This window comes from Vogesella sp. EB (genome assembly GCF_001037925.1).
Classification (GTDB): Bacteria; Pseudomonadota; Gammaproteobacteria; order Burkholderiales; family Chromobacteriaceae; genus Vogesella; species Vogesella indigofera.
On sequence record NZ_LFDT01000003.1, the window covers coordinates 1 to 57,142 of the forward strand.

The 57,142-nt window shown below is 65.8% G+C and carries 49 protein-coding genes and 1 pseudogene (1 of these 50 cut by a window edge); 18 read left to right on the top strand and 32 right to left on the bottom strand.

Annotation, left to right across the window (positions count from 1 at the left end; translation table 11 throughout):
• The first annotated feature begins 30 nt into the window (after positions 1–30).
• Positions 31–3,096, top strand: coding sequence for a DNA translocase FtsK (locus ACG97_RS17950; protein WP_369793027.1), 3,066 nt, complete (start codon positions 31–33; stop codon positions 3,094–3,096).
• Positions 3,097–3,194: 98 nt separating this feature from the next.
• Here ACG97_RS17950 and ACG97_RS18185 read toward each other — a convergent pair whose 3' ends face one another.
• The 7 genes from ACG97_RS18185 to phoB form a co-directional block, all read right to left on the bottom strand.
• Entirely contained in the window at positions 3,195–4,298 is a 1,104-nt protein-coding gene (locus tag ACG97_RS18185; RefSeq protein WP_047965824.1) for a methyl-accepting chemotaxis protein, read from the bottom strand.
• Positions 4,299–4,366: 68 nt separating this feature from the next.
• A complete protein-coding gene (locus tag ACG97_RS02865) occupies positions 4,367–5,575 on the bottom strand; it encodes a winged helix-turn-helix domain-containing protein (RefSeq protein ID WP_047965958.1) in 1,209 nt (402 codons plus the stop codon).
• Positions 5,576–5,745: 170 nt separating this feature from the next.
• Positions 5,746–6,687, bottom strand: a complete 942-nt coding sequence (locus tag ACG97_RS02870) for a rhodanese-related sulfurtransferase (protein WP_047965825.1) — start codon at positions 6,685–6,687, stop codon at positions 5,746–5,748.
• A gap of 130 nt (positions 6,688–6,817) precedes the next feature.
• On the bottom strand, positions 6,818–8,242 hold the full coding sequence (locus ACG97_RS02875; RefSeq protein ID WP_047965826.1) for a diguanylate cyclase: 1,425 nt from the start codon (positions 8,240–8,242) through the stop codon (positions 6,818–6,820).
• Positions 8,243–8,455: 213 nt separating this feature from the next.
• The gene (gene tal, locus ACG97_RS02880; protein ID WP_047965827.1) at positions 8,456–9,517 is read right to left on the bottom strand and encodes a transaldolase; all 1,062 of its coding nucleotides are present in this window, start codon (positions 9,515–9,517) and stop codon (positions 8,456–8,458) included.
• 158 nt (positions 9,518–9,675) lie between these two features.
• Positions 9,676–10,980, bottom strand: a complete 1,305-nt coding sequence (gene phoR / locus ACG97_RS02885) for a phosphate regulon sensor histidine kinase PhoR (protein ID WP_047965828.1) — start codon at positions 10,978–10,980, stop codon at positions 9,676–9,678.
• Between the two features lie 4 nt (positions 10,981–10,984).
• A complete protein-coding gene (gene phoB / locus ACG97_RS02890) occupies positions 10,985–11,674 on the bottom strand; it encodes a phosphate regulon transcriptional regulator PhoB (protein WP_047965829.1) in 690 nt (229 codons plus the stop codon).
• Between the two features lie 366 nt (positions 11,675–12,040).
• On the opposite strand from phoB, the gene ACG97_RS02895 reads away from it, so the two are divergent.
• The gene (locus ACG97_RS02895; protein ID WP_047965830.1) at positions 12,041–14,053 is read left to right on the top strand and encodes a BCCT family transporter; all 2,013 of its coding nucleotides are present in this window, start codon (positions 12,041–12,043) and stop codon (positions 14,051–14,053) included.
• Positions 14,054–14,130: 77 nt separating this feature from the next.
• Here the strand turns inward: ACG97_RS02895 and ACG97_RS02900 are convergent, their stop codons facing one another.
• The 4 genes from ACG97_RS02900 to ACG97_RS02915 are packed head-to-tail and all read right to left on the bottom strand — an operon-like array spanning position 14,131 to position 17,304.
• Positions 14,131–15,537 carry a 4Fe-4S binding protein gene (locus ACG97_RS02900; RefSeq protein ID WP_047965831.1) on the bottom strand — a complete coding sequence of 469 codons (1,407 nt, stop codon included), beginning with the start codon at positions 15,535–15,537 and terminating at the stop codon, positions 14,131–14,133.
• Positions 15,534–16,361 carry an FTR1 family protein gene (locus ACG97_RS02905; RefSeq protein WP_047965832.1) on the bottom strand — a complete coding sequence of 276 codons (828 nt, stop codon included), beginning with the start codon at positions 16,359–16,361 and terminating at the stop codon, positions 15,534–15,536. Before ACG97_RS02905 ends, ACG97_RS02900 begins: the two co-directional genes overlap by 4 nt.
• 12 nt (positions 16,362–16,373) lie before the next feature.
• On the bottom strand, positions 16,374–16,703 hold the full coding sequence (locus tag ACG97_RS02910; RefSeq protein WP_047965833.1) for a cupredoxin domain-containing protein: 330 nt from the start codon (positions 16,701–16,703) through the stop codon (positions 16,374–16,376).
• 55 nt (positions 16,704–16,758) lie between these two features.
• Positions 16,759–17,304, bottom strand: a complete 546-nt coding sequence (locus ACG97_RS02915) for an iron transporter (RefSeq protein WP_238377240.1) — start codon at positions 17,302–17,304, stop codon at positions 16,759–16,761.
• 651 nt (positions 17,305–17,955) lie between these two features.
• Between ACG97_RS02915 and ACG97_RS02920 the strand changes: the two genes are divergently transcribed.
• On the top strand, positions 17,956–18,399 hold the full coding sequence (locus ACG97_RS02920; RefSeq protein WP_047965834.1) for an Lrp/AsnC family transcriptional regulator: 444 nt from the start codon (positions 17,956–17,958) through the stop codon (positions 18,397–18,399).
• 64 nt (positions 18,400–18,463) lie between these two features.
• Here ACG97_RS02920 and ACG97_RS02925 read toward each other — a convergent pair whose 3' ends face one another.
• From ACG97_RS02925 to gap, 4 genes are all read right to left on the bottom strand, one after another.
• Positions 18,464–18,721 (bottom strand): hypothetical protein, encoded by a 258-nt coding sequence (locus tag ACG97_RS02925; RefSeq protein WP_047965835.1) that lies wholly within the window; start codon positions 18,719–18,721, stop codon positions 18,464–18,466.
• A complete protein-coding gene (locus ACG97_RS02930) occupies positions 18,718–19,098 on the bottom strand; it encodes a phage holin family protein (protein ID WP_047965836.1) in 381 nt (126 codons plus the stop codon). The genes ACG97_RS02925 and ACG97_RS02930 overlap by 4 nt, the downstream gene beginning before the upstream one ends.
• Positions 19,098–19,412, bottom strand: coding sequence for a YqjD family protein (locus tag ACG97_RS02935; protein WP_047965837.1), 315 nt, complete (start codon positions 19,410–19,412; stop codon positions 19,098–19,100). The genes ACG97_RS02930 and ACG97_RS02935 overlap by 1 nt, the downstream gene beginning before the upstream one ends.
• Before the next feature lie 287 nt (positions 19,413–19,699).
• Positions 19,700–20,710: a type I glyceraldehyde-3-phosphate dehydrogenase gene (gene gap, locus ACG97_RS02940; RefSeq protein WP_047965838.1), complete on the bottom strand. Its 1,011-nt coding sequence runs from the start codon at positions 20,708–20,710 to the stop codon at positions 19,700–19,702.
• 278 nt (positions 20,711–20,988) lie between these two features.
• Between gap and ACG97_RS02945 the strand changes: the two genes are divergently transcribed.
• The 3 genes from ACG97_RS02945 (at position 20,989) to ACG97_RS02955 (ending at position 22,904) form a co-directional block, all read left to right on the top strand.
• The gene (locus ACG97_RS02945) at positions 20,989–21,639 is read left to right on the top strand and encodes an MBL fold metallo-hydrolase (RefSeq protein ID WP_047965839.1); all 651 of its coding nucleotides are present in this window, start codon (positions 20,989–20,991) and stop codon (positions 21,637–21,639) included.
• A complete protein-coding gene (locus tag ACG97_RS02950; RefSeq protein WP_047965840.1) occupies positions 21,639–21,962 on the top strand; it encodes an MGMT family protein in 324 nt (107 codons plus the stop codon). The genes ACG97_RS02945 and ACG97_RS02950 overlap by 1 nt, the downstream gene beginning before the upstream one ends.
• 171 nt (positions 21,963–22,133) lie before the next feature.
• A complete protein-coding gene (locus ACG97_RS02955) occupies positions 22,134–22,904 on the top strand; it encodes a DeoR/GlpR family DNA-binding transcription regulator (RefSeq protein ID WP_047965841.1) in 771 nt (256 codons plus the stop codon).
• Between the two features lie 70 nt (positions 22,905–22,974).
• Here the strand turns inward: ACG97_RS02955 and kynU are convergent, their stop codons facing one another.
• Positions 22,975–24,225, bottom strand: a complete 1,251-nt coding sequence (gene kynU, locus ACG97_RS02960; RefSeq protein WP_047965842.1) for a kynureninase — start codon at positions 24,223–24,225, stop codon at positions 22,975–22,977.
• A 159-nt stretch (positions 24,226–24,384) separates the two neighbouring features.
• Between kynU and ACG97_RS02965 the strand changes: the two genes are divergently transcribed.
• The 3 genes from ACG97_RS02965 (at position 24,385) to ACG97_RS02975 (ending at position 27,643) form a co-directional block, all read left to right on the top strand.
• Positions 24,385–24,876, top strand: coding sequence for an Lrp/AsnC family transcriptional regulator (locus tag ACG97_RS02965; protein WP_047965843.1), 492 nt, complete (start codon positions 24,385–24,387; stop codon positions 24,874–24,876).
• A 105-nt stretch (positions 24,877–24,981) separates the two neighbouring features.
• Positions 24,982–26,871 carry a ribonuclease catalytic domain-containing protein gene (locus ACG97_RS02970; RefSeq protein WP_047965844.1) on the top strand — a complete coding sequence of 630 codons (1,890 nt, stop codon included), beginning with the start codon at positions 24,982–24,984 and terminating at the stop codon, positions 26,869–26,871.
• Between the two features lie 220 nt (positions 26,872–27,091).
• Entirely contained in the window at positions 27,092–27,643 is a 552-nt protein-coding gene (locus ACG97_RS02975) for a methylated-DNA--[protein]-cysteine S-methyltransferase (RefSeq protein WP_047965845.1), read from the top strand.
• A 150-nt stretch (positions 27,644–27,793) separates the two neighbouring features.
• On the opposite strand, the gene alaC is transcribed toward ACG97_RS02975, so the two are convergent.
• Positions 27,794–29,002 carry an alanine transaminase gene (alaC, locus tag ACG97_RS02980; RefSeq protein WP_047965846.1) on the bottom strand — a complete coding sequence of 403 codons (1,209 nt, stop codon included), beginning with the start codon at positions 29,000–29,002 and terminating at the stop codon, positions 27,794–27,796.
• 160 nt (positions 29,003–29,162) lie between these two features.
• Complete coding sequence (ctlX, locus tag ACG97_RS02985; protein ID WP_047965847.1) at positions 29,163–30,083, bottom strand: citrulline utilization hydrolase CtlX; 921 nt, start codon at positions 30,081–30,083, stop codon at positions 29,163–29,165.
• 129 nt (positions 30,084–30,212) lie between these two features.
• Here ctlX and ACG97_RS02990 point away from each other — a divergent pair, with 129 nt between their 5' ends.
• Positions 30,213–30,635 (top strand): Lrp/AsnC family transcriptional regulator, encoded by a 423-nt coding sequence (locus ACG97_RS02990; RefSeq protein WP_047965848.1) that lies wholly within the window; start codon positions 30,213–30,215, stop codon positions 30,633–30,635.
• A gap of 74 nt (positions 30,636–30,709) precedes the next feature.
• A complete protein-coding gene (locus ACG97_RS02995) occupies positions 30,710–31,192 on the top strand; it encodes a hypothetical protein (RefSeq protein ID WP_047965849.1) in 483 nt (160 codons plus the stop codon).
• Positions 31,193–31,497: 305 nt separating this feature from the next.
• Here ACG97_RS02995 and ACG97_RS03000 read toward each other — a convergent pair whose 3' ends face one another.
• The 13 genes and pseudogenes from ACG97_RS03000 to edd all read right to left on the bottom strand — a co-directional run bounded on the left by ACG97_RS03000 (position 31,498) and on the right by edd (position 48,327).
• Positions 31,498–32,394: an aldo/keto reductase family oxidoreductase gene (locus ACG97_RS03000; RefSeq protein ID WP_047965850.1), complete on the bottom strand. Its 897-nt coding sequence runs from the start codon at positions 32,392–32,394 to the stop codon at positions 31,498–31,500.
• A complete protein-coding gene (locus ACG97_RS03005; RefSeq protein ID WP_047965851.1) occupies positions 32,394–33,503 on the bottom strand; it encodes an ABC transporter ATP-binding protein in 1,110 nt (369 codons plus the stop codon). The genes ACG97_RS03000 and ACG97_RS03005 overlap by 1 nt, the downstream gene beginning before the upstream one ends.
• A 3-nt stretch (positions 33,504–33,506) precedes the next feature.
• Positions 33,507–34,310 carry a carbohydrate ABC transporter permease gene (locus ACG97_RS03010; protein ID WP_170152126.1) on the bottom strand — a complete coding sequence of 268 codons (804 nt, stop codon included), beginning with the start codon at positions 34,308–34,310 and terminating at the stop codon, positions 33,507–33,509.
• Positions 34,311–34,356: 46 nt separating this feature from the next.
• Complete coding sequence (locus ACG97_RS03015; protein WP_047965852.1) at positions 34,357–35,259, bottom strand: carbohydrate ABC transporter permease; 903 nt, start codon at positions 35,257–35,259, stop codon at positions 34,357–34,359.
• 264 nt (positions 35,260–35,523) lie between these two features.
• A complete protein-coding gene (locus ACG97_RS03020) occupies positions 35,524–36,768 on the bottom strand; it encodes an ABC transporter substrate-binding protein (RefSeq protein WP_047965853.1) in 1,245 nt (414 codons plus the stop codon).
• Positions 36,769–37,070: 302 nt separating this feature from the next.
• The gene (locus tag ACG97_RS03025; protein WP_047965854.1) at positions 37,071–38,495 is read right to left on the bottom strand and encodes a sensor histidine kinase; all 1,425 of its coding nucleotides are present in this window, start codon (positions 38,493–38,495) and stop codon (positions 37,071–37,073) included.
• Between the two features lie 10 nt (positions 38,496–38,505).
• A complete protein-coding gene (locus tag ACG97_RS03030) occupies positions 38,506–39,189 on the bottom strand; it encodes a response regulator transcription factor (protein ID WP_047965855.1) in 684 nt (227 codons plus the stop codon).
• Positions 39,190–39,758: 569 nt separating this feature from the next.
• Positions 39,759–40,514 (bottom strand): hypothetical protein, encoded by a 756-nt coding sequence (locus tag ACG97_RS17480; RefSeq protein WP_156167900.1) that lies wholly within the window; start codon positions 40,512–40,514, stop codon positions 39,759–39,761.
• 6 nt (positions 40,515–40,520) lie between these two features.
• Positions 40,521–41,576, bottom strand: a complete 1,056-nt coding sequence (locus ACG97_RS17120) for a M23 family metallopeptidase (RefSeq protein ID WP_162198995.1) — start codon at positions 41,574–41,576, stop codon at positions 40,521–40,523.
• Positions 41,522–42,559: a LysM peptidoglycan-binding domain-containing protein gene (locus ACG97_RS03045; RefSeq protein WP_047965858.1), complete on the bottom strand. Its 1,038-nt coding sequence runs from the start codon at positions 42,557–42,559 to the stop codon at positions 41,522–41,524. The genes ACG97_RS17120 and ACG97_RS03045 overlap by 55 nt, the downstream gene beginning before the upstream one ends.
• Positions 42,556–45,410: pseudogene (locus ACG97_RS03050) on the bottom strand (type VI secretion system Vgr family protein). The gene ACG97_RS03045 and the pseudogene ACG97_RS03050 overlap by 4 nt, the downstream one beginning before the upstream one ends.
• A gap of 320 nt (positions 45,411–45,730) precedes the next feature.
• Positions 45,731–46,357 carry a bifunctional 4-hydroxy-2-oxoglutarate aldolase/2-dehydro-3-deoxy-phosphogluconate aldolase gene (locus ACG97_RS03055; RefSeq protein ID WP_047965859.1) on the bottom strand — a complete coding sequence of 209 codons (627 nt, stop codon included), beginning with the start codon at positions 46,355–46,357 and terminating at the stop codon, positions 45,731–45,733.
• Positions 46,358–46,488: 131 nt separating this feature from the next.
• Entirely contained in the window at positions 46,489–48,327 is a 1,839-nt protein-coding gene (edd, locus tag ACG97_RS03060; protein WP_047965860.1) for a phosphogluconate dehydratase, read from the bottom strand.
• A 253-nt stretch (positions 48,328–48,580) separates the two neighbouring features.
• Here edd and zwf point away from each other — a divergent pair, with 253 nt between their 5' ends.
• The 6 genes from zwf (at position 48,581) to ACG97_RS03090 (ending at position 56,398) form a co-directional block, all read left to right on the top strand.
• Entirely contained in the window at positions 48,581–50,053 is a 1,473-nt protein-coding gene (gene zwf, locus ACG97_RS03065; RefSeq protein ID WP_047965861.1) for a glucose-6-phosphate dehydrogenase, read from the top strand.
• Between the two features lie 168 nt (positions 50,054–50,221).
• Positions 50,222–50,899 carry a 6-phosphogluconolactonase gene (pgl, locus tag ACG97_RS03070; RefSeq protein WP_047965862.1) on the top strand — a complete coding sequence of 226 codons (678 nt, stop codon included), beginning with the start codon at positions 50,222–50,224 and terminating at the stop codon, positions 50,897–50,899.
• Positions 50,880–51,866 carry a glucokinase gene (locus ACG97_RS03075; RefSeq protein ID WP_047965863.1) on the top strand — a complete coding sequence of 329 codons (987 nt, stop codon included), beginning with the start codon at positions 50,880–50,882 and terminating at the stop codon, positions 51,864–51,866. Before pgl ends, ACG97_RS03075 begins: the two co-directional genes overlap by 20 nt.
• Positions 51,859–52,710 carry a transcriptional regulator HexR gene (gene hexR / locus ACG97_RS03080; RefSeq protein WP_047965864.1) on the top strand — a complete coding sequence of 284 codons (852 nt, stop codon included), beginning with the start codon at positions 51,859–51,861 and terminating at the stop codon, positions 52,708–52,710. The genes ACG97_RS03075 and hexR overlap by 8 nt, the downstream gene beginning before the upstream one ends.
• A gap of 57 nt (positions 52,711–52,767) precedes the next feature.
• Positions 52,768–54,414, top strand: a complete 1,647-nt coding sequence (gene pgi, locus ACG97_RS03085) for a glucose-6-phosphate isomerase (protein ID WP_047965865.1) — start codon at positions 52,768–52,770, stop codon at positions 54,412–54,414.
• Positions 54,415–54,787: 373 nt separating this feature from the next.
• Positions 54,788–56,398, top strand: a complete 1,611-nt coding sequence (locus ACG97_RS03090; protein WP_047965866.1) for a methyl-accepting chemotaxis protein — start codon at positions 54,788–54,790, stop codon at positions 56,396–56,398.
• 43 nt (positions 56,399–56,441) lie between these two features.
• Here ACG97_RS03090 and ACG97_RS03095 read toward each other — a convergent pair whose 3' ends face one another.
• Positions 56,442–56,699 (bottom strand): hypothetical protein, encoded by a 258-nt coding sequence (locus ACG97_RS03095; protein WP_047965867.1) that lies wholly within the window; start codon positions 56,697–56,699, stop codon positions 56,442–56,444.
• A gap of 179 nt (positions 56,700–56,878) precedes the next feature.
• Here ACG97_RS03095 and ACG97_RS03100 point away from each other — a divergent pair, with 179 nt between their 5' ends.
• Positions 56,879–57,142: the beginning of an ABC transporter substrate-binding protein gene (locus ACG97_RS03100; RefSeq protein WP_047965868.1), read on the top strand. The gene runs 525 nt beyond the window's last position; 264 of the gene's 789 nt are visible here — the first part of the coding sequence; its start codon is at positions 56,879–56,881; its stop codon lies beyond the right edge, outside the window.

The window sequence follows — 57,142 nt, forward strand, 5'->3', positions numbered from 1 at the left end:
CGCCACCCGCGGCCGCCACGGCGCAGCGGGCTGCAGACGGAAGACGACGCCGGCCCGGCGGCCGTCAGCCCGCCCGTCGCCGACAGTCCGGCCACCAACCAGGCCAGCGCGCCGGCCGTGCCGCCACTGGTCGAGCTGCCGCTGGCGGTGCCGCGCTACATCCGCAAGCCGGCGCCAGCGACTGCCGCACAGCACGACAAGCTGCCGGTGATCGGCCTGGCCGAAGTGCAGCGCAACCTGCAGAGCGACGTGCAGCGGCGGCAAAAGCTGGCCGCCAGCGAACGCCGCCAGCGCCGCCTGCAGCAGCAGGACGAGGACAGCGCGCTGCCGCTGATCGACCCCGACGAGGTGCGCGCCAGCCTGCAGCAGCTGCACGGCAGGCGCGACGCGGCCCCGCCGCCGCCGAAACCGGTGGTGGTGCTGCAGCCGACGCCGGTGATGCGCAAGCCCTCGCTGGCCAGCCGCCCGGACGAACAGACGCGGCAGCGCAATGCCGAGGCACTGTTCGGCGCCGGCTCGCGCTTTGCCAGCACCGGCACCGCGCCGGCCACGCCATCGTCCGCGCCAGGCATCACGCCCGCTGGCCGTGTCGCCAGCCCGCCGGCCGCGGCGCCCAACCCGGTCGCCAGCACGATGCTGAACCATCCCGTGATGCCTACCGCCGTCGCGTCAGCGCCAGCTACCGGCACACCGCCGGCCGGCGACGACACGATCACCGACGCCGCCGCGCACCACCGCGCGCTGGCGGAGGTGGCGCCACCGGCCACCGCTGACCATGTGGTCGCCGTTCCGGCATCGCTCACAGCGGTACCGGCGCCGGTCGCTGTAGCGCTGGCGGCGCCGGTTGCCGCCGTTACGACAGCGTTCGCCGCCGCGCCGGCTGAGGACGCCCTGACGGGCGACAGCGACAGTGACAGCGCGCCATTGTCGCCGCTCACCGCCTGGCCCGCAGCGGCCACCGCCTTGCTTTCCGCCGATCACGGCGACGTGGCGGTTGCTGACCGCCACGAGTCGGACTGGCCGCAGCCGGCTGTGGCCATCGAGTCGGCGCTGTCATCGGCCGCGCACGATACCGGCGCCGCGCCGCAGGAGCCGGCGGCGGCAGAAACTGGCGCGCCGGTCAGCCACATGGCCGCGTGGATGCCGAATCCGACCGGCGCCAGCACGGCGCCGGAGCACATGGACGAACGGGCCTTCGCTGTGCTCTGCCCGGCAGCAGACACGGACGCGGAAGCTGACACGGATACGGATACAGATGCGGCGACCGTTGTTGCCGGCCCGTACACCTGCGCGGCCACGGCGCACGCTGCCGCCGTGGCGGACACCGCCGCCGCGGAGGATGCGCAAGAGGTGGAAGATGCGGAGACTGCGGCTAGCGTAGCCAGCGCCGACATCGTCTGGCATCTGCTGGCCGATGACGAGCTGGCGACAGAACCGATTGCCGAGGACACCGCCGCTGCCGGCCTGGTGTGGCAGCTGATCGACGAACCGGCGCCTGCGGCCAACCTTGCCGCCGCGCCGCTGCCCGACACCGCCACAATGTTGGCCGCAGCACCCGCCACCGTTCCCTCAGCGCCCAAGCCGCACAGCGTGCCGGTGGTGTACGGCGACGCCTGCCTGCCGTCGCTGGACCTGCTGCGGCCGCCGGAAAGCGACAAGGCGGTGCAGAGCGAGGATTACCTGATCGAGCGCGGCATCCTGATCGAGGAAAAGTGCGCCGAGTTCAAGGTGAAAGTGGCGGTGGTGGACGCCTACGCCGGGCCGGTGATCACCCGCTACGAGGTGGAACCGGCGGTCGGTGTGCGCGGCAGCCAGGTGGTGAACCTGGCCAAGGACCTGTCGCGCGCGCTGGGCGTGGCCTCCATCCGCGTGGTGGAAACCATTCCCGGCAAGACCTGCATGGGGCTGGAGCTGCCCAACCCGAAACGGCAGATGATCCGGCTGTCGGAGATCTTCGGCGCCGAGGTGTTCCAGCACTCCGCGTCCAAGCTGACGCTGGCGCTGGGGCAGGACATCAGCGGCGCGCCGGTGGTGATGGATCTGGCCAAGGCGCCGCACCTGCTGGTGGCCGGCACCACCGGCTCCGGCAAGTCGGTGGGCGTCAACGCGATGATCCTGTCCATGCTGTACAAGGCCACGCCGGACGAGGTGCGCTTCATCATGATCGACCCCAAGATGCTGGAACTGTCGGTGTACAACGACATCCCGCACCTGTTGGCGCCGGTGGTCACCGACATGAAGCTGGCCGCCAACGCCTTGAACTGGTGTGTCGGCGAGATGGAAAAACGCTACCGGCTGATGAGCCACCTCGGCGTGCGCAATCTGGCCGGCTACAACGACAAGGTGCGCGCCGCCGAGGCTCGCGGCCAACGTTTGAGCAACCCGTTCAGCCTGACCCCGGAAACGCCGGAGCCGCTGGCCACGCTGCCCTTCATCGTGGTGGTGGTGGACGAGTTTGCCGACCTGATGATGGTGGCCGGCAAGAAGATCGAGGAGCTGATCGCGCGCCTGGCGCAAAAGGCGCGTGCCGCCGGCATCCATCTGATCCTCGCCACACAGCGGCCGTCGGTGGACGTGATTACCGGCCTGATCAAGGCCAACATCCCGACCCGCATCGCCTTCCAGGTCTCCAGCAAGATCGACAGCCGGACGATTCTGGATCAAATGGGCGCCGAAAGCCTGCTGGGCCAGGGTGACATGCTGTACCTGCCGCCGGGCACCGGCTACCCGCAGCGCGTGCACGGCGCCTTCGTCACCGACGAGGAGGTGCACGCCATCGTCGAGGACCTGAAGCAGTGGGGCGAGCCGGACTACGTGGAAGGGCTGCTCACCGGCGAATCGGTGGCCGACGACGAACAGGCGGACGCCAAGGGCCGTGCGGCGGCCGCGAGCGAGAGCGACCCGCTGTACGACGAGGCGGTGGAGATCGTGCTGCGCACACGCAAGGCGTCGATCTCCTCGGTGCAGCGCCAGCTGCGCATCGGCTACAACCGTGCTGCCAGATTGATTGAGGACATGGAAGCCGCCGGTATCGTGTCGGCGATGGAAAGCAACGGCAACCGCACGGTGCTGGTGCCGCAGCGCGGCGACTACTGAATCGCTTTCCCGACAGCAAAACGGCAGCCCGCGGGCTGCCGTTTTTCATGGCGGGAACCGGCCGCGTGTCCTCTGCGGCCAACCTTGGTGTCGCCGGCTCAGGCCACCGTTTTCAGCTCGCTGAGCATGCGTTCCAGCCCGCCCATCACGCTGGCGTTGGCCTGTTCCATCGCCGCCAGCTCGTGCAGCGCGGCGTCGGGGTTGCCGGCGTAGAACAGTTCCAGCGCGCGGCGTGCGTGCTGGTGTACCTCGCGGTGCGGGCTTTCCAGCGCGCCGTAGCCGGGCAGGCGCGAGAAGCGCTCCTTGCCGTCGCCGGCGTAGTACCACTGGCCGAGGCGACATTGCGTCTCGTCCGGCAGCTGTTCCGGGCGTAGCGTCGAGATGCCCATGAACACCTTGTACACCTCCAGCTTCATCGCCAGCTCTTCCAGGTTGGCCAGCTCGACGCCGGACAGCTGCGCGGCGGCGGCGATGGTGGCTTCCATGTGCTGCGCCTGGTCGTACAGCCGCTGCATGCTGTGCATCGCCTGTTCGCTGTCGCCGGAGAAGCGGCTGGCGTCGTCGGCGCCCTGCTGCATGGTGTGCTTGGCGCTCTCGGTCTCGGCCTGGATCTGGCCGACCAGGCCGGCGATCTCGGTGGTGGCCTTGGCGGTGCGCTCGGCCAGCTTGCGCACCTCGTCGGCGACCACGGCAAAGCCGCGCCCGGATTCGCCGGCACGGGCGGCCTCGATCGCCGCGTTCAGCGCCAGCAGGTTGGTCTGGTCGGCGATGTCCTTGATCAGGCGCACGATGCCGCCGATCTGCTCCGCCTGCTGGTGCAGGGTGGCGACGTTGGTGGATGCCTGCTCGATGCGCTGGAACATGGTTTTCAGGTTGCCGGCGATCAGCTGGAAATCATTGCGGTTGTCGTCGGCCTGCGCCGCCATCGCGTGGGCGGCGTCCTTTTCCTGGCCGAGGCTGCCGGCCAGCCCCTGGAACGAGTGCTGCACCCCGCCCAGCGAGTTGCCGAAGCTGCCGATATTGGCGAACACCCCCTGCAGCATCGCGCGTTCGCGCGTCAGCGTGTCCAGCTGCGTGCGCTGGCTGGCGTGCTCGCCCTCCAGCGCGGCGAGGCGGGCCTGCAGCTGCCGGTTTTCCTGTTGCAGTGCGGTGTTGTCGCTTTGGGCTTGCTGCAGGGCAGCGCGGGTGTGGCGGAAGAACATGCGGATTTCCCCTCGGGTGGTGGTTGTCGCATCTTACGCGGCGGCGGGCGGCAGGCAAAACGGGCAGATCAAGTTTCCGGCGATGACGGCTGCAGCCAGCACTCGCTGTGGCGGGCAAAAGCCAGCGTCGGCGTGGCGTGCCAGTCGGCGGCGCGTTGCAGCGCGCGCAGCAGGTCGTCGCGCAGGCGCTGCGTCGGGCGCACGCCGGCCTCCAGATACAGCGCCTTGACCTCGAACACCCCTTGCGCGCGGTGCGCCTTGGCGTCCAGCCGTCCGACCAGCCGGCCGCGGCTGAGCACGGGCAACACGAAGTAGCCGAACTGGCGCTTGGCGGCCGGGGTGTAGCACTCGATGCGGTAGTCGAAGCCGAACAGTTCGCTCGCGCGCTTGCGGTCCCACACCACCGGGTCGAACGGCGACAGCAGCGTGGTGGCGGTGGCGCGCAGGCTGTCGTCCAGCGCCGCCTCGCGCAGGCTGTGGTGCACGAACACCTGGTGCGGCCAACCTTCGATGCGCGCCGGCAACAGTTCGCCCTCGTCGGCCAGCTGGTGCAGCAGCGCATCGTACTTGCCGCGCCTGAGGCGGTAGTAGTCGGCGACCCAGCCGCTCTTGACGATGCCCAGCGCGCGGCAGCTGGCGCGCACCATGTCGCGTTGCGCCGTCTCCGGCGTCGGCAGGTCGCGCGCGTCGTCCCAGCCGGGCAGCACCCGCTCGGCCAGATCATAGACGCGCTGGAAATTCTGTCGCTCGCGCACCATCAGCCGGCCGCTGCAGAACAGCACTTCCAGATGGCGCTTTTCCGGTTTCCAGTCCCACCAGCCGTTGCCCTTGCCGCCCTGGCGCTCGAAGTCGCGCGAGCGCACCGGGCCGTGGCCGCGGATGTGCTCGACCAGTGCGTCGATCTCGGCGTAGTGCTTGTTCATCCATTCCACCGAGAATTTCCAGCCCATCGCCGCCGGGTCCAGCATGCGGTGGCGCAGCAGGCGGTAGTCCTCGCTGGGCACGAAGCAGGCCTCGTGCGCCCAGTATTCGAACAGCGCGCCCTCGGCCAGCAGCGCGTCCAGCCACGCCGGGTCGTAGTGGCCAAGGCGGCTGAACAGCACCAGGTAGGGGCTGCGCGCCACCACGCTGATGGTGTCGATCTGCAGCAGCGCCATGCGGCGGATGGCGGCCAGCACGTCGGCCTTGCTGGCCTTGCGTCGCGGCGGGGTCAGCAGGCCCTGCGCGTGCAGGTGCAGCGCGCGGGCGTGATCCGGGGTCAGGTGCAGGTGGCTCATGCGGGTGGCCGTGGCGTCAGGATAAGCCGCCAGCATAGCGCGTCCGCCGCGGGGCGGGGAAGGGGCACGGTGGTCCAGCCAACGCCGGTGGCCGGCATCAAAAAAGGTTGGCCGCAGTGCTGCGGCCAACCTTGTGTGGCGGTGCGCTGGTTCAGATCGTGAACCGGTGCTCAGTCGTCGCCGTGCACCATGCTGCGTCCCAGCGGGCTGGGCTGATTGCGCTGGCGTGCCAGCTCGATCTGCTTCTGCCGTTCGCGCGCCTTGGCGCGGGTTTTTTCGCTCAGCGTGTCCCAGCAGTGCGGGCAGCTGATGCCGGGGCTGTAGTGTTCGGAGGCGCGCTCGGCGGCCGATACCGGCTGGCGGCAGGCGTGGCACAGCTCGTACTCGCCTTCCGTCAGGTCGTGGCGCACGGTGACGCGGTTGTCGAACACGAAGCAGTCGCCCTGCCACAGGCTCTGTTCCGCCGGCACCTGTTCCAGGTATTTCAGGATGCCGCCCTGCAGGTGGTACACCTCTTCGAAGCCCTCGTTCAGCATGTAGCTGGAGGCTTTCTCGCAGCGGATGCCGCCGGTGCAGAACATCGCCACCTTCTTGTGTACCGCCGGGTCGAAGTGCTGTTTCACGTACTCGGGGAATTCGCGGAAGCTGGCGGTTTTCGGGTCGATCGCGCGCTGGAAGCTGCCGATGGCGACCTCGTAGTCGTTGCGGGTGTCGATGACCAGCACTTCCGGATCGCTGATGAGGGCGTTCCAGTCCTGCGGCTGGACATAGGTGCCGACGGTCTTGTTGGGGTCGACGCCGGGCACGCCCAGGGTGACGATTTCCTTTTTCAGCTTGACCTTGGTGCGGTAGAACGGCTGCTCGTCGCAGTACGATTCCTTGTGCTCCAGCGCCGTCATGCGCGGGTCGCTTTTCAGCCAGGCCAGCAGCGCGTCGATGCCTTCGCGGCTACCGGCCACGGTGCCGTTGATGCCTTCTTCGGCCAGCAGCAGCGTGCCCTTGACGTCATTGGCCAGCATGGCCTGGTGTAGCGGTTCGCGCAGCGCGACGTAGTCGGTCAGGGTGACAAACTGGTACAGCGCGGCGACGACGATGGGGTGGTGGGTGTGCATCGGTGGTCTCCAGGTGGTCGCCCGCGTAAAGGGCGGACCGGGGCGCGCCGGAATTGGCGCAACCGTGCAGTTTACCCGAGGCCGGCGCGGCGGCCAACGCGGGGGCGGCCGGTTGCCGGACCGGGTGGCGTCAGCGCGCGATGCGGTTGCGGCCGTCGCGCTTGGCCTGGTACAGCAGCGCGTCGACGCGGCCGAGCAGTGCGTCGATGGCATCGTGGCGCCCGGCGAACTCGGTGACGCCGATGCTGACCGAGGTGTACAGCTCGCCCTTGGCGGTGGTCACCGGCTGCATGCCGATCAGCTGGCAGATGCGCTGCAGCGGCACCATCGCGTCGTCGGCGCCGGCGTCCGGGAAGAGGATCATGAATTCCTCGCCGCCCCAGCGGTAGACGCGGTCGATGACGCGCACGCTGTCCTGCATCAGCACCGCGACGGCGCGCAGCACCTCGTCGCCGGTCTGGTGGCCGTAGCTGTCGTTGATGCGCTTGAAGTGGTCGATGTCCAGCAGCGCCAGCGCAAAGCGGCGGCCGCGGCGGGTGGCGCGCTCCTGTTCTTCCTGCAGCCGGATGTAGAAGGCGTGGCGGTTGCCAAGGCCGGTCAGGCTGTCGCTGTAGGCCATGGTTTCCAGCTGCTTCTGCACCTCGCGCAGCGCGCGGGTGCGCTCGGCGACGCGCTGTTCCAGCGTGTGGTTGACGTCGTCCAGCTGCTGGATCACCAGCCCGATACAGTGCGGCGCCAGCCCCACCGACAGGATCATCAGCGACAGCGCGACGTAGCTCAGGCTGTGTTCGTAGGCCAGCTGCGGCCCCAGCTCGCTCAGCAACAGCAACAGGCTGGCGAGGGTGAGCAGCGCCACCGCGATGCTGGAGCCGACGATGCGGTAGCGGATGGCGACATAGATCAGCGTCAGCCCCAGCAGCCAGATCAGCCACGGGTGCACGCCCTGCGCCAGCAGCAGCGGCAGCGCCACCAGCGCCGCGATTTTCAGCGTCAGACCGGCCAGCCGTGGCCACGGCACCTCGCGCAGCACCAGGTACAGCGGGGTGACCACGAACAGGCCGAGGCAGTCGCCGGAGGTCATCATCGCCAGCCCAGCCAGATGGCCCTGCGCCGTGGCCGGCGCGCCGAGCGCGTGGTTGATCAGGTACATCGCCCAGGTGGTCAGCAGCGGCGGCAGCAGGCACACGCGCCAGAAGAAGCGTTGCAGGCCGGCGACGTCGTGCAACAGGCGCCGCGGCGCACCGCAGCCGCGCCACGCCAGCCAGCTTTGCAGGCTGTCGAACGGCGCCAGCAGCAGTCCGGCCAGCAGCGCGGTGCCCCAGCTGCCGCCGAAGTACAGCCAGCCGCCAGCATTGGCGATGGCGCTGGACAGCAGCACCAGTGGCAGGCCGCGCCGGCCGGCCAGCAGCAGCATGATCAGGCCGATGCCGGACGGCAGCCATACCACGGTGAGCGAGGATGGCGGTTTCGCCGCCAGCCACATGCCCAGCCAGGCCAGGCTCACGTAGAGCGGGACCAGCAACAGTGCGTGGTGATAGCGTGGAGTGGTGGTCATGGCAGGCCCGGGCAGGGATGGCGGCTGGTTGCGGCAGGCGGTCGCTGCCGCCTGCTGTTGCAACAATTATCAGCCGATAACCCTGCGCCGACCAAGGGCTAAATTTGATCCGCATCAGCCGGACGCCAACTGGCGTTGCGGCGGCGGCCAAGGTTGGCCGCAAAAAAAACGGCGACCGCACGGTCGCCGTTTTTCATGCGCGATGTCTCGGACTCAGGCGGTGAGCTGCAGCAGCTCGGCAAACGCCTTTTCGAACAGCGCGAGACCGTCACGCTGCAGCTGCTCGCCGACGGCGTCGAAGTCGATGCCGGCGGCCTGCGCCGCGGCCAGTACCGCCAGTGCCGCGTCGCCGTCAGCGGCCAGCGTGGCGGCGGCGTGGCCGTGGTCGCGGAACAGCGCCAGCGTGGCGTCCGGCACGGTGTTGACGGTGTCGGCGCCGATCAGGCTCTCCACGTACAGCACGTCGGAGTAGGCCTGGTTCTTGGTGCCGGTGGACGCCCACAGCAGGAACTGCGGCCGTGCGCCGGCGGCGTGCAGCGCGGCGAATTCGGTACCGTGGAAACGCTGCAGGTAGCGCCGGTAGGCGGCCTTGGCCAGCGCGATCGCCGCCTTGCCCTGCAGCGGCGCCGGCAATTGCGCATCCAGCAGGCTGTCGACGCGCGACAGGAAGAAGCTGGCCACTGCCTTGACGTGGCGCAGCGGCTGGCCGGCCGCGTGGCGGGTGCTGAGGCCGGCGATATAGGCGTCCCACACCGCCTCGACCTGTTTCAGCGAGAACAGCAGCGTGATGTTGACGTTGATGCCCTCGGCGGTCAGCTGGCGGAAGGCGGCGATGCCTGGCGCCGTGGCCGGGATCTTGATCATCGCGTTGGGGCGGTCGATGGCTACCCACAGCCGGCGCGCGGCGGCGAGGGTGCCGGCTTCGTCGTGCGCCAGCGCCGGCGACACTTCCAGCGACACGTAGCCGTCGTCGCCGGCGGTGGCCTGGTATTGCGGCAGGGTGAGGTCGCAGGCGGCCCGGATGTCGGCGATGACCAGCGTTTCGTAGCGCTGTTCGGCGCTCAGCGTGGTGTCGCTTTTCAGCTGCGCCAGCTCGTCGCGGTAGCGCGGGTCGGTGCTGATCGCCTTGTGGAAGATGGCCGGATTGGAGGTGACGCCGGCGATGCCGTCGTCGGCCAGCAAGCGGGCCAGTTCGCCGCTGGCGATCAGTTCGCGCGACAGGTTGTCCAGCCAGAGACGCTGGCCGAAGGGGCGGATGGCTTGTAGACGATTCATGGTGCGGGTCCCGGTATTGGTTTCATTTTTGGCACCCCATCGTAGCGTGCGCCCGCGCTGAAGCAAAGAGACTACAGCGCGGCGGCTTCAGCTCGCCGCCAGTACATCGGCGACTACGTGCCGCGCGGCGGCCGGACGGCACGGTCGCCGCCGGTGGCTCATTCGCGGGCGGCCAGCTGTTCGGCGTTGAAGATCACGCTGAAGCAGCTGCCCTTGTCCGGCTCGCTGTGCACTTCCAGCCGTGCCTGGTGGCGCGCCAGCACGTGCTTGACGATGGCGAGGCCGAGGCCGGTGCCGCCGTTGCCGCGCGAGCGGCCGCGGTCGACGCGGTAGAAGCGCTCGGTCAGCCGCGGCAGGTGTTCGCGCGGGATGCCGATGCCGGTATCGCTGACGCTGAACACGGCGCGGCCCTCGTCCTGTTCCTGCCAGGCGAGGGCGATGCTGCCGCCTTCCGGGGTATAGCGCACCGCGTTGGACACCAGGTTGCCGAACGCCGAGTGCAGCTCCTGCACGTTGCCGCGCAGCCAGCGGCGGCAGCGGTTGTCCAGCGTGATCTGATGGCGGCCCTGCGACAGGCCTTCGGCTTCCACCATCAGCGTGTCCAGCAGCTGGTCCATGTTCACGGTTTCCTGCTGCATGCTGCGCGGGCTGTTCTCGATGCGCGACAGCGTCAGCAGGTCCTCGACCAGGCTCTGCATCCGCCGCGACTGTTCCAGCATCAGCGCCAGGAACTGGCGCAGGGTGGCGTCGTCGACCTCCGGCATGTCGGACAGCGTTTCCAGGAAGCCACCGACCACGGTCAGCGGCGTGCGCAGCTCGTGCGACACGTTGGCGACGAAGTCGCGGTGCACGGTCTGCACCCGCTCCAGCTGGGTGATGTCGCGCGACAGCAGCAGCTTGCGGGTGATGTCGAACGGCACCAGCTGGATGGACAGCACGCGCTCGTCCGGGGTCGGGCTGTGCAGGATCAGCGGCTGGCTGTAGCTCTGCGCCGCCATATAGGTGTGGAACGACGGCTGGCGCACCAGGTTGAGGATCTGGTTGCCGACATCGGCCTTCGGGTCCAGCCCGAAGTGTTCGACGCCGACCGGGTTGACCCACTCGATGCGGTCGTACTCGTCGAGCACCACCACGCCGTCCGGCATCGCCTCGCCGGCGTTGATGAAGCGGTCGAGGATGCTGGCCAGCTTGCGCTTGCTCTGTTTCTGCTTGCGTGCCTGGCGGTACAGCGCCATGAACGCGTTGTGCCAGATGCCGTAGCCTTCCGGAATGCGGCCGGGGGCAGGCCGCTCCAGCCAGCGCAGCAGCAGGCCGATATGGTGCAGGTGGAAGCCCAGCCACAGCAGCAGCTGGCCGCACAGTACCAGCAGCCCGATCTCCGGGCCGTAGATCAGCGAAAAGCCGAAAGCGATGCTGCTGATGGCGAACAGCCAGCCCAGCGAACGCCGCGCAAAGTCAGTCAATGGTCTACCCCTGTGCCGAGAAACGGTAGCCGGTGCCGCGCACGGTCTGGATCAGCGCGTCATGGCCGGTGGCCTCCAGCGCACTGCGCAGGCGGCGGATGTGCACGTCGACGGTGCGCTCCTCGACGAAGATGTGGTCGCCCCACACCTGGTCCAAGAGCTGGGTGCGCGAGTGCACGCGTTCGGCGTGGGTCATGAAGAAGTGCAGCAGGCGGAATTCGGTGGGGCCGAGGTCGATGGTGTCGCCGTTGCCCTGTACGCGGTGGGTGGCCGGATCCAGGCGCAGGCCCTTCACCTCGACCGCGTCGTCGGTCATCTGCGGCGCGCGGCGGCGCAGCACCGCCTTGATGCGCGCCAGCATCTCGCGCGGAGAGAACGGCTTGGTGATGTAGTCGTCGGCGCCGGCTTCCAGCCCCTGCACCTTGTCCTGCTCTTCGGAGCGGGCGGTGAGCATGATGATCGGGATCTGGCGCGTGCGCTCATCGCCGCGCAGCTTGCGCGCGATCTCGACGCCGGAGGCTCCGGGCAGCATCCAGTCCAGCAGGATCAGGTCCGGCAAGGCATTCTTCACCAGCATCAGCGCCGCTTCGGCGGTACTGGCGCGCAGCACGTGATGGCCGGCCTGGGTCAGGTTGAAGGCAATCAGTTCCTGGATCGCGGGCTCATCTTCGACAAGCAGGATATTGGCAGCCATGTGGGCATCCTCCCATTGGAAATTATGGCAAGGATAGAAACAGGGCGTTACAGAAATATGACGCTTCATGCTTCCGTCCGCTTCATGCCAACGAAATGGCAGGATATGCCGCTGCTGGCCGGAGAAGCCGCGCGATTATGTCACGAATCGACCGCGGCACCGGTAGTGCTTTAATTTGTTTGTAATTAAGTTTTGTACAAAAATTAATTGTCACGTAGAATGCCGCCTCTCGCGTCGTGCCGTGATGCGCCCAGTCCGATTGTCTGTCACCGAAAGATATTCTTGCTTTATCCGTTATTTTGCAGTCTTCTCCAGCGATCTGGACGCTCCCGCGACATCCTGCCACCCAACTTTTGAAGGGAAAGCATGGACAACGTTATCTCCTCCCGTTCCACCACGCTGGCTTGGCCAGTATTCATTCCCAGCCTGCTGCTGATCGGCAGTCTGCTGGCTTGGGCGGTACTGCTGCCGAGCAGTGCCGAGCACACCTTTTTATTGGCGCAGCAGTGGGTGATCCGTCACTTCGGCTGGTTCTATATTCTGGCGGTGGCGATCTTCCTGCTGCTGTTGCTGGCCATTGCGGTCAGTCGCTACGGCGATATCCGGCTGGGGCCAGATGAATCGCGGCCGGAATTCTCGTTTACCTCGTGGCTGGCGATGCTGTTCGCGGCCGGCATGGGGATCGGCCTGATGTACTTTGGGGTCGGCGAGCCGATGCTGCACTTCCTCAATCCGCCCACCGCCGCGGCGACGCCTGCGGTGGCAGGGCAGGTGGCGATGCTGACCACCTTCCAGCACTGGGGGTTGCACGCGTGGGCGATTTACGGCGTAGTCGGTCTGGTGCTGGCCTATTTTGGTTTCCGTTACCAGCTGCCTCTGACAGTGCGTTCCGGCCTGTATCCGCTGCTGGGTGAGCGCATCAACGGCCCGCTCGGCCATGCGGTGGACGTGTTTGCGCTGGTGGGTACCGTCTTCGGTATCGCCACCACCCTGGGCTACGGTGTGCTGCAGATCAGCGCCGGGCTTGCCACGCTGACCGGACAGGACACCTCGGCGCTGACATTCCAGCTGGGTCTGATCGCGGTGGTGATGCTGTTGGCCGGGCTATCGGTGGCTTCCGGGCTGGACAAGGGGGTGCGCCGTCTGAGCGAACTGAACCTGACGCTGGCCGGACTGCTATTGCTGTTCGTGCTGGTGACCGGGCCGACGCTGTACCTGCTTAACGCCTTCAGCGAAAACATCGGCCAGTACCTGTCCAGCGTGGTGTCGTTGACCTTCCGCACCTTCAGCTACAGCGACAGCGACATGCAAGGCTGGTTTGGCGGCTGGACGCTGCTGTACTGGGCATGGTGGATTTCGTGGTCGCCGTTTGTCGGCATGTTCATTGCCCGTATTTCGCGCGGGCGCACCATCCGCGAATTCATCATCGGCGTGCTGCTGGTGCCGTCGCTGTTCAACCTGTTGTGGATGACGGTGTTCGGCAACAGCGCGATCTGGCTGGACAGCCATGTCGCTGCCGGTGCGCTGGGCGCCAGCGCCGGCAATGTCGACGCATTACTGTTCCGTTTCTTTGATTACCTGCCGTACCCGCAGCTGACGTCCGGCGTGGCGGTGCTGCTGGTGGCGGTGTTCTTTGTGACTTCAGCCGATTCCGGGGCGCTGGTACTCAATGCCATCGCCAGCCGTGGTGCGGCGCAGTCGCCGCTGTGGCAGCGCTGTTTCTGGGCGGCGCTGCTGGGGCTGACGGCTGCGGTACTGCTTGCCGCTGGCGGGCTGAAGGCCTTGCAGGCGATGACGCTGATCAGTGCGCTGCCGTTTGCCGCCATCATGCTGTTGCTGTGCTACGGGCTGCTGCGCGGTTTGCGTGCCGACCGTCATCACGCCACACAAGCACTGGCACCGGCAACGTCGTTCTGGAGTGGCCACCACTGGCGACAGCGCCTGGCGGTGATGCTGAACCAGCCGCAGGCGGCCGAGGTGCAGCAGTTTATCGATGACACGGTGCAGCCGGCACTGCAGGCGGTGGCGGCGGAAATGGCCACCCGCGGCGTGACTGCAGAGGTCACGCGCGATGCCGTCAGCGGGACCGTGCAGCTGAGTATCCCGCAGCCGTCACTCCGCGACTTCGTCTACGGCGTGCGCTGTGTGGAGCAGGCGACACCGGCCTTTGTCCTGCGCGATGTGGCGCTGCCAGCCGGACAGCGTTTGTACAGCTATCAACCGATGACATTTTTTGTGGATGGTCGCGAGGGTTACAGCATCGAATACCTGCAGCAGCAGGAGGTGATTGCCGACGTGCTGAAACAGTACCAGCGTTATCTGGTGTTACTGCATGACGAGCAGGCGCGTCTGCTCAGTGCGGCACCGGCGCACGGCTGAGGCAGCAAAAAGGTTGGCCGCAAGCATGCTTGCGGCCAACCTTTTATCGGGTGGCAATCGATCGGCGATTCAGTGGTTTACCACCACCAGAACAGCCAGCCCCAGGCGCTGTCGATCCACAGCAGCGCGGCGCAGAACGGCAGCAGCGCCAGCGCCTGCCGCAGGCGGCTGCGCTGCCAGCTGGCGCCGATGCGCGCCGCCAGCCACAGCGACCAGCCATTGGCGCCCAGCAACAGCAGCAGCCGCGCGTCGTTGACCCACGGCCACATGATGTGCTCGCTGCGCAGCAGGCTGAGGGTGACGGTGGTGAGGCCGAGGAACACGCCGCAGCCGGCCAGCGGGATCAGCGCCTGCACCAGGTGGTGGAAGCGCTGCCGTTGCCAGCCGTGGCAGGCGACCGCCGCCGCCAGCAGCAGGCTGCACAGCCCGCCCAGCGCGATGGCGGTGGCGGCGATGTAGGCCAGCAGCAGGCCGCCATCCAGCCAGCTGAACACGTCGTTGCGCAGCGGGTAGTTGGTCAGCAGCCACCACGGCGCGTCGGCGTCCAGCGGCCACAGCAGGTCGCGCTCGATCAGCCACTCTGCCAGCGCGGTGCGCAGGGTGACGAACCACGGGCTGGCGCTCCAGTGGAAGGCGCCGATGGCGACGCCGAGCAGGCCGAACAGGATCAGCGCGCTCTGCCAGCCGTCGGCGTCGCGCGCGCCGAGGCGCACCACCTCGTCGGCCGGCGAGCGGGCGCTGAGCGTCACCGCGTCGCGGTGGCCGCTGCAGCGGCCGCACATGTGACAGCCGCTGGCACCTTCCATCTGCCGGACCGGCAGCAGCGGCGCACAGTCCACCGCCTTGATCGGCAGCACGCGCTTGTGCGCCAGTGACGCCTGCCACGCCTCTTCGCTGACGCGGAAATGCAGCGGCGCCAGCTTGGCCAGCAGCGCGAACACGCCGTTGACCGGGCACAGGTAGCGGCACCAGGCGCGCTTGCCGCGGGTGTAGTAGTAGCCGACCCACACCGCGGCGACGGTGGAGCCGCCCAGCACCAGCAGTACCGCCTGCGGATACTGGTAGACGCTGACCATCTGCCCGTACACCGTGGTCAGCACGAAGGCGGTGAACGGCCAGCCCGGCCAGCGTAGCCAGCGCGGAATCGGCCGTGCCTTGCCGTGCCGTGCCGCCCATTCCGACAGCGCACCCTCCGGGCACAGCACGCCGCACCACAGCCGGCCGAACAGCACCATCGACAGCAGCACGAACGGCCACCAGATGCCCCAGAACGCAAACTGCGCGATCAGGGTGACGTGGTCCCACAGGTGCGCGGTTTCGTCCGGCAGCGGCGTCAGCACCGGCAGCACGATCAGCAGCAGGTACACCGCCACCACCAGCCACTGCAGGCGGCGGATCAGCGGCGCGTGCCGCTGCAGGCCATCGCCGACCCGCGCCAGCCACGGTCGCGTGGCGGTTGCCGTGCTGCAATCGTGCAGTTTCATGCGGCCAACCTTGTCGCCACGCGGCGGCTGCGCCAGCGCATCAGCGCCAGCACCGCCAGCCAGTAGCCGGCGTAGGCCAGCAGCGTCATCAGTGCCGGGTGGGCACGGTAGCCGGTCAGCGCCGACACCACGCCGCCGCTGGCGCTCATGTCGTCCAGCAGTGCCGAGCTGTCCCACAGCGGATCGACCAGTGCCGGCAGGATGTCCAGCGAGATCAGCTTGTCGATGCCGCTGGTGAACAGTGCCGCCGCCAGCAACAGCAGCATGATTTCGGTGGCGCGAAAGAACAGTCGCCACGACAGGTAGCGCCCACCCAGCTGCAGCAGCCAGAACGACAGCAGCGCCAACAGGAAGCCGGCGACCCCGGCCAGCAGCAGCGGCCACAGCGCGGCGCCCTCGCTGCCGGACAGCGTGCCGTACAGGAAGACCACGGTTTCGCTGCCCTCGCGGCCGACCGCCAGCGCCACCAGCAGCAGGATGCCCCAGCCGTTATTGCGCGCGCGGCTGGCGGCAAGGCCGGCCTCCAGCTCGCGTTTCAGGCTGCGGCCGTGCTCGCGCATCCACAACACCATGTGCACGATCAGCGCCGCGGCGCTGAACACCATCGCCGCCTGGAACAGCTCCTGGTAGCGGCCGAACACCTCGCTGGCGGCAAACAGCCCCAGCGCCAGCAGCGCCGCCAGCAGCAGCCCGGCCAGCACCCCGCCCCACAGCCAGCGCTTGCCGCCGGCGGCCGGGTTTTGCGACAGCCACGCGTGCAGGATGCCGATCACCAGCATCGCTTCGACACTCTCGCGCCAGACGATAAACAACACCTGTTCCATCGCGCCCGCTCCTTACTTCACGACCAGCACGCCCTGTGCCGTCGCCATGTGGAATTCGTCGAAAAACTTGTACTCGCCGGCGCTGAGCGGGTTGAACACCACGAAACTCTGCGCGCCGGGGGCCAGCACCTTTTCCTTGCGCAGCTGCAGGCTTTCGAACTCCACCGGCGTCTTGCCGCGATTGAAAATCTCGATCTTGAAGCGCTTGCCGGCCGGTACCACCAGCCGTGCCGGCTTCAGCTGGCCGTCGTTCAGTTCCAGCCGGAACACCGGCAATTCCTCGGCGTGGGCGGTGCCGGCCAGCAGCAGGGCCAGCAGTGGCAGGATATGGCGTGCACGCATGGGGGACTCCTGTGGGGGTGGGCTGCGGCCGGGGTACGGCCGCAGCGGATGCGGCTTAGTAGCCGCCCTTCTTGCCGATGCCGGCGTAGGTGAATTCGTAGTTCAGCTCGATCGGCTGGAACCACGGCGCGACGCCGGTTTCCTTGTCGACATGACGGCCGAAGTGGGCGTGCGGGTTCATGCTCGGCGGCAGGATGGTGTACTTCAGCTTGTACTTGCCCGGGCCTTGCAGCTTGATGTTGTCGCCGTAGTGCGGGCCGTCGGAGGCCACCATCGGCATGAAGTCGCCGCTGATGCTGTCCTTGCCGCCGACCTTGCTGATCTCGTACTTGATCAGCAGGTACGGCACCCAGTCACCCTCGGCCAGGCCGTTCTTGTTGCTGGCGGTGGCGTGGATGTCGGCTTCGAGGTGGATGTCGGACTGTTCCGCCTTGCGCATCATGCCGTCCGGTTCCATTTTCACCGGCTGCAGGTAGACGGCGGCGATCTCCATGCCGCCTTTCAGCTGCGGCTTGCCGATCGGGTATTCCAGCGCCTGGGCCGACAGGCTGAGGCCAAGCAGCACGGGCAGGGCCAGCGCCGGGATCATGCTTTTTTTCATCACGGGTTCCTTTGCGGAGGGGGCGCCATTAGAGCAGCGCGAATCTTAATAAAAACTTAAATGCGAACTTTTACTGTTGCCGGCAAGCCACAGCGGCAGGCAAGGTTGGCCGCAAGCCGCAAGCCGCAAGCCGCAACGTCAGCAGCAACAGCGGCCGTGGCGGCGCGCGCGTGAGGGGCAGGCTGCGGCGACATGACTACAAAGAAGAATGCTTCGTATTGTCGTCAGCAGGCAGCGGCAGCGGATTGATCTGGATTAAGGGCTGGCGAGATAAGGCGGTGCGGTGAGGGGAAGAACGGCGATCGCACGCGGTGGCGGGTGGGGCAGGGCGGCGCGGGACGCGCGCGTGGGGCAAAAAAAAACGCCTGTCCGGTGAGGGACAGGCGACTAAGGGTCGGTTTGCGGCCAGTCGGGCCACAAACACAAAGACCAGGGACAAAGAGATCACCAGAACAGTTCAAAGATGCCAGGGACACCGACACCCTCATACGTATCCAGAAGTCGACAGCCTCGGGCGCGGACCCGCTACTGCCAACACGGGGCGAATTGTACGTGGCTTGTTGCCCCCCGATAACAGGCAATCAAAGGTTTTATTGCCGATGTTCTTTGTATACAATTTATTTTTGGCAAATTTACTTTCGAATCCAAAGCATGGACAAGTTTGATCGCAAAATCATTGCTGCACTGCATGAAAACGCCCGTCTCAGCTACGCCGAACTGGCGCGCCGCGTCAGCCTGTCGGCACCGGCTGTTGCCGAAAGAGTGGAAAAACTGGAGCGTTCCGGTGTCATTACCGGATATCGGGCAATAATCAACCCGGAAAAGCTGGGTTACCCGATCCAGTGCCTGATCGAGCTGACGGTGAAAAACCTGGAATACTACGGCGTGCTGGAGACGCTGAAGACGATGCCGGAGATCACCGAGTGCTACTCGATCACCGGCAGCAGCGGGCTGATGATCAAGGTGGCGGTCGACAATATGGCCACCCTGCAGCAGGTGATCGCGCGGCTGATGCAGTACGGCGACACCAAGACCTCAATCGTGATCGACGTGCCGGTCGGTGCGCGGATGCCGGGCTGGCGCGACGACGAGTAAGCGCCAGCGCCACGGCGGGCGAGTCGGGAACCCGGCGGCCAGAGGCCGCCGGTTGGCGTTGCCGTCAGCGCCGCAGCATCCGCCACAGGCCGAGGATGGCCAGCAGCCACCGCAGCGAGCGCCGCAGCCGGCCCTGACGCAGCAGCAACAGCGCGCTGCCGAGCAGGCCGCTGCCGGCGGAGGCGCCGAACAGGCTGACGCCCTGGCGCAGCAGGTGCGTCGGCTGGCGCCAGCGTTCGGCTTCCAGCACCAGCTGCATGCGCAGCAATTCACCCTTCAGCAGCAGCAACTGCTTGCGCTCTTCGCGTTGCGCTCGCGTCATGGCAGCTCCTTGCCGGACAGGGCCTGCCAGTCCTTGCGCAGCTCCTGCAGCGTGCTGGCGAATGCCGCCGGGGCGCGTTCCGCACGGCGCCGCAGCGCCAGCAGCAGGCCGATGCCGCTGCCGGCCAGCAGCAGTGCCAGCGCGCCCATCACCGTGGCGCGCCACGCCGCCGGCGTCACCAGCGCCACGAACAGCAGCAGCGCGATCAGCGCCGCCAGCAGCAGCAATACCGCCAGCCCCGCCAGCATGGTCTGCAGCAGCAGCCGTTCCTGTTGCTCCTGCCACTCCAGCCGCGCCAGCTCGGCACGGTTGAACAGCAGCGCGCCCAGCCCGTGCAGCAGCGAGGCGAGGCTGCCCAGGCGCGGGGTATCAGCCATCAGCGGCGCGACACCAGCAGCCCGAGCAGGAAGGCGATGGCGGCGGCGATGCCGATCGCTTTCCACGGGTGTTCATGCACGTAGTTGTCGGTGACCTTGGCCGCGGCCCTGGCTTTCGCCACCGTCGCCTTTTCCGCGTCCAGCAGCCGTTCCTTGGCCAGCTTCAGGTTGGCGCTGAGCTTGTTGCGCAGTTCCAGCGCCTTGGCGCCGCCTTCCTCGCCGGCACTGGCCAGCAGCTCCTCGGTGTGGTTGAGCACGCTGCGCACATCGGCCAGCAGTTTTTCTTTCTCGGCGTTAAGGAATTGATCTGGCATGACTACCTCCTTGGACGAACATCACGACGTGGAAAAACGTAAGCCCGGGTACCGGCCCTGGCCCTGTCGCGGCCACCCGCGTCGGGGTGCGCACGCAGGCGGGCAGATCAGTGCATTGTCATGGCCGGTACTGGATGGGCTGTGCCGACGGCAAAAGGTTCCGCAACGGCATGCTTGAGCATAGACGTAAAAAAGCCTGCCCGGTGGCGGGCAGGCAAACGGTTTATGCACGAAGAAGCAACAGAACCAAAGAGCAAGGCGTCCGTCTCCACACGGACGCCAGGGAATTATCTGGCGGCCGCCCAGGCGCGTGCGGTGTCCAGCATGCGGTTGGAGAAGCCCCACTCGTTGTCGTACCACGACAGCACCTTCACCTGGCGGCCCTCAATGACGCGGGTCAGCGAGGCGTCGAACACGCTGGACGCCGAGTTGTGCATGAAGTCGATGGACACCAGTGGCAGGGTGTTCACCGCCAGCACGCCCTTCAGCGCGCCATTGGCGGCGGCGGTGACGATCTCGTTCACCTCGGCGACGGTGGTGTCGCGGCGGGCGGTGAAGGTCAGGTCCACCAGCGACACGTTGGCGGTCGGCACGCGTACCGCGAAGCCGTCCAGCTTGCCTTTCAGCTCCGGCAGCACCAGGCCGACGGCGGCAGCGGCGCCGGTCTTGGTCGGGATCATCGACAGCGCGGCGGAACGGGCGCGGCGCAGGTCGCTGTGTTCGGTATCCAGCAGTACCTGGTCGTTGGTGTAGGAGTGCACGGTGGTCATCAGGCCGTGGGCGACGCCGATGGTGTCGTTCAGCGGCTTGACCAGTGGTGCCAGGCAGTTGGTGGTGCAGCTGGCGTTGGACACGATGCTCATCTCGCTGCGCAGGGTGTTGTCGTTGACGCCGAACACGATGGTGGCGTCGGCGTCGTCGGCCGGCGCGGAGATCAGCACCTTCTTGGCACCGGCTTGCAGGTGCAGGCCGGCCTTGTCGCGCTTGGTGAAGATGCCGGTGCATTCCAGCACGATGTCGATGCCCATCTCGCCCCACGGCAGTTCGGCCGGGTTGCGTACCGACAGCAGCTGGATCGGCTTGCCGTTGACCACCAGTTTGTCGCCGTCCAGTGCCACGGTGCCGGGGAACGGGCCGTGGATGGAATCGTACTTGGTCAGGTGGGCGTGCAGTTCCGGATTGCCCAGATCGTTGATGGCAACGATTTCAATATCCTTGTCGGCGAAGCGTTCCTGCCAGGCACGCAGTACCATGCGACCGATACGGCCATAGCCGTTAATTGCCAGTTTCAGTGCCATGATGACTCCTCTTTACTTGTGTTTGGCCGGACGCACGGTCGCGTCCCGATGCATGACATCGTTGCCGCAATGGCCGATGTACTCAACCGACTACACCACTGTAAGGGGTGGATTACCAACAACGGCGCCTGTTAACACTTCTTTACTCAATTTCGCCGCGTCAGGGCCTGATTGTGACCGGCGCCGGTCTCCGCGGCTTGCCGGCGGCGGCAAGGTTGGCCGCACCGCCCGCCCGTGCCACAATCGCAGAATCGATTCCCTGCCAAGTGATGCCTGCCATGTCCCTGCAACTGCAAGTCGTCCCGGTGACGCCATTCCAGCAAAACTGTTCCGTGATCTGGTGCGATGTCACCCGCCGTGCCGCCGTGGTCGACGCCGGTGGCGATATCGACCGCATTCTTGCTTTCGTGCGCGAGCACGACCTGACGGTGGAAAAGCTGCTGCTCACCCACGGCCACATCGACCACGCCGGCGGCGCACGCGCGCTGGCCGATGCGCTGGGCGTGGCGATCGAAGGCCCGCAGCGGGCGGAAAGCTTCTGGCTCGACCAGCTGCCCAGCCAAGGCACCATGTTCGGCTTTCCGCGTAGCGAGCCGCTGACGCCGGAGCGCTGGCTGGAAGAGGGCGACACGGTGACGGTGGGTGAGGAAGTGCTGGCGGTGCTGCACTGTCCCGGCCACACCCCGGGTCATGTGGTGTTTGTCAGTCATGCGGCCAACCTTTGCATCGTCGGCGACGTGCTGTTCCAGGGCAGCATCGGGCGCACCGACTTCCCGATGGGCAACCACCAGCAACTGATCGACGCCATCCGCGGCAAGCTGTTCGCGCTGCCGGACGACATGGTGGTAGTACCGGGGCATGGCCCCTTTACCACTATAGGAGAGGAGCGGCGCAGCAACCCCTTCGTTGCCGACCGCCGCTACGGCTGATGGCGCCGGAGTTCGAGCACGCGGTGCTGCGCGCGCTGCGAGACATCCCGCCGGGGATGGTCAGCACCTACGGCACGCTGGCGGCGCTGGCCGGCTATCCGCGCCACGCGCGCCATGTCGGCGCGCTCTTGGGGCGGCTGCCGGCGGAGCTGGCGCTGCCGTGGTTCCGTGTGGTCGGCAGCGGCGGCCGCATCGCGCGGCCGGGCAGCGAGGGCGCCGACTACCAGCGCCTGCTGCTGCAGCAGGACGGCATCGAGCTGGACAGCAAGGGCCGCGTCGACCTGTTCCGTTATGGCTGGCCGCCAGCGTATTTCCTGCGCTGAGCGCGCGCGGCAGATGGCACGGAGGCGCGCGGCCGGTACCCCGCCCCGCCAGCGCTGACCGCGCTGGCGTTTTTTATGGCGAATGGTTCGTTTGTGGCGCCGAAAAGTTGCGGTTTATGTAGCAACTATGTTAAAGACTAAGCTGTAATTTTCGTTTACGAACTTGCTGCCATGAGCCGATCACCCAGACACGACAAGATTTTGCAGCTGGTGCGCGAAAACGGCTTTATGCCGATTGAAGAGCTCGCCCGCTTGCTGGACGTTACCCCGCAGACCATCCGCCGCGACATCAACCAGCTGTGCGAGGCCAACCTGCTGCGCCGCTATCACGGTGGCGCCGCCCTCGGCAGCAGCGTGGAGAACGAGGATTACTTCGCGCGCAAGGGCAAGCTGCAGAGCGAAAAGGCGCACATCGCCGACATGATCGCGGAAAACATCCCCGACCATGCCTCGCTGTTCATGAGCATCGGCACCACCATCGAGGCGGTGGCACAGGCGCTGACCAGCACCCACAAGGGGCTGCGCGTGATCACCAACAACATCCACGTCGCCTCGATCATGTCCACCAACCCCGATTTCACGGTGATGATCACCTCCGGCGTGGTGCGGGCCTCCGACGGCGGCATCACCGGGGTGGCGACGCTGGACTTCATCAACCAGTTCAAGGTCGACTACGCGGTGATCGGGGTGTCGGGAATAGAGGCTGACGGCTCGCTGCTCGATTTCGACTACCGCGAAGTGCGCGTGGCGCAGGCGATGATGGCCAATGCCCGTCACCGCTTCCTCGCCGCCGACCACAGCAAGTTCGGCCGCAATGCGCTGGTGCGCATGGGCCACATCAGCGAATTCAACGCCATCTACACCGACGCGATGCCGCCGGAGAGCCTGAAAAAGCTGCTGGAGGAACACAGCGTGAGGATGTATCTGGCCGATCCGGTCTGACAGGTCACGCAGCACAAAACAGGGCACCCGCGGGTGCCCTGTTTTGCTGTGTGCAAGGTTGGCCGCAGGCTCAGGTCACCGCGCCGCGGCGGTGGAATTGCGGCGCATCCCAGCTACCGCTGTCGAGGATCTGCTTCAGGGTGTCGACCGCGTCCCAGATGTCGGTGTAGCCCAGATAGAGCGGGGTGATGCCGAAGCGCAGCACTTCCGGTTCGCGGTAGTCGCCGATCACGCCGGCGGCAATCAGCGCCTGCATCACGGCAAAGCCGTGCGGGTGACGGTAGCTGACGTGGCTGCCGCGCCGCGCATGATCGCGCGGGGTGATCAGCGTCAGCGGATGCTCGCCGCAGCGCTGCTCCACCAACTCGATGAACAGGTCGGTCAGCGCCAGTGACTTGCGCCGTACCGCGTCCATGTCCGCCTGCAGCGCGATGTCCAGCCCGCACTCCAGCAGCGCCAGCGACACGACCGGCTGCGTGCCGCACAGGAAGCGGTGGATGCCGCCGGCCGGCTGGTAGTCGCTGCGCATCTCGAACGGCTGCGCGTGACCCCACCAGCCGGACAGCGGCTGCCAGAAGCGGCCCTGGTGCCGCGGCGCCACCCAGATGAAGGCTGGCGCGCCGGGGCCGCCGTTCAGGTACTTGTAGGTGCAGCCGACGGCAAAGTCGGCATCGGCGGCATTCAGTGCCAGCGGCACCGCGCCGGCGGCGTGCGCCAGATCCCAGATCGTCAGCGCGCCGTGGCGGTGGGCGAGTTCGTTGGTCGCCGCCATGTCGTACATGGCACCGGTGCGGTAGTTCACGTGCGACAACAGCAGTACCGCGACATCGTCGTCCAGCGCCGCTTCCAGCGGCAGCGCCTCGTCGGTCAGGCGCAGCTCGTAGCCCTGCTGCAGCAGGTCGATCAGGCCCTGGATCATGTACAGGTCGGTGGGGAAGTTGTCGCGCTCGGACACGATCACCCGCCGCGCCGGATGCGCCTGCTGCTGGATGCGCAGCGCGGCGGCCAGCGCCTTGAACAGGTTGAGCGAGGTGGTGTCGGTGACCACCACCTCGTCGGCGCCGGCGCCGAGCAGCGCCGCCAGCTTGTTGCCCAGTCGCGCGGGCAGCTCGAACCAGCCGGCGTCGTTCCAGCTGCGGATCAGGCCTTGCCCCCACTGCTCGCTGATTACCTGCTGGCTGCGCGCCAGCGCGCTGTGCGGCAGCACGCCCAGCGAATTGCCGTCGAGGTAGATGGTGTCGGCGGGCAGCGCGAACTGCTGGCGGAAGCGGGCAAGCGGGTCTTGCTGGTCGGCCTGCAGGCAGGCGTTACGGCTAAGCATGGTAGGGCTCCTTGTGGGCTAAGGTTGGTCGCAACGGTGGCGGCCATGAACATAGCTTAGCAGCGTCGCGCGCCGGAAAAATTGCAAGTTCGGATTGTGAAAGTACCTGATTTCGCAGAATATTCACTTTTACGGTGTTTATTTCGTGGAGTCTTGCAAATGCAACTGGACGCAATCGACTGGCGCATTCTGGCCGCGCTGCAGCACAACGGCCGGCTCAGCAACCAGGACCTCGCCGACCGGGTGGCGCTGTCGCCGTCGGCCTGCCTGCGCCGGGTGCGCATGCTGGAAGAACAGGGCCTGATCCGCGGCTACCGTGCCGAGCTGGACGCGGCGCGGCTGGGCTTCGAGCTGGAGGCGATGGTGCAGGTCAGCCTGGACCGCAGCCGCGACGACTGGCACGACACCTTCCTGCAGCAGGTGCAGGCCTTCGACGAGGTCGCCGCCGCCTACATCGTCGCCGGGCCGTGCAACTACATGCTGCACGTGCGCTGTGCCAATCTGGCGGCGTTTTCCGCCTTTGTCGTCGACAAGCTGAACAAGCTGCCGGGCATGCGCGACATCTGTTCCTACATCGTGATGCAGACCATCAAGAACCAGCTCGGCGTGCTGCCGCTGGCGGACAAGACGACGCGCGGCGGCGTGTCGTGACAAAACCCACACCGCGGTGCGATGGCACGGCGGGATCAGCGGCGCTGCTGGTATACTTTCCGGTTTCACCTACGATCCGGGGCGAGCCTGTCCCGCAGAGCCAGCATGAACGTCTTTTACGAAGAAAGCGGCAGCTTCAAGGTGGGCAGCATCGTCTCCCGCAATGATGCCAGCCTGCAAGTCGACACCCAGCACGGCAAGCGCGCCAAACTCAAGGCCGCCAACGTGTTCCTGGAGTTTTCCAGCGCGCTGCAGGACTTCCTGCCCGCGGCCGAGGCGATTGCGGCCGACATCGACGTCGACTTTCTGTGGGAATGCTGCGGCGACGACGAGTTCGGCTTCGACTCCCTGGCCGCCGACTACTTCGGCCACGCGCCGAACGCGTTCGAATCGGCTGCCATCCTGATCAAGCTGTACGCGGCGCCGATGTACTTCTACAAGAAGGCCAAGGGCCGCTTCAAGTCGGCACCGGAAGAGACGCTGAAGGCGGCGCTGGCCGGTATCGAACGCAAGAAGCGCGAACAGGAACAGGTCGACGCCTGGGCCGCCGAACTGGCCGCCGGCACGCTGCCGGAGGCGATCCGCAGCCACCTGATGCCGCTGCTGTACCGCCCGGACAAGAACACCCTCGAATTCAAGGCCTTCGACCAGGCCAGCCGCGCCAGCGGCCTGCCGCCGCTGCGTCTGGCGCACCACGTCGGCGGCATCCCGTCGGTGCCGGAATACCTGATGGCCGGCTTCCAGCTGGAGCACTTCCCGAAAGGGCTGGGCTTTGGCAGCTACGCGCCGGCCACCATGCCGGCCGACCTGCCGCTGTCCGAGGTGCAGGCCTTCTCCATCGACGACGCCGCCACCACCGAGATCGACGACGCGCTGTCGGTACAGTGGCTGGATAACGGCAACATCCGCGTCGGCATCCATATCGCCGCGCCGACGCTGGGCGTGGCGGTCGGCTCCGACATCGAGAAGCTGGTGCACAACCGCCTGTCCACCGTCTACTTCCCCGGCGACAAGATCACCATGCTGCCGGACGACGTGGTGCAGCAGTTCACGCTGCAGGAAGGCCAGGCCTGCCCGGCGCTGAGCCTGTACGTGGAGGTGGCGCCCGATTTTTCGCTGGTCGGCTTCGACAACCGCATCGAGCGCGTCAACATCGCGGCCAACCTGCGTCACGACCAGCTGGAACAGGTGTTCAACGAGGAAACGTTGGCCGCAGACGGCTTCGGCCCCGACTACGCGTTCAAGAAGGAATTGGTGTGGCTGTGGCAGTTTGCCAATGCGCGCGAAGCGTTCCGCGGCAAGACGCCGGACCCGAACCGCCCGCCGCAGGTGGACTACAACTTCAACGTGGTCGACGGCAAGGTCATCATCAGCGTGCGCAAGCGCGGCTCGCCGATGGACAAGCTGGTGTCCGAGCTGATGATCCTCGCCAACAGCGAGTGGGGCCGCATGCTGGCCGAGGCCGATATCCCGGCGATGTACCGCGCGCAGAGCATGGGCAAGGTACGCATGACCACCCGTCCGGAGCCGCACATCGGCCTGGGCGTCGCGCAGTACGCGTGGAGCACCTCGCCGCTGCGCCGCGCGTCGGACTTCGTCAACCAGCGCCAGCTGGTGGCGATGATCCGCGGCGAGACGCCGCAATACCCGCAGGGCGACGCGATGCTGTTCGCGCTGCTGCGCGATTTCGACGCCGCCTACAGCGCCTACCTCGGCTTCCAGGACAAGATGGAGCACTTCTGGTGCCTGCGCTGGTTCAGCCAGCAAGGCATCAGCGAGCCGACCGCCAGCTACATCAAGGAAGACCTGGTGCGCATCGACGGCGTGCCGATGCGCCAGCGCATCCCCGGCCTGCCGGAGCTGGCCGCCGGCGACCGCATCAAGCTGCAGATCATCCGCATCGACGAGCTGATGCAGGAGATCGAGTTCCGCTTCATCGAGGTCATCGAGCGCAAGCAGCAGCCGGCCGCGGCGGCTAGCGAGCAACCGGCCTGAGCGTTGCGGCCAGGGTTGGCCGCAAGCGACATGACCAGGCCCCGCCACGGCGGGGCCTTTTTTTGTCCGCTCATGACCGGCAGCGCGGCCCGGCGCCACTAATAAAACCCGCCCCTGCGTTGCGCGCCTTGCCGTACCATTAGGACGGCCTGCGTCGGTCGCGATATTCTGTTGGCGGCGCCCGGGGCACCATTTCACGCAACCCACCGGCAGCAACACCATGCACAGCACACAGCACGATCCTATCCTGCTCCACCGTTTTCACGGCCCGTTGGGGCCGATGTTCGTCTGTGCCAGCGAACAGGGCGTGTGCCTGCTGGAATTTGCCGTCAGCCAGCGCAACGAGCGTGAATTTGCCGACCTGCAGCGCCTGCTGCAAACGCGCATCATCGCCGGCGAAAACGCCCATACCCGCCAGGCCGAGGCCGAGATCGGCGAGTACTTTGCCGGCACGCGCCAGCGGTTCGAGGTGGCGCTGCACCTGCCCGGCACCGTCTTCCAGCAACAGGTGTGGGCGGCGCTGCAAACCATCCCCTATGGCGACACCGCCAGCTACCAGCAGCAGGCCGAGCGGCTGGGCAACCCCGCCGCCATCCGTGCGGTGGCCGGTGCCAACGGTGCCAACCGCGTCGCCATCATCGTGCCCTGCCACCGCGTGATCGGTAAGGACGGCAGCCTCACCGGCTACGGCGGCGGCCTGCAGCGCAAGGCCTGGCTGCTGCAGCACGAGCAGCGCAGCCGTTTCGGCGACACCCAGCCGCAGCTGTTCTGACCCCCGACTCGCCAGTGCCTTGCGGCCAACGTTGGCCGCAACAAAAAACGCCGCCCGGTATGGGCGGCGTTTTGCATGGTTTGTTCGGTTTGGTCGCCCGGACAAGTCGGGTCGTCCGGGACATCACCGACGCATCCGGGAAAACCAGGCTCAGCCCGGCGGCAGGATGCCGTCGGCGCGGAACATGGTCTTGATGCCGCGGATCGCCTGGCGGATGCGGCTCTCGTTCTCGATCAGCGCGAAGCGCACGTACTCGTCGCCGTAGTCGCCAAAACCCACCCCTGGGGACACCGACACCTTGGCCTGGTCCAGCAGCAGGTTGGCAAACGCCAGCGAGCCCAGGCTGCGGTAGTGCTCGGGAATGCGCGCCCAGATGTACATCGACGCCTTCGGCAGCTCCACCTGCCAGCCGGCCTCCATCAGGCCCTTGTACAGCACGTCGCGGCGCTTCTGGTAGGTGGCGGCGATGTCCTTCACGCACTGCTGGTCGCCTTCCAGCGCGGCGATGGCCGCGATCTGCAGCGGGGTGAAGGTGCCGTAGTCGTGGTAGCTCTTGATGCGCGCCAGCGCGGCGACCAGATCGGGGTTGCCGACCATGAAGCCGATGCGCCAGCCGGCCATGTTGTAGCTCTTGGACAGGGTGAAAAACTCCACCGCGATGTCCTTGGCGCCCGGTACCTGCATGATGGACGGCGCCTTCCAGCCGTCGAACACGATGTCGGCGTAGGCCAGATCGTGCACTACGAAGATGTCGTGCTTCTTGGCCAGCGCGATCACGCGCTCGAAGAAATCCAGCTCCACGCACTGCGCGGTGGGGTTGGACGGGAAGCCGATCACGATCATCTTGGGCTTCGGGTAGCTGCCGCGAATGGCGTTTTCCAGCTCGGCAAAGAAGTCGATGCCCGGCGCCAGCGGCACGCTGCGGATCTGCGCGCCGGCGATCACCGCGCCGTAGATGTGGATCGGGTAGCTCGGGTCCGGCACCAGCACGGTGTCGCCGCGGTCCAGCGTCGCCAGCATCAGGTGGGCCAGGCCTTCCTTGGAGCCGATGGTGACGATGGCTTCGCTGTCGGGGTCGATGTCGACCTGATAGCGCTGCTGATACCAGCGGCTGATCGCGCGGCGCAGGCGCGGAATGCCCTTGGACGCCGAGTAGCCGTGGGTATCCGGGCGCTGCGCGGCCTCGGTCAGTTTGGCCACGATGTGCGGCGGCGTGGCGCCGTCGGGGTTGCCCATGCTCATGTCGACGATGTCGTCGCCACGGCGGCGGGCGGCCATCTTGCGTTCGGCGGTGATGTTGAAAACGTAGGGCGGGAGACGATCGATGCGCGCAAAGCGGCGCTTGCCAGTAGCTGACATGGGGAATCCTTCAACGTAAGCGCCCGGAACCGTCCGAGCGACGCTCCCCCGACACAGGGGAAGGGCCATCGTAAGCGGCCGGCATGGCGCTTGTCCAGTGTCGCGCCGAACGTGGTGGCCAAGGTTGGCCGCAGGCCAGACGCGACGGCTCAGCGGCGGCTCAACGGTGCCGGGGCAGGAAGTTCTCGGCCACCATGCAGCGCGCGCCGCCGCCGCCCAGGTTCTCGATGGTGTCCAGCGGCGCATGCGCCACCGTGCCGTTTGCGGCCAACGTGGCCTGTTGCTGCGGGGTGAATGCCTGCCAGGCGCGCGACGACATCGCGAACACCGCGTTGCCGGCGGCGTCGGCCAGCTCGATCACGTTGCCGCAGAAGTGCTCCATCTGCGTGTAGTCGATGTCGATGATCTGCTTGCCGTGGCGCTGCAGCTGCTCGCGCACCCGCTGGCGGGCGCTGGCCGGCTGGATCGATTCCAGACACACCACCGCCAGCTTGCTGCCGACCGCCATCATCACGTTGGTGTGGTAGATGGCGGCGCCGCCGCGGTCGACGGCGTCGAACACCAGCGCCTGGTAGTCCAGCTGCATCAGCAGCGCGGCCAGCACCTCGGGGTGGCTGCGCGAGGACAGGCAGACGTAGGCGAGGCGATGGTCGTGGTCGAACACCATCGACCCGGTACCCTCCAGGAATTTACCCTCGTCCTCGAAGGCGCTGAGGTCGCATACTTCGCCGACGGCAAACTCTGCGCGGATGCGCGCGATCACGCTGTCGCGGCGTTCGCGGCGGCGGTTGGGCGCCTCCATCGGATACAGGAACACGCGGCCGTCCGGGTGCATGCTGATCCAGTTGTTGGGGAAGATGGAATCCGGGGTATTGCCCTGCGACTCGTCGTCGATCACCAGTACGCTGACGCCGGCGGTGCGCAATGCCGTGACATAGCCGTCAAACTCCGCCCGCGCGCAGTCCTGCGCCGCCGCGTCGTCCTGGCCCGGCTTCTGGAAGCGGTTCGAGGCGCGGGTTTCCGGATTGGAAAAGAAATGGGCGGGGCGGATCATCACGATGTTGCGGGTGGTCTGTGTCATGGCGGCGGGTAGCGGTCTGGTTTGGATGGTACTTATTTTCCGGTCGCCTGCTGCCATACTGAAGTTGACAATCTGTCACTTTTCCGGCGAAAAACTGGCAGATTGATCTTTTTGGGTAGCGTTATGTCAATGAGTGATACAGATCGCCAGCTGATCGCGCTGCTGCGCGACAATGCGCGCATGTCGGTGACCGAGCTGGCGCAGCGGCTGCGGGTATCGCGCGCCACGGTGCAGAACCGCATCGACAAGCTGGAGCAGAGCGGGGTGATCATCGGCTACACCGTGCGGCTGAAGCCGGAGGCGGAGGGGCACCGCATCCGCGCGTGGATGAATATCGCGGTGGAGGGCAACCGGACGCCAGCGGTACTGCAGGCGCTGCGTGGCGAGCCGCACGTCTACGCGCTGCACTCCACCAACGGCCGCTGGGACATCGTCACCGAGCTGCGCGCCGACACGCTGGAGCAGTTCGACCGCGTGCTGGGCCGCATCCGGCTGATCCCCGGCATCGCCGCCACCGAGACCAGTCTGCTGCTGTCCACGCACAAGGTGTGACGCGGCCTGCGGCCAAGGTTGGCCGCAGCGCTGGCCGAGCAGAGCAACAGGAACAGAGACAGAAAGGAATAATCATGCCGCCACGCACGCTGGCCGAACTGGACGCCCTGCGCGACGAATGCAAGGCGATGGTGACCAAACGCGCCGGCCTCTCCGCCGGTGCCGCGGTGCTGCCGATCCCGGGGCTGGACATCGGCGCCGATGTCAGCCTGCTGCTGGAAATGATCCCGGCCATCAACCGCAAGTTCGGCCTCAGCCCGGAGCAGATCGAGGCGCTGGATCCGCAGCTGAAGAAAATCATGCTGGTCGCCATCACCAGCATTGGCAGCGAGCTGGTCGGCAAGCTGGTGACCCGGCCCTTGCTGCTGAAGGTGCTGCAGCGCATCGGGCTGCGGCTGGCGACCAAGTCGGCGGCCCGCTTCGTGCCGCTGCTGGGGCAGGCGCTGGCGGCGTCGGTCAGCTTTGGCGCGATGAAGCTGATCGGCAACGCGCATGTGGACGACTGCTACGCCGTCGCCAGGAAGGTGTTGCTGGCGGGGCAGGCCGGCCGCAACTAGGCGCACGGGCGCCCTCCGCCACGCGAGACAAGGCTGGCCGCCGGCGATCGCTGGCGGCCAAGCTTGTTTTTTGGGGTGGCAGGTTGGCGGGCAACGGACGAGGCGCGCCGCTGACCGGCCGCACGGTTTGCGGCCAACGTTGTACGCAGGATGGCGGCCGCGGCCGTGATGACATCGGCCGCCGCTTGGTCGCTGTTTTAGGTGCTTGTGGCCAGGGTTGGCCGCATGAAAACAGCGGCCCGCAGGCCGCCGTGATGAGGCAAAGGGGATGGTCGGGCACGGTGGCCGTTGCGACTGCCGCCGGCTCAGGCCACTTCCGTGCCGCGCGCCGCCTGCAGCAGCGCGAACCAGTCCTCGCGTGCCAGCGTCAGCCGGCAGGCGGCGGCCGCGTCGTCCAGCGCGGTCAGCTTGCGCGAGCCGACGATGGGCAGCGGCCGGCACGGGTGGCGCAGCAGCCACGCCAGCGCGATGGTGGCGGCGCTGACCGCGTACACCCCGGCCAGCCGTTGCAGCTCGGCCGCCAGCGCCGGGTTGGCCGCAGCATCGAACAGGCGGCCGCCGGCCAGCGGCGACCACAGCATCGGGCGCACGCCCAGCTGCTGGCACTGGTCGAACGTGCCGTCGATGAGCGGATCCAGATGCAGCAGCGAGGCCTCGATCTGGTTGGTGACCAGTGGCGTGCGTGACGCCAGCAGCGCGTACTGCGCCGGCGTGAAGTTGGACACGCCGAAGTGGCGCACCTTGCCGGCCTCGCGCAGCCGCGCGAAGGTTTCCGCCACCTCGTCGGCGTCCAGCAGCGGGTCCGGGCGGTGCAGCAGCAACAGGTCCAGGTGATCGCTGCCCAGGTTCTGCAGCGAGGCGTGCACGCTGGCGGTGATGTGCGCAGCGCTGGTGTCGTAGTGCTTCACCCGCCAGCCACGCGCCGCGTCCGGCGGCTTGATGCCGCACTTGCTGACCAGCTGGATGGCGTCGCGCCGCGACGGGTTGGCTTTCAGCCAGCGTCCGAACAGCGCCTCGCAGCGGAAGCCGCCGTACAGGTCGGCGTGGTCGAAGCTGGTGATGCCCAGCGCGATGGCGTGTTCCACCCACGCCGCCAGTGCCGCATCGTCAAACCCCCACTCGTCCAGGCGCCAGACGCCGGCCGCTACCGGTGACAGCAGCGGCCCGTCTGCGGCCAACCCTTGCAAGGTCAGCCGGCTCATTACACGATCCGCGCTTCGGTTTTCGGGTCGAACAGCACCGCCTTGGACACGTCGAACACCAGGTCCATGCTCTCGCCCGGGTACTTGGCCTCGGTCGGGTGGGTGCGGCAGCAGACCTTGGTGTTGTTCAGCGACACGAAGACCAGCGTGTCCGGGCCGGTCGGCTCGATCACGTCGATGTGGCAGGCCATCACCGGCAGGCCGTCGCGGTAGGCGGTGCGCGCGTCGGTGATCTGTTCCGGGCGGATGCCGAAGATCACTTCCTTGCCCACAAACGCGGCCAGCTTCGCCTTGTCGTGCGGCAGCGGCAGCACCACGCAGCCGTTGTCGTCGCAGATCTTCACGCCGATGTCGCTGCCGGACTGCACCACGGTGGCCGGGATGAAGTTCATCGACGGCGAGCCGATGAAGCCGGCGACGAACAGGTTGGCCGGGTTGTCGTAGATGTCCTGCGGGCTGCCGAACTGCTGCACGATGCCGTCCTTCATCACCGCGATCTTGTCGCCCAGCGTCATCGCCTCGATCTGGTCATGCGTCACGTAGACGATGGTCGATTTCAGGCGCTGGTGCATCAGCTTGATCTCGGTGCGCATCTCCACGCGCAGCTTGGCGTCGAGGTTGGACAGCGGCTCGTCGAACAGGAAGATGGCCGGGTTGCGCGCCAGCGCCCGCCCCATCGCCACCCGCTGGCGCTGGCCGCCGGACATCTGCCCCGGCTTGCGTTCCAAGAGGTGGGTGATCTGCAGCATCTCGGCCACGCGCTTGACGGTGGCGTCGATGTCGGCCTTGGGCGTCTTGCGGATTTCCAGGCCGAAGCTGATGTTCTCGCGCACCGTCATCGACGGGTACAGCGCGTAGCTCTGGAACACCATCGCGATGTCGCGGTCCTTGGGCGACAGCTCGTTCACGCGCTTGTTGCCGATGGCGATGTCGCCGCTGGAGATGTCGTCCAGCCCCGCGATCATGTTCAGCAGCGTGGATTTGCCGCAGCCGGACGGGCCGACCAGGATCAGGAACTCGCCGTCTTCGATCGCGATGTTGATGCCCTTGAGCACGTCGGTGCCGTTGGCGTAGGTCTTGCACACGTTATTGATGGAAAGCGCTGCCATTTCTTAACCTTTCACGGCACCGGCTGTCAGGCCACGCACGAAGTAGCGGCCGGCAACCATGTAAACGAACAGGGTAGGCAGCGCGGCGATGATCGCCGCGGCCATGTCCACGTTGTATTCCTTCACCCCGGTGGAGGTGTTGACCAGATTGTTCAGCGCCACCGTGATCGGCTGCGATTCGCCGGAGGCGAACACCACGCCGAACAGGAAGTCGTTCCAGATCTGGGTGAACTGCCAGATGATGCAGACCACGAAGATCGGGCCGGAGATCGGCAGCAGGATGCGGAAGAAGATGGTCCAGAAGCCGGCGCCGTCGATGCGCGCCGCCTTCACCAGCTCGTCCGGCACCGTGATGTAGAAGTTGCGGAAGAACAGGGTGGTGAACGCGGTGCCGTACACCACGTGTACCAGCACGAGGCCGGCGGTGGTGTTGGCCAAGCCGAGCAGGCCCAGGAGCTGCGCCATCGGCAGCAGCACCACCTGGAACGGGATGAAGCAGCCGACCAGCAGCATGGTGAACAGCGCGTCCGAGCCTCTGAAGCGCCACATCGACACCACGTAGCCGTTCACCGCCCCCAGAAGGGTGGAGATGGCTACCGCCGGCAGCGTCATCTTGATCGAGTTCCAGAAGAAGCCCTGCATGCCGTTGCATTCGACGCCGGTGCAGGCTTCGGCCCAGGCCTTGGCCCAGGCGCCGCCCTGCCACGCTTGCGGCAGCGCCAGCATATTGCCCTCGCGGATGTCGTCCAGCGACTTGAACGAGGTGGTCAGCATCACGTACAGCGGCAGCAGGTAGTAGATGGCCATCAGGAGCAGCGCGGCGTAGACCAGCGCGCGGCCAGGTGTCAGGTTCTTAAACACGTTTGGCACTCCTTGTTTCCATATACATCAGCGGCACCAGCACGGCGACGATGGTGAACAGCATCATCATCGCGGAGGCGGCACCCACCCCCAGCTGGCCACGGGTAAAGGCGAACTGGTACATGAAGATCGCCGGCACGTCGGACGAATTGCCCGGGCCGCCGCCGGTCAGCGCCATCACCAGGTCAAAGCTCTTGATCGCGATGTGCGACAGGATCAGCAGCACGCTGAAGAACACCGGACGCAGCGACGGGATCAGGATGCGGCGGTAGATGGTGGGCAAGGATGCGCCATCCACCTGCGCTGCCTTGATGATGGAGTCGTCGATGCCGCGCAGGCCGGCGAGGAACAGCGCCATCACGAAGCCGGAGCTCTGCCACACGCCGGCGATGACCACGGTGTAGATCGCCATGTCCGGGTTGACCAGCCAGTCGAAGGTGAAGTCGGTGAAACCGAGGTCGACCACCACCTTTTGCAGGCCCATGTCGGGGTTCAGCATCCACTTCCAGGCGGTGCCGGTGACCACGAAGGACAGCGCCATCGGGTACAGGTAGATGGTGCGCAGCATGCCTTCGGTGCGGATTTTCTGGTCCAGCAGCACGGCCATCAAGAGGCCGACCAACAGGCAGAACAGGATGAACAGGCCGCCGAAGAGGCCAAGGTTGGCCGCAGCGGTCCACCAGCGCTCGTTCTCGAACAGCGCCTGGTATTGCACGAAGCCGGCCCACTCGTAGCGCGGCATCAGGCGGGACTCGGTAAACGAGAGCCAGCCGGTCCAGGCGATGAAGCCGTAGACGAAGATCAGGCTGGCCGCCAGCGTTGGCGACAGCACCAGCTTGGGCAGCCAGCGGTCGGCCAGCGCGCTGAGGCGGCCTTGGGATGAAGATCCGGACATGATGATTCCTTGCTGTCTCGGTACAAAAACACGGCGGCCGGTCCGCCCGCCAGGGGCGGACCGGTCAGACCGGCGGCGGGGGCCGCCGGTGCCGCGGATCACACGCTGCTTAGAGCCTGCTCACGATCTGCTGCGATTTGATTTCAACTGGGGCGATACGGCGTTAAGTACGATTCAGGTATGCGCATTTACTGCTTGTAAACGCCGCTTCCCCAACCGTTTTCGCCTTGTCTCGCGCGAGCTCGCTAGATCGTGAATACGCTCTTAGCGCACGGCGCCGGCACGGGCCAGACGCTCGGTGGCCTGTTGCGCGGTCATGCTGGAGTTCATGAACTGCGAGATCACGTCCACCATCGCGCCTTCGGTGGCGGACGGCATCGCCATCTTGTGGGCGAAGCTCGGCACCAGCTTGTTGCCCTTGGAGGCGGCGCTCATGTCGAAGCTGGACTTCTTCGCGCAGTCGTCGAACTTGGCCATCGGCGTGTCGAGACGGGCAGGGATCGAGCCCTTGTTGAGGTTGAACACTTCCTGGAATGCCGGGCTCATCACGGTGGCGGCCAACTTGGCCTGGGCCTGCACCGCGGCCGGGTTTTTCTGCTGGAACATCGCCAGGCTGTCGATGTTGAAGGTGAACGCATTCTGGGTGCCCGGTGCATCGGTGCAGATGAAGTCCTTGCCCGGTACCTTGCCGGCGGCGGTGAATTCACCCTTCGCCCAGTCGCCCATGAACTGCATGCCGGCCTTGCCGTTGATCACCATGGCGGTGGCCAGGTTCCAGTCGCGGCCGGCGGCGCCCTTGTCGATGTAGGTCTTCACCTTGCCCAGGGTCTCGAACACCTTGACGGTGGTCGGGCCGGCGAGGGTGGCCTTGTCCAGCTTCACGAACGCCTTGTTGTAGTAGTCGGCACCGCCCACGCCCAGCGCTACGGATTCGAACAGGGTGGCGTCCTGCCACGGCTGGCCGCCGTGGGCGATAGGCTGGATGCCGGCCTTCTTCAGCTTGTCGGCGGCGACAAAGAATTCCGGCCAGGTCTTCGGCACGGTGGCGCCGGCCTTCTTGAATGCTTCCGGGTTGGCCCACAGCCAGTTCACGCGGTGCACGTTGACCGGCGCGGCCACGTACTTGCCCTTGTACTTCATCACGCGGCTGACTACCGGCGGCAGCTGCTTGTCCCAGTTGCCAGCGCGGGCTACGGCGTCGATGTCGGCCAGCACGCCTTCGGCGCCCCACTCCTGGATCGCCGGGCCCTTGATCTGGGCGGCGGTCGGCGGGTTGCCGGATACCACGCGCGTCTTCAGCGCGGTCATCGCGTTGTCGCCGCCGCCACCGGCGACGGCAAAATCCTTCCACGTCACGCCCTGGGCGCTCATCATCTTCTTCAGTTCGGCGACGGATTTGGCTTCGCCACCGGAGGTCCACCAGTGCAGGACTTCCACGTCGGCGGCCTGGGCGGCAACAGGGAACAGGCTGGCTGCCAGCACGGCCGCGCTCAGACGTTTCAGTTTCATAACTCTCTCCTTCTGTAGTTGTGATGTCCGCAGGGATTTTTTTGTGATGCGGATGATCGTGTCCCGGCGGCGGCACCCCCAAAACGGGGCGGCGCACAGGATTGACTGCACTATAGCGGGGACTTAGTAAGTTTTGTGTAAGGATTTGGTGGGAATGGCGTAAGGAAACGGGCGTGGATCGTGCACCGCGTCATGATGTCGGCGAAAGGCTTGTGTTTGCTAGTCTGAGAGTTTGCTGCGATGCACCAAAAAACGGTGCTGTAGTGTGTCAACTACACACGCGGCCAATTGGCGGTGCCGTTTTAGTGCGGCAACAACGTGAAATCGACGCTGGCGACCAGGCCGTGCGGCGGGTTGTCGGACAGCTCGATGCGGGTGTGATGGCGGCGCGCGATCTCCTGCACGATGGCGAGGCCAAGGCCGCAGCCCTTGCCCGTGCCTTCGGCACGGCCGCGGTAGAAGCGGGCGAACACCTGCTCGCGCTCGCTCTCGGGAATGCCGGGGCCGTTGTCGCACACCTGCAGCGTCACCGTGCCGGCAGCGCGCCGCAGCCTGACGGTGACCTCGCCGCCGGGCGGCGTGTACTGGATGGCATTGTCGATCAGGTTGGCCAGTAGCTCGCGCAGCAGGCCGCCGTGGCCGGCGACCGGCAGCGCCTCGTCTTCCGCCTCCAGCCCGAGGTCGATGTCGCGCGCCAGCGCCTGCGGCACCGCCTCGCTGGTGACCTCGCGCGCGAGCTGGCGCAGATCCAGCGCCGCCAGTTGCAGCCCGGCTTCCGGCTCGGCACGCGCCAGCGCCAACAGCTGGTTGATCAGGCGGATGGAGCGCGCGACGCTGGTTTCCACCTGCTGCAGCTGGCGGCTGGCGCTGGCGACGTCCGGCGGCGTGGCGGCCAGCTCGCCGCGCACCAGCTCGCTCTGCGACTTCAGCCCCGCCAGCGGCGTGCGCAGCTGGTGGGCGGCGTCGGCGATGAAGCGGCGCTGCTGCGCCACCTGGCCGTCGACCTCGTGCAGCAGCTCGTTGATGGCGCGCGCCAGTGCGCGTACCTCGGACGGCGCGTTGTCGATCTCGATCGGCGCCAGGTCGCGCGGCGAGCGGTTTTCCACGCTGCGGCGCAGGTGGCGCAGCGGCGACAGGCCACGGCTGATGCCGGCCCACACCAGTACGCTGGTCAGCAGCATCACCGCCAGCAGTGGCAGGCCCATGTCGCGCAGGATCTTGCGCGCCAGCTCGGCGTTCAGCGCCCGGCTTTTCGCCACCTGCACCAGCATCAGCTCCGGCCGCTCCGGGGTGCCGGCCGGCAGGTACAGCGCGGCGACGCGCACCGCCAGCCGCTTGATGCGGCCATCGTAGAAGAAGGTTTCCCCCGGCTTGCGCTGCAGGCCGGCCGGCGGCCGCGGCATCGCCGGCTCGCCGAGCAGGAAGGCCTCCGGCGGCGAGCTGACCATGTAGTAGATGCGGTCGTCCGGGTCCTGCTCCAGGATCTCGCGCGCCGCCTGCGGGAAGTCGATGTAGAAGCCGTTGCCGAACGGTTTCACCTGCCGCGCCAGCGCGCGCGAGGACTTGGCCAGCGAGCGGTCGATCACCTCGCCGGCGTAGCTCATCGCCATGCTGTGCGCGAGGAAAGCGGCGCCCAGCCACAGCACCAGCTGCGGCAGCAGCAGCCACAGCAGCAGCTGGCGGCGCAGCGACAGCTGGCGGGGGCGGGCGGCGGGCGGCGGCTTCATGCGGCCAACCTTACGCGCCGCCGTCAAGCCGGGCCAGCAGGTAGCCCAGTCCGCGCACCGCGCGGATGCCGACGCCACTGCCGTCCAGCTTCTTGCGCAGGCGGTGCACGTACACCTCCACCGCGTTGGCGCCGACCTCCTCACCGTCGCCGGACAGCTCGCCGGCGATCTGCTCCTTGGTCACCACGCGGTCGGCGTGGGCCATCAGGATGTCGAGCAGCTGCAGCTCGCGCGCCGACAATTCCAGCGCCTGCTGGTCGGCCCACGCGCGCTGCCCGCCGCGGTCCAGCCGCAGGCGGCCGAAGTGCAGCTCGTCGCGCACGTTGTCGGCGACGCGGTGGCGGCGCAGCAGCGCACGGATGCGCGCCTCCAGCTCCGGGAATTCGAAGGGCTTGACCAGGTAGTCGTCGGCGCCGGCGTCCAGCCCGGCGACGCGATCTTCCATGCTGTCCAGCGCGGTCAGCAGCAGGATGGGCAGCGCCGGCTTGTGCACGCGCACGTTGCGCAGCACCTGCAGGCCGCTCTGGCCGGGCAGGCCGATATCGAGGATCACCGCGTCGAACGGCTCGGCCAGCAATTGCTGCTGCGCGGCGAGGCCGTCGGCGGCGTGGCTGACGCTGAAGCCGAGCTGGCCCAGGCGGGTGAGCAGGGCATCGGCGAGGACGGCGTCGTCTTCGGCTAGGAACAGTTTCATGGCGGGGTCCGGCTGCGGGCTGAGACAAGCCGTGATGTTAGAAGCTCGCGCCGGCTTTGGCGAGGGGAAAGGTTGGCCGCAGCTGCGGCCAACCTTGGGAATGGCTGCCCGGCTGGGGCTGGGTAGCAGGCTGGTGGCTTACATCATGCCTAGTGTGCGCGGCAGCCACAGGGTGATGGCCGGCACGTAAGTGATCAGCATCAGGTAGCCGATCATCACCAGGATCCACGGCGCACAGGCCTTGGTGACATCGGTCAGCCTTGCTTGCCTTGGTCGGTGTTGCTGCCGACTTCCCAGGCCTGCAATGAGGCGACGTGGTGCTGCAGGTGGCTATCGACTTATCTCGCGCCTTTGCCATTGTCAGGCTGGATTGCCGCAGGCCGGTTTCTTGGCGGTCAGCCAAGGATTGGGGGAGGGGCTGGGCTGCGTCGAACTGGTACTGCGCGCTGTCGCGTGTCTTTGGTACTTGGGAGGGGCCTTGCTGATGTTGTCATTTTACCTGACGGCAAAGCCCAGTGGTGGTGTGAATTCCGCCTTTACTGTGAAGGCAGTGAAGGCGGATTTGTTTTTTATTGCTTTCTAGGAATAATGTTTATTCCTTCGCAATCATCCCATGCTACTTTGCAGTTCATTTTCTCATTGGGTAGAACAGCGAAGGTATAGTATATTTTTTTTCTGCTGCGATCGAGTTGTCCACTCCACTTGAATGAGTAGTCAGCACCTTTTTTGGTCAGTGTAGGAGCTTTGGAATTTCCATTTTCAGGGTAATTTCCTCTGAAGTAGAATAGCTCAATAAGTGTTTTGTATTTTTTATCAAAAACATAAAAGCTATAGTGAATGCTGGTTTGGTCGTATTTGTTAGGAATGTTTTCTGTGGTGTATTTCATGTAGATATAATCTTTATTGCTGAATAAAATTTCCATGAAATTATTGTCTTTGTTTTTTGGTATTCCGCTAACATCAAACCGGTATAACTTGCCATTTTCGTTGATCTGTAGTTCGCCGTCTTCTGAATATTCTTTATTGCCGAGATTGGTGTATTTTCTCTCTTCTGCCGTGTATCTTCTCTTGGTTGAAACTAGCCTTCCTGTTATATTTTCTTTCGAGTCAATCAGGACTGGATAGTGACCATCAAGCGAAAATATCCTGCTGCGCTCATTGTCTGATTTTTTTTCATTGTCCTTTATATATTCGTATGCTCTACATGTTTGTGGTTCCTGGATTTTTTCGCACTCTAGACGATAGTAACGTGTTTCTTCAGTTTCAGCTAATGCAGAGCGAGAAAAAAATAATACTAATGTTGCTAAGTAAATTGCATTTTTCATAGGTGCCTAACGATTTTTGCAGTTGTCAATAAGGGGTAGAGGGTCGAAACGGCCAGCTAGACCAAGACCAGGTCCAGGTTCTTTTCTGGCTTCAAAGTGCAGATGCCCTCCCGTTGTGATAGTGGTCATGCCCACTGCATTTCCACTACAACCGCTTGTGCCGATTATGTCGCCAGCCTTGACAAATATTTGTTTGTTATTATTTGGTTTTTCTATCGAGATGGCTTCCATGTGTGCATAGAAAAAATATACCGTTTCTTGAGAGCCAACTTTGCTTTTACAGTAATCACGCTTTTCCGCTGGCAAATCATTCAAATCAACCTCCAGTACCACACATTTTCCATAGTTTTTACCTGGCTTTTTATCCTGATCCACTATTATGGCTACTCGTGCGTTGGCTACTGCTCGCAGTGGCGTCCCAACGTTTGCTTGCAGATCGATGCCTTGGTGCGCACGCGGTTTTTCATCTTTATCTTTCCGAAGCATGCCAAATGTGGCGGAACGTTTGCTTGCCAAGCGCGCAGTACGGATGGTGCAGTGTGGCAAGGGATCGACCCACTGTTCGACAGTGCTTGCTGGTTGTGGAGTCGGCGGTGTGCCAGGTTGTTGAGTAGGTTGAGGAGGTTTAGGGAGCGATGGCTGCTTTTTTGCCGGAGCAGACTTTTCTTGAGGCATTTGTACTGCAGGGCCACCCAACTTGGTAAAAACATCGGCCATCCGTGCGGTCTGGTAACTACTGGGGTCAACCATGAAATGGTCAGGACGAAGCCGCGCATCGACCAAGTCGTAGGCTAGCCAGTAGCGATACGCGGGTTGGTACTTATCCCCAAATTTTTTTGAGTATGTGTTAGCTAACACTTGGCCATTTTTTTTACCTAGCTGTATCGAAAAAATTGCACCTGATTTTTTTTCTTCGATCAGATTTTTAATAACTGAATTTGCCCCTGAAGCTCCTTCGTGATGCGCTAAATACGCCAGCTTAACTTTCTCTACATCATTCAGACTGTCTACCGGCAATCCATATTTTTTTTCAAGGTGCGCAGGTTGATCTGGATGTAACAAGCTGCGGCATCAATGGAGAGTTCTGCATTGGTTCGCCAATCCAGTACGGTATCCCAACCTGGGGCCGGTTTGGTTTTTTGAATACATTCGTACAGTTTTGATTGCTTGTCGCAAGACACGTCTTTCCACATGGCGGGCAGGCATTGCATCAATCCCACTGCGGAGCTGCTATCTGCCTTGCCGTTTTCCAGCCACTCTCCTTTGCGGTTTTTCGCGGCTTCCACCTGCATGAAGGCTGCCAGTGCTTGAGGGGACAGGCCATATTTCTTAGCCGTTTCAATAATACACTTCCGGTATTTCTCGTTTACCGGCGCCAACAGCAGGTTTTCACTGGTGAATATTGGCGCGATAACCTGTACGGGTTTGCCGTCCTCCAGTCGAACCTTTTTCTGATAAGGCTCTGTATCAACCTTCGGCATGGCAGGAGGAAGCTTGTCTTTCCCTTTCGACCGCTTCTGGGGCTGGGGAGGGTTCTTTTGTCGAATCTCTCCCTTGATACTTGCCCGGCTTTGCTGCTGCGCCCCTTCTCTTGCTGTCAGGTTGCCTTTTATTTTGATGGTTCGTGCTTGTAGGATCATGAACTGTTCCCCTAGTGGCACTAGTTCATCTTTGTAGATGGAAACAAATTGGCCAGAAATATCCTTGAAAAATATCTCAATGCCCTTGCTGATGTCCGTAATGTTCAGTCCCGCGACTAGGCCCTCTCTGTTTCCTTTGACTTCCTGTTCCTTGCCATCGTGCTTCACTTTTAACACCGGGTGCTTGATCGGCTGGCTCGCCAGATCAAGTAGCTGCAGTGTCAATTTGCTGTCTGCATCACCGGCAGTGTCTTCACCTTCAATAAGAAGTTTCTGGCCAATTGTCAGGTGGTGACGGCTATGTTTGGTAAAGTGGTTCAGCTGGGCAATCTGCTCAATGTCCAGACCCAGCCGATGGCAAATTTTCCATAAGCTGTCTCCAGCCTTAACTGTATAGGTTTTCACGACTCACTCCCGTCTAACTCTGTGGCGTGCCTGTCATCTTCATCACTAATGCCAGGGTGGTCATCTCCGTCATCGTTGTTGCTTTCTTCTTCCGAAGCATATAAAGCTGTCCAGGCTTCTTCCTGCCCCAGAATGGCGTCGTACTGTTGATGGGTTTCTGATTCGACAAGCTTGCTGACAGCAATGCTGGAAATATCCTGTTTCAGCAGTACGTGTTTTTCATCCGAGTCCACCATATGGGCAGTTGCTTTCTGCGGTGTTTCTCCATCCAGAGACATCAGCATCACACTTCTAGCTTGTGGCCCTATCGATGAGAACTCTGGGAATGTGGCAAACAGGCTGTCGCCACCACTCATCACATGTTCCGCCCCCTTCACACTCACCGTGCCGGGACAGTGCACCTCGATATTGCCGCCGGTCATGCGGATGTAGGCGCCACTGCCGACGTTAAGCAGGATTTCCTTGGCGGCGGCGATGTGGATCTTGTCCTTGCACGAGGTCACTGCTACATCCCTATCCGCCGTCAGCTCCATTGCCCCGCTCTGCGCCTGAACCTGCACCTTGCCCTTGGCGGCGATCAGTTTCAGCGAGACCCGGTCCTTCACCCCGGCCACGAACAGGCTGATGTGCTGGCCGACGTTGTGCAGCCACCTCCTGCCCGAGGTCTGGTTGAGGTCGCGCAGGGCCACCTGGTCGATGTTGCTGCCTGCGGCCAACGTTAACGAGTTGTCGGTGCTGGCGGCCAACCCTGCCGGGGCGCTGAGGATCATCAGTGGCTGCTGGCTGGCCTGTTCCTTTGCGGTCTTGGATTCCTTGTCGGTATTGCTGCCGGCCTCCCAGGCTTTCAGCGCCTGCACGTGGTGCTGCAGGTGGCCGTCGGTTTTGTTGGTGCCTTTGGCGTTGTCCGGCTGGATTTCGGTTGGCCCGGTTTCCTGTGTGTCGGCCAGTTGCGCGCTGGCGGTGTCGGCCAGGCTTTGGGCGAGCGCCAGGGCGGCGTCGAGCTGGTTTTGGGCGCCATCGCGCGCCAGTTGTTTGCCACCGGCCGCGGCTTGCGCTTCGGTGCTCAGCAGCAGACCGTGGCCGGCGCGAATGACGCCGTGGCGGTCAGTCCTGAGTTCGAAACCCTCGCCGCGCGGACTGGCCTTGCCGTCCTGCCGCGGTTGGGTGAGGTAGCCCTGGTTGAGCTGGGTGTTGCCGTGCTCGCTGCTGAGCTTGGCCCGCACTTCGCCCGGGCTGTCATCGAACAGCAGTTCGTTGTACTGGCCGCCGTGGTGTTCCTTGTTCTTGATGCCGGACAGGGTGTGGTTGCCCGGCAGGCTGCCGGTGCCGCTGAAGGTTGGCGGCGGGTGGCTGCCGTTGTACAGCACGCCGGTAATCACCGGGCGGTCGATGTCGCCTTCGATGAAGTCGACCAGCACTTCCTGGCCGAGGCGCGGGATGAACTGGTGGCCCCAGCCGGCACCGGCGCTGGGCATGGCGACGCGCAGCCAGCAGCTGGAGCGCTCGTCGAGGTTGGCGCCGCTGTCCGGGTGTTCGTCCGGCCGCTGCCAGTGGAACTGCACCTTGATGCGGCCGTGGGCGTCGGTGTGGACTTCTTCGGACTTATCTGATCCGGCCTCGCGGCCTCGTGGGCCGACCACGGTGGCGGTCTGCGCACCGCGCGCGGTGGGCTTGGCGTGGGTGGTGGCGGCGTAGACCGGGGTGAGCGGCAGGCCGCGGCGCTGGGCGTCGAAGGCGCTGCGGAACGGCGCGTCATCTTCTGCGGCCAACGTTGGCCGCAAGGCCGCCGGCAGGCTGCGGGCCAGCTCGGCCGGCAGGTTGTTGCGCACGGCAAGCCGCTGGCGGGTAACCACGAATTCGCGCTGCTCGGGCGCGTCCCACTGATGCGCCGGATGCGCGTCGAGGCGGAACCACTGCCCGGCGGTGAGGCCGCGCACCACGCCGCCGCCGCTGAAGGTCTTGGCCTGCGCGTCCAGCGCCTGCTGCCGCAGCCGCGCGTAGTGGCTGAGCTGCTCGGCGTCGCTGGCGTAGTAGGCGCCGGGGGCATCGTAGTGCTGCAGGCTGGATTGCAAACGGGCGCCATCCAGGCCCTGATCCAGCGCCGATTCGTCGCCGCTGTGGCCGGTGGCCACCGGCTGGTAGTCGTAAGTCGCCAGCGCCACGCTGCCGGGCACGATCTGGCGTGCGCCGTCCCAGCGGGTGAGGCCATCCTCTTCTTCGGTCGCATCGCTGCGGTGGAAACGCACGCGGCCAACGTTGGCCGCCGGCAGGCTGTACGGGTCGTCGAAGGCCAGCAGCCGCACCTGCGGCGTATCACCGTCCAGGTGCTCGTAGCGCCAGCTCAAGCCTTCCTCGCGCAGCAGGCGGCAGATGAAGTCGTGGTCGGATTCGCGATACTGCAGGCAGTAGCTGCGGTTGGGTAGCGGGCCGGCAAGCATGAAGTCCAGCCCCTGCACCACGGCGAATAGCGGGTTGGCGGCGGCGTGCTCGGCAAAGATCTGTCGCACGATGGCGTCGACGCTCAGATCCTGGAACACGAGCGAGGTCTGGCGCAGGCGCAGCAGCGCGAACGGCGGCTCCACGGTCAGCGCATACTTGGCAAAGCCGCCATCGCTGCCCAGTGTCTCGGCGGCGCTGACCACGCCGCAGCGCAGCGATTCGCGGCCGTCGGCGCCGGCAATGCCGAGCCGTACCGGCAGGCCGAGCAGCGACTTCAATTCGATGCCGTCGTCCGGCGCCAGGACTCGACGCGGAAGCGGTAGTCGCCGGCCAGCGCCTCGTCACCGGACAAGCTCAGCGGCAACAGCGCCTCGCCCCAGCGGCTGCCGTCACCCAGTTGCAGGCTGAGCAGGCGCTGGTCCTGGTTGAAGGCGGAGGCCGAGCAGGTCGGGGAGGGTCATGGCAGCGGCTCCGGAGCGAGGCAAAGCGTCGAATTATGCCAAAGAGTTATACGTTTGTCGTTAATGGTCGATGGGTGACCAGCCCGAGCATGGCAGTCTGACCGTGGTCCGTGTTCATCTATGCCGCCAGCCATCGGCAAAATGGCTGGCGGCATTGTGTCCATGCTGCCGCGCGGGATAAGGGGCGCGATTCATTTCACGGGTATAAAAAAAGGGCTTGCCGGGGAGAGTCGGCAAGCCCTTGTGAAAAACGGGAGCGTCGGTCTGCGGCTTAGCGCACCGCCAGCGCGCTGGCCTGTTGCGCCAGTGCGGTGATGCGCGCCCAGTCCTGGGCGGCGATGGCGTCGTCCGGGGTCAGCCAGCTGCCGCCGACGCACAGTACGTTGGGCAGCGCCAGGTAGTTCGGCGCGCTGTTGATGTCGATGCCGCCGGTGGGGCAGAAGCGCAGTTCTGGCAGCGGGCCGGCCAGCGCCTTCAGCAGCTTGATGCCGCCGACCGCCTCGGCCGGGAACAGCTTGAGGATGTTGAAGCCTTCGTCCTGCGCGTGCATCGCCTCGGACGGGGTGGCCACGCCGGGGATGAACGGCACGTTGGCGGCGCGCGCGGCGGCGGCCAGCTCCGGCGTCAGGCCGGGGCTGATGCCGAACTGGGCGCCGGCGTCGAGCGCGGCTTCCAGGTGGGCGCGGGTGCGCACGGTGCCGGCGCCGACGATGGCGTCCGGTACTTCGTCGCGGATGCGGCGCATCGCCGCCAGTGCCGCCTTGGTGCGCAGCGTGATTTCCAGGGTGCGGATGCCGCCGGCGACCAGTGCGCGGGCGAGATCGACCGCGACCGCGGCGTCGTTGACCACGATCACCGGCATCACCGGGCCTTGGCGTAGCAGAGTCAGTGCGTCCATCTATCTATCCTTTTCGATTGCCACAGAAACCACAGAAGCACACGGAAAGTATCGGCGCCGCTGGCGCGCTGCCCGCTGCTGCCGGTGTTGTCCGGGCGCGGCTTCCGTGTTTTCCGTGGCGAAAAATACGTTTACGGCTTGCTCCACAGCGGATGGGCGAAGGTCATCGCGCCTTCCTCTGCGGTGGTGGCCTGCTGGCGCATGCCGGCGAACAGGTCGCGGCCGACGCCGTGCTGGTGCGCGTCAAGGTTGGCCGCAGCGCGTTCGCGTGCCGCCCACTCGGCGGCATCCACCAGGATGCTCAGCTCGCCGCTGTTGGCATCCAGCCGCACCAGGTCGCCGTTCTGCACCTTGCCGATGTCGCCGCCGAGCAGCGCTTCCGGCGACACGTGGATGGCGGCCGGCACCTTGCCGGAGGCGCCGGACATGCGGCCGTCGGTGACCAGCGCCACCTTGAAGCCGCGTTCCTGCAGCACGCCCAGCGGCGGCGTCAGCTTGTGCAGCTCCGGCATACCGTTGGCGCGCGGACCCTGGAAGCGGATCACCGCGACAAAGTCCTTTTCCAGCTCGCCGCGCTTGAACGCCGCCAGCAGTTCGTTCTGGTCGTGGAACACCACGGCCGGTGCTTCCACCACGCGGTGCTCGGCTTTCACCGCGGAGACCTTGATCACCGCACGGCCGATATTGCCGGTCAGCACCTTCAGCCCGCCGTCGTGCGAGAAAGGCTTGGCCGCGGTGCGCAGCACGCCGTCGTCGCCGCTGGTCGCCGGCGCCGCGCGCCAGGCCAGCTTGCCGTCGTTAAGCCACGCTTCGCTGGTGTGCGCGCGCAGTCCCTTGCCCATCACGGTGGTCACGTCGTCGTGCAGCAGGCCGGCATCCAGCAGCTCGCGGATCACGAAGCCCATGCCGCCGGCGGCATGGAAGTGGTTCACATCTGCCTTGCCGTTGGGGTAGGCGCGCACGATCAGCGGCACCACCGCGGACAGCTCGTCGAAATCGTCCCAGTTGATGTCGATGCCGGCGGCACGGGCGATGGCATTGATGTGCAGGGTGTGATTGGTGGAGCCGCCGGTGGCGAGCAGGCCGACGATGCCGTTGACGATGGCTTTCTCGTCGATGACGTCGCAAATCGGGGTGAAGCGACTGCCCTGCGCGCTGATCTCGGCGGCGACACGGGCGGCGTGGCGGGTCAGCGCCTCGCGCAGCGGGGTATTCGGGTTGACGAAGGCGGCGCCCGGCAGGTGCAGGCCCATGATCTCCATCAGCATCTGGTTGGAGTTGGCGGTGCCGTAGAAGGTGCAGGTGCCGGGGCCGTGGTAGGACGCCGATTCCGACTCCAGCAGCGCGTCGCGGCCAACCTTGCCCTCGGCAAACAGCTGGCGCACCTTGGCCTTGTCGTCGTTGGAGATGCCGGTGGTCATCGGGCCGGCCGGCACGAACAGCGCCGGCAGGTGGCCGAAGGACAGCGCGCCGATCAACAGGCCGGGCACGATCTTGTCGCAGACGCCTAGGTACAGCGCGGCGTCGAACATCTGGTGGGACAGCGCGATGGCGGTGCTCATCGCGATCACGTCGCGCGAGAACAGCGACAGCTCCATGCCCTCGAAGCCCTGCGTCACGCCGTCGCACATCGCCGGCACGCCGCCGGCCACCTGCGCGGTGGCACCGGCTTTCAGCGCCTCATCCTTCAGCAGCGCCGGGAAGGTTTCCAGCGGCTGGTGCGCCGACAGCATGTCGTTATAGGAGGTGACGATGGCGAGGTTAGGGCGCACCGACTCTTTCAGGTGAATCTTGATCCCGTCCGGCATCGCGGCAAAGGCGTGCGCCTGGTTGGTACAGGACAGGTGGGCGCGCTCGACCTTGCCCTGGCGCACGGCGGCGTGGGCCTGGGCCAGATAAGTGGCGCGGGTGGCGCGGCTACGCTCGATGATGCGCTGGGTAACGGCAGCAAGAACGGGATGCAGACTCATTGGTGTAGGCCCTGATTGGTGTGTCTGAATGGTAGTTTTACTACAGTGTGTTGGCAAGGCATTACGTGATAAAAAAGCGGAATCCGGCGGCTTTGATGCCTTTATGGCCATATAAATCAGATTTTTGATGGGTTGTTGGTGATCGGCAACAGTGGGGTGTGTCGATTTGGTAGGCTGCGTTTTCACGTAGACAAGTCGCCATCGTTTGGTAATATAACTACATCACAACCCACTGTGCGAGAGAACAATCAGGATGGAGAACACAAACCTGCACACCCCGGCATTCGACATGGTGCTGTTCGGGGGTACCGGCGATCTGGTGATGCGCAAACTACTGCCGTCGCTGTACCAGGCGCACGCCGCCGGCCTGCTGCACGATGAGGGCCGCCTGCTGGCGCTGGGCCGCCGCGACATGAGCCGCGACGACTATCTGGCGATGGTGGAAAAGAGCGCGCGCGTCCACATCAAGGAGGGCTTCTCCGATGCCGCCTGGCGCGGCTTCCTCGCACGGGTGGACTACCTGACGGTCGACGCCGCCACGCCGGAGCACTATCCGCGCCTGGCCGCGGCGCTGCAGCAGGGCGGCGAGCGGGTGACGGTGTGCTACCTCGCCACTGCGCCGGACCTGTTCGAGGGCATCTGCGACAATCTCGCCGCCGTCGGCCTCAACCACGACCGCGTGCGCGTGGTACTGGAGAAGCCGCTCGGCCACGACCTGGAGTCGTCGCACGAGATCAACGAAGCGGTGGCGCGCCACTTCAGGGAAGAGCAGCTGTACCGTATCGACCACTACCTGGGCAAGGAATCGGTACAGAACCTGCTGTCGATCCGCTTCGCCAACGCGCTGTTCGAGCCGCTGTGGCGCCGCGAGTGGATTCACGACGTGCAGATCACCATCGCCGAAGACCTCGGCGTCGGCACCCGCGGCGACTTCTACGACAACACCGGCGCGCTGCGCGACATGGTGCAGAACCACCTGCTGCAGCTGTTGTGCATCGTGGCGATGGAGCCGCCGGCCAACCTCGGCGCCGACGCGGTGCGCGACGAGAAGCTGAAGGTGCTGAAGGCGCTGCGTCCGTTCAGCGAACAGGACGTCGCCAACAAGACGGTGCGCGCGCAGTACAAGGCCGGCGCCGTCGGCGGCCAGCCGGTGGTCGGCTACCTGCAGGAGCAGGGCATCCCCGCCGCCAGCCACACCGAGACCTTCGTCGCCATCAAGGCCGAGATCGACAACTGGCGCTGGGCCGGCGTGCCCTTCTTCCTGCGCACCGGCAAGCGGATGCAGGAACGGGTGGCCGAGATCGTGATCAATTTCCGCGACGTGCCGCACCAGCTGTTCCCCAGCCCGCTGGGGCTGAACACCGCCAACCGGCTGGTGATCCGCCTGCAGCCGGAAGAAAGCATCCGCCTGTACTTCCTGGCCAAGGAGCCGGGCGACACCCAGCGCCTGCAGCCGGTACACCTCAACCTGGATTTCCACGAGTCGTTCAAGGTGCGCCGCGCCGACGCCTACGAGCGCCTGCTGCTGGACGTGATCCGCGGCAAGCTGGCGCTGTTCATGCGCCGCGACGAGCTGGTGGAAGCGTGGCGCTGGGTGGAACCGATCATGGATAACTGGGCGCGCAGCACCACGCCGCCGAAGCAGTACACCGCCGGCAGCTGGGGCCCGGCCGCCTCCAGCGCGCTGCTGAGCCGCGACGGCATCAGCTGGCACGAAGAGTGTTGAACCCAGGCTAGCGGCCGGCCGCAGGCTTGGCCGCCAGCACCGGTCGCGGCAGGGTTTCCTCCGGCGGCCGGGCCAGCGCGGCTGACGCGTCAGCCGTGCCGGCATCCGCTTTCATAGATAACAAGACGTGCGGCAACACAGCCGCGCGCAGGCAACGGAGACACAGAGATGATGTTCCACGCTTTCGAATCGCAAGCGGCGGCGGCCGAGGTGCTCGCCCGCCGCGTCGCCGCCGACCTCGCCGCCGTCATTGGCCGCCGCGGTCACGCGGTGCTGGCGGTGTCCGGCGGCCGCTCGCCGGTGCCGTTCCTGCAGGCGCTGTCCGCCGAGGTACTGGACTGGTCGCGCGTCTGCGTCACCCTGGTCGACGAGCGCGTGGTCGCACCCGGTCACGCCGACAGCAACGCCGCACTGGTGCGCGATCACCTGCTGCAGGGCGGCGCCGCCGACGCGACGTTCCGGCCGCTGGTGAGCACGGCGGCCAACGTTGACGCCGAACTGGCGCAGGCCGCGGCGCAGTGGCAGACCCCGGACGTGGTGGTGCTGGGCATGGGCGACGACGGCCATACCGCGTCGCTGTTCCCCGATGCCGCCAACCTCGCCGCCGGCCTCGATCCGGCCAACCCGGCCGCGCTGCTGGCGGTGGTGCCGCCGGTGGCGCCGCACACCCGCATCAGCATGACGCTGGCCGAGATCCTGCGCAGCGGCAAGCTGTATCTGGCGATTGCCGGCGACAACAAGCGGCGGGTGCTGGAACAGGCCAGCCGCACGCTGAGCGCGGCGCAGCCGGTCAGCCATCTACTGCAACAAACGGAGAACCCGCTTCATGTCTACTGGGCAGCCTAATCCTTTCCCGCGTCTCTTGGCCGACATCGGCGGCACCAATGCCCGCTTCGCGCTGGAAACCGCACCCGGGGTGCTGGAAGACATCGACGTGTTGCCGTGCAAGGACTACCCGACGCTGGTCGACGCCATCCGCAGCTATCTGGAACGTGCCGCCACCCGCGCCGTGCACCACGCCGCCATCGGCATCGCCAATCCGGTTACCGGCGACTACGTGCAGATGACCAACCACCACTGGGCGTTCTCGATCGAGGCCACCCGCCGCGAGCTGGGCTTTGCCACGCTGCTGCTGCTCAATGATTTCACCGCGCTGGCGATGTCGCTGCCCTTCCTGCCCGCCGACGAGCTGGTGCAGGTCGGCGGCGGCGAGCCGCGCCACGGCGCCAAGGCGCTGATCGGCGCCGGCACCGGCCTTGGCGTCTCCGGCCTGCTGCCGCACGGCGGTGGCTGGGTGGCGATCGCCGGCGAGGGCGGCCACGTCGCCTTCGCCCCCGGCAACGAGGAAGAAGTGGCGCTGTGGCGCTACGCGCAGCGCCGTTTCGGCGAGCACGTGTCCGCCGAGCGCTTCCTGTCCGGCCCCGGCCTGGAGCTGATCTTTGATGCGCTGGCGGAGGCCGATGGCGAAGCCGCCGGCCAGCTGCCGGCGGCGGCGATCAGCGAGCGCGGCCTGTCCGGCAGCTGCCCGCGCTGCGCGCAGACACTGGCGCTGTTCTGCGGCATGCTCGGCAACGCCGCGGCCAACCTGGCGGTGACGCTGGGCGCGGTCGGCGGCGTCTACATCGGCGGCGGCATCGTGCCGCGCTTTGGCGAGCTGTTCGCGCAGTCGCCGTTCCGCGCCCGCTTCGAGGCCAAGGGCCGCTTCCGCGACTACACCCGCGCGTTGCCGGTGTACGTGATCCACAGCGCCTACCCGGCGCTGACCGGGGTGCAGGCCGCGCTGCGCGAACATCTGGGAGAACGTGATGCTTGAGAAAATCCGTGCCGAGCTGGATACCCTGTCCGGTGCCGAACGTCGCGTCGCCGAACAGGTGCTGGCGCAGCCGTATACCGTGATGCAGTCGGCGGTGTCGGACATCGCCGCCAGCGCCGGCGTCAGCCAGCCGACGGTGATCCGCTTCTGCCGCAGCATGGGCTTCTCCGGCCTGTCCGACTTCAAGCTCAAGCTGGCCGGCACCCTGGTCGGCGGCGTGCCCTACGTGCACTCCAGCGTGCGCCCGGAAGACCCGGTGTCGGAGATCACCGCCAAGGTGTTCGACAACACCGTCACCGCGCTGTTGAAGTGCCGCAACGAGGTCAACCCGCAGGCGGTGGACGAGGCGGTGGAGCTGCTGGCCCACGCCCGCCGCATCGAGTTCTATGGTCTGGGCAACTCCGGCATCATCGCCGCCGACGCGCAGCACAAGTTCTTCCGCTTCGGCATCCCCACCGTCGCCTACGCCGACAGCCACATCCAGATCATGGCCGCCTCGGTACTGACCCCGGACGACGTGCTGGTCACCATCTCCAGCTCCGGCCGCTCGCGCGAGCTGATGGACGCGGTGGACGTGGCGCTGGAGGGGGGCGCCAAGGTCATCGCCATCACCGTGCCGGACACGCCGCTGGCCGAACGCGCCACGGTGACGCTGGCGGTGGATGCGCCGGAAGACAGCGAAACCTACAGCCCGATGCTGTCGCGCATCCTGCACCTGGTGATCATTGACATTCTGACGGTCGGCGTCGCGCTCAAGCGCGGCCCCGGGCTGGTGACGCAACTGGAAAAAGCCAAACGCAGCCTGCGGCAAAAACGGCTGCGCAGTGAACACGACGACGAATGAGCCGCCCCAAGGTTGGCCGCAACCGGGGCTGAAGCCCCAGACACACCCGGAGACAACATGAGCACGCTGACCCAGCTTCCCGCCTGGCACGCCCTGTGGGACCACTTCAACGACGCCAAAAACCTGCACATGCGCGAGCTGTTCGACAGCGATCCGCAGCGTGCCGAACGCTACTCACTGGAAGTGGGCGGCCTGTTCCTGGACTACTCCAAAAACCGCATCACCGACACCTCGCTGCAGGGGCTGATGGCGCTGGCGCGCGAGGCCGGGCTGCCGGCGCGCATCAAGGCGATGTTCAAGGGCGAGAAGATCAACCGCACCGAGAACCGTGCCGCGCTGCACGTGGCGCTGCGCAACCGTACCAACTCGCCGATCCTGGTCGACGGCGAGGACGTGATGCCGAAGGTGAACTCGGTGCTGGCGCGGATGGGCAAGTTCGCGCACGCGGTGCGTTCCGGTGAGTGGCTGGGCTACACCCACCAGCCGATCACCGACATCGTCAACATCGGCATCGGCGGCTCCGATCTCGGTTCGCTGATGGTCTGTAGCGCGCTGAAGCCATTCGGCCACCCGCGCATGAACATGCACTTCGTCTCCAACGTCGACGGCGCGCAGCTGAAGGAAACGCTGAAAAAGGTGCACCCGGAGACCACGCTGTTCGTGGTCGAATCCAAGACCTTCACCACCCAGGAAACGCTGACCAACGCGCTGACCGCGCGCGACTGGTTCGTGGCGCGCGCGCGCGACGAAAAGGCGGTCGCCAAGCACTTCGTCGCGGTGTCGACCAACAAGAAAGCCGTCGCCGACTTCGGCATCGACCCGGCCAATATGTTCGAGTTCTGGGACTGGGTCGGCGGCCGCTACAGCCTGTGGTCGGCGATCGGGCTGCCCATCATGCTGTACCTGGGCGAGGAGAATTTCACCGAGCTGCTCAACGGCGCCCACATCATGGACCAGCACTTCGCCAATGCGCCGTTCGAGCAGAACATGCCGGTGCTGTTGGCGATGATCGGCATCTGGTACATCAACTACTACGGCGGCGGCAGCCATGTGATCGCGCCATATGATCAATACCTGCACCGCTTGCCGGCCTTCATCCAGCAGCTGGACATGGAGTCCAACGGCAAGCAGACCATGCTCGACGGCAATCCGGTGGACTTCGAGACCGCGCCGATCATCTGGGGCGAGACCGGTATCAACGGCCAGCACGCGTTCTTCCAGCTGCTGCACCAGGGCACCCACATTTCGCCGATCGACCTGATCTGCTCGCTGCAGAACAGCTCCAGCCTGCCCGGCCACCACGAGATCCTGCTCGCCAACGTGTTCGCGCAGGCGGAGGCCTTCATGCGCGGCAAGACCGCGGACGAGGCGCGCGCCGAGCTGGAGGCGCAGGGGCTGAAGGGCGCGGCGCTGGAGGCGCTGGTGCCGCACAAGGTGTTCGCCGGCAATCGTCCGACCAACACCCTGCTGATGGACCGCCTGGATCCGCGCAATCTCGGCTCGCTGATCGCCGCCTACGAGCACAAGATCTTCGTGCAGGGCGTGATCTGGCACATCAACAGCTTCGACCAGTGGGGGGTGGAGCTGGGCAAGCAGCTGGCGAAGACCATCCACGCCGAGCTGGCCGGCAAGCTGAAATCGGCACCGCACGACAGCTCGACCAAGGCGCTGATCGAGCGCTACCGCCGCGCCAACGCGCAGTAAAGCGCCCGCCGTCAGCCGGCGGCAGCCACCCCAACCGGAGCCTCGCGCTCCGGTTTTTTTATGGCCGTCGCGGGCGTGGACGAGGGAAAGCCGCAATGCGGAACTCCCCAATGGTGGGGCGGCCAAGGGCGGCACTAGCATGCTCTTGCCGTCGCGGCCGCCATGCCAGCCTTGCTTCATGACAACGGCCGGCTATGCTGAGCCAAGGTTATGACGTTGGCCGCAAAGGGCCGCGCGCGGCGGCTGGCAAGCCGCAATATTACCAAGCCGCTGTCAGCGCTTTGTAAGGCGGCGCTGCTAGTCTGGACCGCGAGTTGTCTGCGCGGGCCGCCTGCCGGCCCGCCCCTCCGTCTTTGTTTGCAAGGAAATCATCATGCGCGTTTCTACCCGGCTGGCCGTCATCATCCTGGCCAGCTTTATCGGATTGCTGCTGCTGGCCGGGCTGTCGCTGCACAGCATCCGCCAGTCGCTGTACGAGGAAAAACAGGCCTTCATCGTCAACCAGCTGCGCATGGCGGAAGGGGTGCTCGGCCACTACGCCGCCGCGGCGCAGCAGGGGCGGCTGAGCCAGGCCGAGGCGCAGCAGCAGGCGCGGCAGGCGCTGGCGATGCTGACGGTGGACGACGTGTACTACTTCGCCCGCGACAAGGACAACGTGATGCAGGTGCACGTGAAGGCCGACCGCATCGGCAAGGTCGACCTCGGCTCCAAGCTGCCGGACGGACGCACCACGGTCGATGCCTACAACGAGGCACTGCGCACGGCCAAGTACGGCATCACCGAGATCTACACCACGCGCAAGGGCTCGGACCAGCAGGTGCCCAAGCTCAACGGCGTGGTGCGTTTCGAGCCGTGGGGCTGGATGGTGGGCACCGGCATCTTCGTCGACGACATCGCGGCCACCTTCTGGCGCAATGCCTCGCTGCTGCTGGCGCTGGCGGCCGTGGTACTGGTGGTGCTGGCGGCGCTGGCGCTGACCATGTCGCGCCGCATCATCGGCTCGCTCGGAGGCGAGCCGGCCTACGCGGTGGCGGTGGTGGAGGCAATCGCCGCCGGCGACCTCAACCAGGACATCCGCCACAACGGCAAGCCGCACAGCCTGCTGTTCGTGATGGCGGCGATGCAGCAGAAGCTGCGCGAGATGATCGCGCAGATCAGCGACTCCGCCGCGCAGCTGGGCGACACCGCCGCCGCGCTGGGCGAGCAGATGCAGCGGCTGGACACGGTGTCCAGCACCGCCAACGATTCCACCACCGCGGCGGCGGCGGCGATCGAGCAGCTGTCGGTGAGCATCGACCACGTGTCCGACAGTGCACGGCAGACCGAGGTCGATTCGCGCGGCGTGGCACAGCTGGCGCAGCAGGGGCTGGGGGTGGCGCAAGGCGTGGTGTCCAGCATCCGCGGCATTGCCGGCGAGGTCAGCGACGCCTCCGGCCGCGTGCTGTCGCTGAGCGAGCGCACGCGCAGCATCAGCGGCATCGCCGACACCATCCGCGACATCGCCGACCAGACCAACCTGCTGGCGCTGAACGCGGCGATCGAGGCGGCGCGGGCCGGCGAACTGGGGCGCGGCTTCGCGGTGGTGGCCGACGAGGTGCGCAAGCTGGCGGAGCGCACCGCGCAGGCCACCAGCGAGATTTCCAGCATCATTCACAGCGTGGTGCAGGAAACCGCCGGAGTGTCCGGCGCGATGGAACAGATCGCGCCGCTGGTGGAGGACGGCGTGCAGCAGGTGACGCAGCTGGCCGGCGCGCTGGGCCAGATCGACGACAAGGTCGGCGACACGCTGGAGCGCTTCCGCAACGTGGCGCTGGCAATGAGCGAGCAGAGCCAGGCCGGGGTCAGCATCGCCGGTAGCGTGGAGCAGGTGGTGCACGTGGTGGAGGAAACGCAGTCCTCGGTGCGCTTCACCACCAGCGCCTCGGCGCGGCTGCAAACGTTGGCCGCAGACCTGCAGCAGGCGGTGTCGCGCTTCCGCGTGTAGGTGTGAGCGTCCGGCGAGCGCCAGCGCTCACCGGACGTATGACTCAGGAGGCGCTGCTGTCGCGCAGGCACTTCTTCACGAAGCTGTTCTTGGCGGCGCCGGCCAGTTTCTTCTCGGCAGCCTTGCCGTCACACATGGCTTGCGAGTTGCCCGGCTGTTCGCGTTCGCACTTCTTCATGAAACTGTTTTTGGCGGCGCCGGCGAGCTTCTTCTCGGTGGCCATCTTTTCGCAGGCCGGATTGGCGGCCAGCAGCGGGCCGGAAAACAGGGCGAGGGTGAGCAGCAGGATCAGTTGACGCATGGTGTGTCCTTTCGGGAGGGGGGTCGGGGCAAGGCGCCGTCGCGGCAGCTGGCTACACTATGGTTGTTGCCGGTCAAAAATGAAATACCGGTAGTTGCGCTATGCTGGTCATGGCATTGTCACCCGGCGATGCCATCATGAGTGGCCACGGCGAGGACGGACACGGGATGCGACACGGAATGAACTGGAGATGGGGCTGCGGCTGGCTGGCGCTGCTGTGCGGCCTGCCGCTGGCGGCGGTGGCGGCCGGCACGCGCGTGCCGCTGACCATCGTCGCCATGGACCAGGCGTCGCCGCCCTACGTCATCGGCGAGGGCGACCGTTTTGCGCCGCAGCCGGGTCTTGCCGTCGAGCTGGCGCAGCGGGCGGCGAAAGCCTGCGGTGTCGAGCTGCAATTGCTGCGCCAGCCGGGGCTGCGCATGCTGCAGAGCCTGAAAAACGGC

Coding starts and splice junctions, on each gene's coding strand:
- ACG97_RS03005 (WP_047965851.1), bottom strand. CDS start 33,503: ATGGCAGCGCTTTCCATCAATAACGTGTGCAAGACCTACGCCAACGGC.
- pgl (WP_047965862.1), top strand. CDS start 50,222: ATGATGTTCCACGCTTTCGAATCGCAAGCGGCGGCGGCCGAGGTGCTC.
- ACG97_RS02920 (WP_047965834.1), top strand. CDS start 17,956: ATGGACAAGTTTGATCGCAAAATCATTGCTGCACTGCATGAAAACGCC.
- ACG97_RS02955 (WP_047965841.1), top strand. CDS start 22,134: ATGAGCCGATCACCCAGACACGACAAGATTTTGCAGCTGGTGCGCGAA.
- ACG97_RS02925 (WP_047965835.1), bottom strand. CDS start 18,721: ATGACGCGAGCGCAACGCGAAGAGCGCAAGCAGTTGCTGCTGCTGAAG.
- ACG97_RS03055 (WP_047965859.1), bottom strand. CDS start 46,357: ATGGACGCACTGACTCTGCTACGCCAAGGCCCGGTGATGCCGGTGATC.
- hexR (WP_047965864.1), top strand. CDS start 51,859: ATGCTTGAGAAAATCCGTGCCGAGCTGGATACCCTGTCCGGTGCCGAA.
- ACG97_RS02930 (WP_047965836.1), bottom strand. CDS start 19,098: ATGGCTGATACCCCGCGCCTGGGCAGCCTCGCCTCGCTGCTGCACGGG.
- gap (WP_047965838.1), bottom strand. CDS start 20,710: ATGGCACTGAAACTGGCAATTAACGGCTATGGCCGTATCGGTCGCATG.
- ACG97_RS03010 (WP_170152126.1), bottom strand. CDS start 34,310: ATGGCCATCTACTACCTGCTGCCGCTGTACGTGATGCTGACCACCTCG.
- ACG97_RS02910 (WP_047965833.1), bottom strand. CDS start 16,703: ATGCGTGCACGCCATATCCTGCCACTGCTGGCCCTGCTGCTGGCCGGC.
- tal (WP_047965827.1), bottom strand. CDS start 9,517: ATGAATCGTCTACAAGCCATCCGCCCCTTCGGCCAGCGTCTCTGGCTG.
- ACG97_RS03095 (WP_047965867.1), bottom strand. CDS start 56,699: ATGCGTCAACTGATCCTGCTGCTCACCCTCGCCCTGTTTTCCGGCCCG.
- ACG97_RS02905 (WP_047965832.1), bottom strand. CDS start 16,361: ATGGAACAGGTGTTGTTTATCGTCTGGCGCGAGAGTGTCGAAGCGATG.
- ACG97_RS02975 (WP_047965845.1), top strand. CDS start 27,092: ATGCACAGCACACAGCACGATCCTATCCTGCTCCACCGTTTTCACGGC.
- ACG97_RS03090 (WP_047965866.1), top strand. CDS start 54,788: ATGCGCGTTTCTACCCGGCTGGCCGTCATCATCCTGGCCAGCTTTATC.
- ACG97_RS02870 (WP_047965825.1), bottom strand. CDS start 6,687: ATGCACACCCACCACCCCATCGTCGTCGCCGCGCTGTACCAGTTTGTC.
- zwf (WP_047965861.1), top strand. CDS start 48,581: ATGGAGAACACAAACCTGCACACCCCGGCATTCGACATGGTGCTGTTC.
- ACG97_RS02900 (WP_047965831.1), bottom strand. CDS start 15,537: ATGAAACTGCACGATTGCAGCACGGCAACCGCCACGCGACCGTGGCTG.
- ACG97_RS03020 (WP_047965853.1), bottom strand. CDS start 36,768: ATGAAACTGAAACGTCTGAGCGCGGCCGTGCTGGCAGCCAGCCTGTTC.
- ACG97_RS03025 (WP_047965854.1), bottom strand. CDS start 38,495: ATGAAGCCGCCGCCCGCCGCCCGCCCCCGCCAGCTGTCGCTGCGCCGC.
- phoB (WP_047965829.1), bottom strand. CDS start 11,674: ATGGCTGCCAATATCCTGCTTGTCGAAGATGAGCCCGCGATCCAGGAA.
- ACG97_RS02950 (WP_047965840.1), top strand. CDS start 21,639: ATGGCGCCGGAGTTCGAGCACGCGGTGCTGCGCGCGCTGCGAGACATC.
- ACG97_RS17480 (WP_156167900.1), bottom strand. CDS start 40,514: ATGAAAAATGCAATTTACTTAGCAACATTAGTATTATTTTTTTCTCGC.
- ACG97_RS03075 (WP_047965863.1), top strand. CDS start 50,880: ATGTCTACTGGGCAGCCTAATCCTTTCCCGCGTCTCTTGGCCGACATC.
- ACG97_RS02990 (WP_047965848.1), top strand. CDS start 30,213: ATGAGTGATACAGATCGCCAGCTGATCGCGCTGCTGCGCGACAATGCG.
- ACG97_RS02995 (WP_047965849.1), top strand. CDS start 30,710: ATGCCGCCACGCACGCTGGCCGAACTGGACGCCCTGCGCGACGAATGC.
- ACG97_RS02865 (WP_047965958.1), bottom strand. CDS start 5,575: ATGAGCCACCTGCACCTGACCCCGGATCACGCCCGCGCGCTGCACCTG.
- ACG97_RS02935 (WP_047965837.1), bottom strand. CDS start 19,412: ATGCCAGATCAATTCCTTAACGCCGAGAAAGAAAAACTGCTGGCCGAT.
- ACG97_RS03030 (WP_047965855.1), bottom strand. CDS start 39,189: ATGAAACTGTTCCTAGCCGAAGACGACGCCGTCCTCGCCGATGCCCTG.
- ACG97_RS03000 (WP_047965850.1), bottom strand. CDS start 32,394: ATGAGCCGGCTGACCTTGCAAGGGTTGGCCGCAGACGGGCCGCTGCTG.
- ACG97_RS02970 (WP_047965844.1), top strand. CDS start 24,982: ATGAACGTCTTTTACGAAGAAAGCGGCAGCTTCAAGGTGGGCAGCATC.
- ACG97_RS02895 (WP_047965830.1), top strand. CDS start 12,041: ATGGACAACGTTATCTCCTCCCGTTCCACCACGCTGGCTTGGCCAGTA.
- ACG97_RS03015 (WP_047965852.1), bottom strand. CDS start 35,259: ATGTCCGGATCTTCATCCCAAGGCCGCCTCAGCGCGCTGGCCGACCGC.
- ACG97_RS02915 (WP_238377240.1), bottom strand. CDS start 17,304: ATGAAAAAAAGCATGATCCCGGCGCTGGCCCTGCCCGTGCTGCTTGGC.
- alaC (WP_047965846.1), bottom strand. CDS start 29,002: ATGTCAGCTACTGGCAAGCGCCGCTTTGCGCGCATCGATCGTCTCCCG.
- ACG97_RS02965 (WP_047965843.1), top strand. CDS start 24,385: ATGCAACTGGACGCAATCGACTGGCGCATTCTGGCCGCGCTGCAGCAC.
- kynU (WP_047965842.1), bottom strand. CDS start 24,225: ATGCTTAGCCGTAACGCCTGCCTGCAGGCCGACCAGCAAGACCCGCTT.
- edd (WP_047965860.1), bottom strand. CDS start 48,327: ATGAGTCTGCATCCCGTTCTTGCTGCCGTTACCCAGCGCATCATCGAG.
- pgi (WP_047965865.1), top strand. CDS start 52,768: ATGAGCACGCTGACCCAGCTTCCCGCCTGGCACGCCCTGTGGGACCAC.
- ACG97_RS02945 (WP_047965839.1), top strand. CDS start 20,989: ATGTCCCTGCAACTGCAAGTCGTCCCGGTGACGCCATTCCAGCAAAAC.
- ACG97_RS18185 (WP_047965824.1), bottom strand. CDS start 4,298: ATGTTCTTCCGCCACACCCGCGCTGCCCTGCAGCAAGCCCAAAGCGAC.
- ctlX (WP_047965847.1), bottom strand. CDS start 30,083: ATGACACAGACCACCCGCAACATCGTGATGATCCGCCCCGCCCATTTC.
- ACG97_RS02875 (WP_047965826.1), bottom strand. CDS start 8,242: ATGACCACCACTCCACGCTATCACCACGCACTGTTGCTGGTCCCGCTC.